General features: G+C 53.5%; 53 protein-coding genes, 6 tRNA genes, 2 pseudogenes and 1 riboswitch. Of the genes and pseudogenes, 42 read left to right on the top strand and 19 right to left on the bottom strand.

What is annotated here, in order from left to right; all coding sequences use genetic code 11:
* Window positions 1-204 precede the first annotated feature (204 nt).
* The gene (locus tag NM10_RS11335; protein ID WP_020311689.1) at window positions 205-1,113 is read right to left on the bottom strand and encodes an NYN domain-containing protein; all 909 of its coding nucleotides are present in this window, start codon (window positions 1,111-1,113) and stop codon (window positions 205-207) included.
* Window positions 1,114-1,252: 139 nt separating this feature from the next.
* On the opposite strand from NM10_RS11335, the gene NM10_RS14825 reads away from it, so the two are divergent.
* Complete coding sequence (locus NM10_RS14825) at window positions 1,253-1,786, top strand: DMT family transporter (protein WP_239639724.1); 534 nt, start codon at window positions 1,253-1,255, stop codon at window positions 1,784-1,786.
* On the top strand, window positions 1,747-2,127 hold the full coding sequence (locus NM10_RS14820; protein ID WP_335340753.1) for a DMT family transporter: 381 nt from the start codon (window positions 1,747-1,749) through the stop codon (window positions 2,125-2,127). The genes NM10_RS14825 and NM10_RS14820 overlap by 40 nt, the downstream gene beginning before the upstream one ends.
* Here the strand turns inward: NM10_RS14820 and NM10_RS11325 are convergent.
* The 3 genes from NM10_RS11325 to murQ are packed head-to-tail and all read right to left on the bottom strand — an operon-like array spanning window position 2,117 to window position 5,483.
* Window positions 2,117-3,199 carry a DUF871 domain-containing protein gene (locus tag NM10_RS11325; protein WP_020311688.1) on the bottom strand — a complete coding sequence of 361 codons (1,083 nt, stop codon included), beginning with the start codon at window positions 3,197-3,199 and terminating at the stop codon, window positions 2,117-2,119. The genes NM10_RS14820 and NM10_RS11325 overlap by 11 nt on opposite strands.
* Window positions 3,200-4,582 carry a PTS transporter subunit EIIC gene (locus NM10_RS11320; protein ID WP_020311687.1) on the bottom strand — a complete coding sequence of 461 codons (1,383 nt, stop codon included), beginning with the start codon at window positions 4,580-4,582 and terminating at the stop codon, window positions 3,200-3,202.
* Complete coding sequence (murQ, locus tag NM10_RS11315; RefSeq protein ID WP_020311686.1) at window positions 4,569-5,483, bottom strand: N-acetylmuramic acid 6-phosphate etherase; 915 nt, start codon at window positions 5,481-5,483, stop codon at window positions 4,569-4,571. The genes NM10_RS11320 and murQ overlap by 14 nt, the downstream gene beginning before the upstream one ends.
* Window positions 5,484-5,664: 181 nt before the next feature.
* Here murQ and NM10_RS11310 point away from each other — a divergent pair.
* The 4 genes from NM10_RS11310 to gmhA all read left to right on the top strand — a co-directional run bounded on the left by NM10_RS11310 (window position 5,665) and on the right by gmhA (window position 8,300).
* Window positions 5,665-5,741, top strand: a tRNA-Arg gene (locus NM10_RS11310).
* A gap of 57 nt (window positions 5,742-5,798) precedes the next feature.
* Window positions 5,799-7,157, top strand: a complete 1,359-nt coding sequence (locus tag NM10_RS11305; RefSeq protein WP_020311685.1) for an NAD(P)-dependent oxidoreductase — start codon at window positions 5,799-5,801, stop codon at window positions 7,155-7,157.
* Window positions 7,158-7,167: 10 nt separating this feature from the next.
* On the top strand, window positions 7,168-7,746 hold the full coding sequence (locus NM10_RS11300) for a beta-class carbonic anhydrase (RefSeq protein ID WP_020311684.1): 579 nt from the start codon (window positions 7,168-7,170) through the stop codon (window positions 7,744-7,746).
* The gene (gene gmhA, locus NM10_RS11295; protein WP_020311683.1) at window positions 7,743-8,300 is read left to right on the top strand and encodes a D-sedoheptulose 7-phosphate isomerase; all 558 of its coding nucleotides are present in this window, start codon (window positions 7,743-7,745) and stop codon (window positions 8,298-8,300) included. Before NM10_RS11300 ends, gmhA begins: the two co-directional genes overlap by 4 nt.
* Here the strand turns inward: gmhA and NM10_RS11290 are convergent, their stop codons facing one another.
* Window positions 8,301-8,951, bottom strand: coding sequence for a tetratricopeptide repeat protein (locus NM10_RS11290; RefSeq protein WP_020311682.1), 651 nt, complete (start codon window positions 8,949-8,951; stop codon window positions 8,301-8,303).
* A gap of 33 nt (window positions 8,952-8,984) precedes the next feature.
* Here NM10_RS11290 and NM10_RS11285 point away from each other — a divergent pair, with 33 nt between their 5' ends.
* Together NM10_RS11285 and NM10_RS11280 are read left to right on the top strand one after the other, a co-directional pair.
* A complete protein-coding gene (locus tag NM10_RS11285) occupies window positions 8,985-9,383 on the top strand; it encodes a NusG domain II-containing protein (RefSeq protein ID WP_020311681.1) in 399 nt (132 codons plus the stop codon).
* A gap of 8 nt (window positions 9,384-9,391) precedes the next feature.
* Window positions 9,392-9,928: a Gx transporter family protein gene (locus tag NM10_RS11280; protein WP_020311680.1), complete on the top strand. Its 537-nt coding sequence runs from the start codon at window positions 9,392-9,394 to the stop codon at window positions 9,926-9,928.
* Here NM10_RS11280 and NM10_RS11275 read toward each other — a convergent pair.
* Genes NM10_RS11275 through NM10_RS11265 form a run of 4 tightly spaced genes read right to left on the bottom strand, consistent with a single transcriptional unit; the run spans window position 9,921 to window position 12,198 of the window.
* Window positions 9,921-10,520 (bottom strand): hypothetical protein, encoded by a 600-nt coding sequence (locus NM10_RS11275; protein ID WP_020311679.1) that lies wholly within the window; start codon window positions 10,518-10,520, stop codon window positions 9,921-9,923. The two genes, NM10_RS11280 and NM10_RS11275, sit on opposite strands and share 8 nt — an antisense overlap.
* A gap of 18 nt (window positions 10,521-10,538) precedes the next feature.
* Window positions 10,539-10,787: a hypothetical protein gene (locus NM10_RS14815; RefSeq protein WP_051132265.1), complete on the bottom strand. Its 249-nt coding sequence runs from the start codon at window positions 10,785-10,787 to the stop codon at window positions 10,539-10,541.
* On the bottom strand, window positions 10,778-11,515 hold the full coding sequence (locus NM10_RS11270; RefSeq protein ID WP_051132264.1) for a hypothetical protein: 738 nt from the start codon (window positions 11,513-11,515) through the stop codon (window positions 10,778-10,780). The genes NM10_RS14815 and NM10_RS11270 overlap by 10 nt, the downstream gene beginning before the upstream one ends.
* Before the next feature lie 17 nt (window positions 11,516-11,532).
* The gene (locus tag NM10_RS11265; RefSeq protein WP_020311678.1) at window positions 11,533-12,198 is read right to left on the bottom strand and encodes a 3'-5' exonuclease; all 666 of its coding nucleotides are present in this window, start codon (window positions 12,196-12,198) and stop codon (window positions 11,533-11,535) included.
* Between the two features lie 147 nt (window positions 12,199-12,345).
* On the opposite strand from NM10_RS11265, the gene NM10_RS11260 reads away from it, so the two are divergent.
* Window positions 12,346-13,572 carry an RNA-guided endonuclease TnpB family protein gene (locus NM10_RS11260; RefSeq protein WP_020311677.1) on the top strand — a complete coding sequence of 409 codons (1,227 nt, stop codon included), beginning with the start codon at window positions 12,346-12,348 and terminating at the stop codon, window positions 13,570-13,572.
* Window positions 13,573-13,858: 286 nt separating this feature from the next.
* Here the strand turns inward: NM10_RS11260 and NM10_RS11255 are convergent, their stop codons facing one another.
* Entirely contained in the window at window positions 13,859-14,683 is an 825-nt protein-coding gene (locus NM10_RS11255; protein WP_036200576.1) for a MetQ/NlpA family ABC transporter substrate-binding protein, read from the bottom strand.
* Between the two features lie 89 nt (window positions 14,684-14,772).
* Window positions 14,773-14,871, bottom strand: a riboswitch (SAM riboswitch).
* Window positions 14,872-15,133: 262 nt separating this feature from the next.
* On the opposite strand from NM10_RS11255, the gene NM10_RS14810 reads away from it, so the two are divergent.
* Complete coding sequence (locus tag NM10_RS14810; protein WP_239639721.1) at window positions 15,134-15,304, top strand: hypothetical protein; 171 nt, start codon at window positions 15,134-15,136, stop codon at window positions 15,302-15,304.
* A gap of 2 nt (window positions 15,305-15,306) precedes the next feature.
* Entirely contained in the window at window positions 15,307-16,272 is a 966-nt protein-coding gene (locus NM10_RS11250) for an MFS transporter (RefSeq protein WP_239639720.1), read from the top strand.
* Window positions 16,273-16,430: 158 nt separating this feature from the next.
* Here the strand turns inward: NM10_RS11250 and NM10_RS11245 are convergent, their stop codons facing one another.
* From NM10_RS11245 to NM10_RS11230, 4 genes are all read right to left on the bottom strand, one after another.
* Window positions 16,431-17,831 carry an FAD-binding oxidoreductase gene (locus tag NM10_RS11245; protein ID WP_020311675.1) on the bottom strand — a complete coding sequence of 467 codons (1,401 nt, stop codon included), beginning with the start codon at window positions 17,829-17,831 and terminating at the stop codon, window positions 16,431-16,433.
* Between the two features lie 66 nt (window positions 17,832-17,897).
* Window positions 17,898-18,326, bottom strand: a complete 429-nt coding sequence (locus tag NM10_RS11240) for a hypothetical protein (protein WP_020311674.1) — start codon at window positions 18,324-18,326, stop codon at window positions 17,898-17,900.
* A 16-nt stretch (window positions 18,327-18,342) separates the two neighbouring features.
* The gene (locus NM10_RS11235) at window positions 18,343-19,689 is read right to left on the bottom strand and encodes an MFS transporter (RefSeq protein ID WP_020311673.1); all 1,347 of its coding nucleotides are present in this window, start codon (window positions 19,687-19,689) and stop codon (window positions 18,343-18,345) included.
* A gap of 35 nt (window positions 19,690-19,724) precedes the next feature.
* Complete coding sequence (locus NM10_RS11230; protein WP_020311672.1) at window positions 19,725-19,934, bottom strand: hypothetical protein; 210 nt, start codon at window positions 19,932-19,934, stop codon at window positions 19,725-19,727.
* A gap of 443 nt (window positions 19,935-20,377) precedes the next feature.
* Between NM10_RS11230 and NM10_RS11225 the strand changes: the two genes are divergently transcribed.
* From NM10_RS11225 to NM10_RS11210, 4 genes are read left to right on the top strand one after another with little or no spacing between them, the layout of a single operon-like run.
* Window positions 20,378-21,532: an amidohydrolase gene (locus tag NM10_RS11225; protein WP_071601857.1), complete on the top strand. Its 1,155-nt coding sequence runs from the start codon at window positions 20,378-20,380 to the stop codon at window positions 21,530-21,532.
* Entirely contained in the window at window positions 21,529-22,551 is a 1,023-nt protein-coding gene (locus NM10_RS11220; protein WP_020311670.1) for a methionine ABC transporter ATP-binding protein, read from the top strand. The genes NM10_RS11225 and NM10_RS11220 overlap by 4 nt, the downstream gene beginning before the upstream one ends.
* Complete coding sequence (locus tag NM10_RS11215; RefSeq protein ID WP_020311669.1) at window positions 22,551-23,210, top strand: methionine ABC transporter permease; 660 nt, start codon at window positions 22,551-22,553, stop codon at window positions 23,208-23,210. Before NM10_RS11220 ends, NM10_RS11215 begins: the two co-directional genes overlap by 1 nt.
* A 48-nt stretch (window positions 23,211-23,258) precedes the next feature.
* Window positions 23,259-24,098, top strand: a complete 840-nt coding sequence (locus NM10_RS11210; RefSeq protein ID WP_020311668.1) for a MetQ/NlpA family ABC transporter substrate-binding protein — start codon at window positions 23,259-23,261, stop codon at window positions 24,096-24,098.
* An 11-nt stretch (window positions 24,099-24,109) separates the two neighbouring features.
* Here the strand turns inward: NM10_RS11210 and NM10_RS11205 are convergent, their stop codons facing one another.
* The 3 genes and pseudogenes from NM10_RS11205 to NM10_RS11200 all read right to left on the bottom strand — a co-directional run bounded on the left by NM10_RS11205 (window position 24,110) and on the right by NM10_RS11200 (window position 25,792).
* On the bottom strand, window positions 24,110-24,688 hold the full coding sequence (locus NM10_RS11205; protein ID WP_256378991.1) for an HAD family hydrolase: 579 nt from the start codon (window positions 24,686-24,688) through the stop codon (window positions 24,110-24,112).
* Window positions 24,689-24,747: 59 nt separating this feature from the next.
* A pseudogene (locus NM10_RS15070) lies at window positions 24,748-24,795 on the bottom strand (hypothetical protein); the annotation flags it as partial.
* 70 nt (window positions 24,796-24,865) lie between these two features.
* On the bottom strand, window positions 24,866-25,792 hold the full coding sequence (locus NM10_RS11200) for a metal ABC transporter substrate-binding protein (RefSeq protein ID WP_020311666.1): 927 nt from the start codon (window positions 25,790-25,792) through the stop codon (window positions 24,866-24,868).
* Window positions 25,793-25,921: 129 nt separating this feature from the next.
* On the opposite strand from NM10_RS11200, the gene NM10_RS11195 reads away from it, so the two are divergent.
* Genes NM10_RS11195 through NM10_RS11185 form a run of 3 tightly spaced genes read left to right on the top strand, consistent with a single transcriptional unit; the run spans window position 25,922 to window position 27,829 of the window.
* Window positions 25,922-26,596 carry a metal ABC transporter ATP-binding protein gene (locus NM10_RS11195; RefSeq protein ID WP_020311665.1) on the top strand — a complete coding sequence of 225 codons (675 nt, stop codon included), beginning with the start codon at window positions 25,922-25,924 and terminating at the stop codon, window positions 26,594-26,596.
* Complete coding sequence (locus NM10_RS11190) at window positions 26,589-27,407, top strand: metal ABC transporter permease (RefSeq protein WP_020311664.1); 819 nt, start codon at window positions 26,589-26,591, stop codon at window positions 27,405-27,407. Before NM10_RS11195 ends, NM10_RS11190 begins: the two co-directional genes overlap by 8 nt.
* Window positions 27,404-27,829 carry a Fur family transcriptional regulator gene (locus tag NM10_RS11185; RefSeq protein ID WP_020311663.1) on the top strand — a complete coding sequence of 142 codons (426 nt, stop codon included), beginning with the start codon at window positions 27,404-27,406 and terminating at the stop codon, window positions 27,827-27,829. Before NM10_RS11190 ends, NM10_RS11185 begins: the two co-directional genes overlap by 4 nt.
* 332 nt (window positions 27,830-28,161) lie before the next feature.
* Here NM10_RS11185 and NM10_RS11180 read toward each other — a convergent pair whose 3' ends face one another.
* Window positions 28,162-28,686 (bottom strand): nitroreductase family protein, encoded by a 525-nt coding sequence (locus NM10_RS11180; protein ID WP_020311662.1) that lies wholly within the window; start codon window positions 28,684-28,686, stop codon window positions 28,162-28,164.
* 253 nt (window positions 28,687-28,939) lie between these two features.
* Here NM10_RS11180 and NM10_RS11175 point away from each other — a divergent pair, with 253 nt between their 5' ends.
* The 24 genes and pseudogenes from NM10_RS11175 (at window position 28,940) to NM10_RS11060 (ending at window position 53,257) form a co-directional block, all read left to right on the top strand.
* Window positions 28,940-29,242, top strand: coding sequence for an ArsR/SmtB family transcription factor (locus NM10_RS11175; protein WP_020723714.1), 303 nt, complete (start codon window positions 28,940-28,942; stop codon window positions 29,240-29,242).
* Window positions 29,243-29,284: 42 nt separating this feature from the next.
* Complete coding sequence (locus tag NM10_RS11170; protein ID WP_020311660.1) at window positions 29,285-29,767, top strand: SixA phosphatase family protein; 483 nt, start codon at window positions 29,285-29,287, stop codon at window positions 29,765-29,767.
* Between the two features lie 16 nt (window positions 29,768-29,783).
* Window positions 29,784-30,590: a bifunctional hydroxymethylpyrimidine kinase/phosphomethylpyrimidine kinase gene (gene thiD, locus NM10_RS11165; RefSeq protein WP_020311659.1), complete on the top strand. Its 807-nt coding sequence runs from the start codon at window positions 29,784-29,786 to the stop codon at window positions 30,588-30,590.
* Complete coding sequence (locus tag NM10_RS11160) at window positions 30,587-31,432, top strand: hypothetical protein (protein WP_020311658.1); 846 nt, start codon at window positions 30,587-30,589, stop codon at window positions 31,430-31,432. The genes thiD and NM10_RS11160 overlap by 4 nt, the downstream gene beginning before the upstream one ends.
* A 205-nt stretch (window positions 31,433-31,637) precedes the next feature.
* Window positions 31,638-33,299 (top strand): ribonuclease J, encoded by a 1,662-nt coding sequence (locus NM10_RS11155; RefSeq protein ID WP_020311657.1) that lies wholly within the window; start codon window positions 31,638-31,640, stop codon window positions 33,297-33,299.
* 78 nt (window positions 33,300-33,377) lie between these two features.
* On the top strand, window positions 33,378-34,334 hold the full coding sequence (locus tag NM10_RS11150) for a YybS family protein (protein WP_020311656.1): 957 nt from the start codon (window positions 33,378-33,380) through the stop codon (window positions 34,332-34,334).
* Window positions 34,335-34,352: 18 nt separating this feature from the next.
* Complete coding sequence (locus NM10_RS11145) at window positions 34,353-36,368, top strand: DHH family phosphoesterase (RefSeq protein WP_020311655.1); 2,016 nt, start codon at window positions 34,353-34,355, stop codon at window positions 36,366-36,368.
* A complete protein-coding gene (gene rplI, locus NM10_RS11140; RefSeq protein WP_020311654.1) occupies window positions 36,365-36,811 on the top strand; it encodes a 50S ribosomal protein L9 in 447 nt (148 codons plus the stop codon). Before NM10_RS11145 ends, rplI begins: the two co-directional genes overlap by 4 nt.
* 22 nt (window positions 36,812-36,833) lie before the next feature.
* Window positions 36,834-38,752 (top strand): annotated as a pseudogene (gene lonC, locus NM10_RS11135) (Lon family ATP-dependent protease).
* 1 nt (window position 38,753) lies between these two features.
* Window positions 38,754-40,085 (top strand): replicative DNA helicase, encoded by a 1,332-nt coding sequence (dnaB, locus tag NM10_RS11130; RefSeq protein WP_020311653.1) that lies wholly within the window; start codon window positions 38,754-38,756, stop codon window positions 40,083-40,085.
* A gap of 195 nt (window positions 40,086-40,280) precedes the next feature.
* Window positions 40,281-40,356 (top strand) — tRNA-Thr (locus tag NM10_RS11125).
* 6 nt (window positions 40,357-40,362) lie between these two features.
* Window positions 40,363-40,448: transfer RNA gene (locus NM10_RS11120), tRNA-Tyr, on the top strand.
* A 5-nt stretch (window positions 40,449-40,453) separates the two neighbouring features.
* Window positions 40,454-40,529, top strand: a tRNA-Met gene (locus NM10_RS11115).
* Between the two features lie 58 nt (window positions 40,530-40,587).
* Window positions 40,588-40,663, top strand: a tRNA-Thr gene (locus NM10_RS11110).
* 5 nt (window positions 40,664-40,668) lie between these two features.
* Window positions 40,669-40,745: transfer RNA gene (locus tag NM10_RS11105), tRNA-Met, on the top strand.
* Window positions 40,746-40,893: 148 nt separating this feature from the next.
* A complete protein-coding gene (gene tuf, locus NM10_RS11100) occupies window positions 40,894-42,081 on the top strand; it encodes an elongation factor Tu (RefSeq protein ID WP_020311652.1) in 1,188 nt (395 codons plus the stop codon).
* Between the two features lie 590 nt (window positions 42,082-42,671).
* Entirely contained in the window at window positions 42,672-43,568 is an 897-nt protein-coding gene (locus NM10_RS11095) for a mechanosensitive ion channel family protein (RefSeq protein ID WP_020311651.1), read from the top strand.
* 313 nt (window positions 43,569-43,881) lie between these two features.
* Window positions 43,882-45,402 (top strand): L-lactate permease, encoded by a 1,521-nt coding sequence (locus tag NM10_RS11090; RefSeq protein WP_020311650.1) that lies wholly within the window; start codon window positions 43,882-43,884, stop codon window positions 45,400-45,402.
* A gap of 815 nt (window positions 45,403-46,217) precedes the next feature.
* Window positions 46,218-47,771: a propanoyl-CoA transferase Pct gene (pct, locus tag NM10_RS11085; RefSeq protein ID WP_020311649.1), complete on the top strand. Its 1,554-nt coding sequence runs from the start codon at window positions 46,218-46,220 to the stop codon at window positions 47,769-47,771.
* Entirely contained in the window at window positions 47,768-48,682 is a 915-nt protein-coding gene (locus NM10_RS11080) for a VOC family protein (RefSeq protein WP_014015706.1), read from the top strand. Before pct ends, NM10_RS11080 begins: the two co-directional genes overlap by 4 nt.
* A gap of 25 nt (window positions 48,683-48,707) precedes the next feature.
* A complete protein-coding gene (locus NM10_RS11075; protein ID WP_014015707.1) occupies window positions 48,708-49,484 on the top strand; it encodes an acyl-CoA dehydratase activase in 777 nt (258 codons plus the stop codon).
* 21 nt (window positions 49,485-49,505) lie between these two features.
* A complete protein-coding gene (locus tag NM10_RS11070) occupies window positions 49,506-50,792 on the top strand; it encodes a 2-hydroxyacyl-CoA dehydratase subunit D (protein ID WP_020311648.1) in 1,287 nt (428 codons plus the stop codon).
* Window positions 50,792-51,910, top strand: coding sequence for a 2-hydroxyacyl-CoA dehydratase subunit D (locus tag NM10_RS11065; RefSeq protein WP_014015709.1), 1,119 nt, complete (start codon window positions 50,792-50,794; stop codon window positions 51,908-51,910). Before NM10_RS11070 ends, NM10_RS11065 begins: the two co-directional genes overlap by 1 nt.
* A gap of 198 nt (window positions 51,911-52,108) precedes the next feature.
* Window positions 52,109-53,257, top strand: a complete 1,149-nt coding sequence (locus tag NM10_RS11060; RefSeq protein ID WP_020311647.1) for an acyl-CoA dehydrogenase — start codon at window positions 52,109-52,111, stop codon at window positions 53,255-53,257.
* A gap of 297 nt (window positions 53,258-53,554) precedes the next feature.
* On the opposite strand, the gene NM10_RS11055 is transcribed toward NM10_RS11060, so the two are convergent.
* On the bottom strand, window positions 53,555-53,843 hold a 289-nt coding region (locus tag NM10_RS11055), incomplete at its 5' end, for a ketopantoate reductase family protein (protein ID WP_020311646.1).

Raw genomic sequence — 53,843 nt, 5'->3', positions numbered from 1 at the left:
TGTCTCCTGTAGGACGACTGATTCCTATATTCAAGATCAAAGGGCTTTTTTAGCTCTTCTCATGAGCAAGTACCCGTTCAACGAATTCTTTGCGTAACATAGCTTTGGTGACATTCCTTTCTTCCCATGGCATAAGAATCAACTCCTTCTTATGCCTAAAAGTATCACTTTTTTCAGTAGGGGGAAGACCCCTATTTATGTAAACTATGTTATTGCACATAACAACGTGCGCCGCGGCCGCTTGGGCGTTTGTTTGAGCTTGAAGTAGTTGTGCTTGACTGTGCAGTTCTTTTCGTCTGTAAAGGTATTGACGTCGAAGAGTTTCAACGATTCGATGAAGGGAACGAATTTCTTGTAGCCAAAATTGCGGACGTCGAAGTCGGAGAACTGCTTGCTCAGGAGATTTCCCAGGGTACCCGAGAAAATCCAGCCGTTGTCGTCGGAATTTTCTTCGGTCAGCTTGATGAGCGCCTGACGGATGGTGGAGAAATCTTTCCCCGGTGTCTTGCCGTGGAGGGGCATCGTTTCCGGCGGTGTCAGCGGACGGGCTGCCGGCGTTTCGCTGGCATGATTATCGGCTTCCGGCTTTTCGGCCTTAGCCTGCGGACTGGTATGTTCGGCCTGGGCTTCTTCATGGTCCGTGCCTTCGTGGTCACCGGCTTCGTGTTCTTCGGCTTCTTCCCAAAGGACGTCGAGGTAGAGGAACTTGTTGCAGGCCGAGATGAAGGACCGGGGCGTCTTGCTTTCGCCCATACCGAGGACATATTTCTGCGATTCCCGCAGGCGCGAAGCCAGGCGGGTGAAATCACTGTCTGACGAGACGATGCAGAAGCCGTCGAGGTTGCTCTGGTACAATAAGTCCATCGTGTCGATGATGAGGGCCGAGTCGGACGAATTCTTGCGGATTGTATTGCTGTACTGCTGGACGGGCTGGATGGCGTTATCTAAAATGGTATTGCGCCACGACGCCATCTGGGGCGTCGTCCAGTTGCCGTAAATGCGTTTGTAGATGACATCGCCGAGATTATTCGCTTCAGATAAGATGACGTCGATGTATTTGCTGGAAATATTTTCGGCGTCGATGAGGACGGCGAGTTTCATTTCTTGATTCATAATTTGATTACCTCTGTTTACATTACTTTTTTATTATATCATCATCCATAATAACTGTGCTATAATAAAACCAAGGCTGGAACGAAGGCGTTTATCCTTCACCAGGCCTATTTTTTTTAAGAAGGTGATACGCGTGAAAATGGAACATATGGCGCCTTTCTGCGTCGTCGCAGCCGGTATCTGCTGGGGCATCATCGGCCTGTTTACCCGCCAGCTGTCGGCCTATGGCCTGTCGCCCTTACAGATTACCTTTGGCCGGGCCCTGGTCACGGCCATCGCCATGGCTGTCGTCGCCCTATTCCGCCAGCCCCGCAGTTTGGCCATTGCGCCGCGGGATATCTGGATGTTCCTGGGGACCGGCCTGGGGAGCATCGTCTTTTTCAATATCTGCTACTTCACAGCCATCGAATTGACGACCTTGTCCGTCGCGGCTATCCTGCTCTATACGGCGCCGAGTATCGTCATGGTCTTTTCTATCTTCCTTTTCCATGAACGCTTTACGCGGCGCAAGGGGTTCTGCCTGGTCCTGGCCTTTGTCGGCTGCGTCCTGGTCAGCGGCTTAGGCATGGGTCATGTCGAGGCTGCCGGTATCCTGGCCGGTCTGGGCAGCGGCTTCGGCTACGCCTCTATTCCATTTTTGGCCGCTATGCCCTGGCGAAATATGAACCCCTGACGGTCACGGCCTGGACCTTCATCATCGCGTCTTCAGGGCTCCTGCCTTTCTGCCATTTCGGCATGATCCTTTCCCTGGCCGCCGCCGTGCCCTATACGGGCCTCCTCTTCGCCCTTCTCGGCCTGATGTCGACGGCTCTGCCCTTTGGCCTCTATACGATGGGCCTGAAGCATATGGAAGCGGGCCGGGCATCTATCCTGGCTTCAGTGGAACCGTTGACGTCGACCGTCGTCGGCATTGCTATTTTCCATGAAGCCCTGACCCTGACCGGGGCGGCCGGCATGGCCTGTATCCTGGGGGCGGTCATCCTCCTGGCCAGGTCCGGATCCGCTAACGGATGAATTCAAAGCGGAATTTCCGGCCCGGCGTGATATAGTCGAGGAGAAATTCTTCGTTCGGCACGACTTTGGCGACGATGTTGGTCCGCTCTTCCGGCGGCAGTTCACATTTGACGATCTGGACTTCGCCCATATAACGCAGGAAATCGGCGTTGTCCAGGGTGATGTCGCCGCGGTGGAGACTGCGGAAGATGTCGCTGTCCGGTTCGATGATGCGGCCGTCCAGATGGGCCCGGCTGCCATTGGCGCGGATGACATCCCGCGACGGGTCGGGCCGGGCCGTGAAGGTATAGGACAACAGGTCCTGGATGTGCGGTTCCCAGCTGAGGAGTTTGGCCTTGATGACGACGACGTCCGTTTCTTCCCGGCCGGCCCGGGCCAGGTCGCGCAGTTCTTTATCGGCCGGCTTGTCGTCGCCGATGAAGACGGACTGGACGCCCAGGGCGGCCAAGTGGCGGGCTGCCAGGCTGACGTCCTGATGGCGGTGGAATTCCAGCGTCGGCAGGCCTTCATACAGCGGTGCCCGTTGGCCGGCCTGGCTGGCGACGAAGGCGCCGACGGACAGGCCACAGGCGTGGAGCCTGTCGGTCTGGGTCTTGAAATAGTCGAGGGCCAGGCCCGTGTGGGGACGGGGATAGAAGTTGTGCAGGCTGTCGATGTGGTCCAGCTGGGCGCCATTCTTCCGGAGGTCTTCCAGGTCTTTCCGGGTCAGCGTCGACGCGTTGACCTGGACGCGGACGATGTGGCTGTACATGGCCAGCTTGGCTGCATCGAAACCGTCGTCAAAGCGGACAGTTGTAATGCCCAGCTTGGCGATAACTTCCGGATCGAAACGGTCCATGCCCAGGCAGGCTGCCGAGGCCGGCGATACGTCGGCGACGATGTCGAGCTGACATTGCCGGGCCGTGTCCAGGACGGCCTGCAGTTCCTTGCGGAAGGCTGCCGGGTCCGTTTCAGGGATGTGGAATGACGTAAAGAGCCGCGTCATCCCCAGGGCAGCGGCCCGTTCGATGCGGGCCGTTTTTTCTTGGATCGTCCCTCCCAGGCCGGGATAGACGGAAATACCCGTTTCCATTTATTCACCCTCCTTCGGGTCGTCGAAACCCAAGAGCCAGGTTGCAATGAAGCCGGCCACGTAGGCTGTGACGAGTCCTAATAAATACATGGGGATGTTGTCCGTACTGGCTGCCAGAGGCAGGCCGGAAATGCCGATCGTCGCGGCGCCGACCATGTAGGCGGCCTGGACGGCGCCGCCAAAGGCTCCGCCGATGCAGGCCCCGATAAAGGGCTTGCCCAGGGGCAGGGTGACGCCGTAGATGAGCGGTTCGCCGACGCCCATGAGGCCGACGGGCAGGGCCGAGGCGATGGTCTTGCGCAGGGCCTTGTTCTTCGTCTTGGCATAGACGGCGATAGCCGCGCCGACCTGGCCGCCGCCGGCCATGGCCAGGATGGGCAGGAGAATGGTCACGCCGTAGCGCGACAGGAGTTCCGCGTGGATCGGCGTCAGGCCCTGATGGATGCCGACCATGACCATGGGCAGGAAGGTCCCGCCCAGGATGAAGCCCGTCACGGCGCCGCCGGTCCCGATGGATTCCGTCGCCGCATAGCCGATGGCTTCTGACAAATAGCCGCCCAGGGGCTGGCAGAGGAAGAGGGCCACGAAGGTCGAAATGACGACGACCAGGAAGGGCGTGACGAAGAGGTCGAACATATCCGGGACGAGGCGGTGGAGCTTCTTTTCCAGCCACGATGAAAAGAAGACGACCAGGAGGACGGCGATGATGCCGCCCCGGCCAGGGACCAGGGATTCGCCGAAGAGATTGATCTGAGCCAGGTTCGGATGGCTGAGGATGGCTGCCATGACGCCGCCCAGCATGGGCGAGCCGCCGAATTCCTTAGCCGCATTGATGCCGACGAAGATGTTCAGGCCATAAAAGGCGGCGTTGCCGGCGATGGCCAGGACCTGCATCAGCGGCTGGGCCGCCAGGGACGGGTCCATCTTGAAGGCCACGTTGAGCAGGCCCGTGATCAGGCCGCAGGCGATGAAGGCCGGGATGATGGGCACGAAGATATGGGCGATTTTCTTCAGGGCCAGTTTGGCCGGCGTCGCGTTCTTGCGGCGTATTTCTTCGTGAAGGGCCTGGCCGTCGAAGGGCCCCTGCTTATCGTCGCCGGCATCTGGCGCAGCGGCCGCCGGCTGTTCTTTACGGCCTGCTTCGACTAAGGGGGCAAAGGCCTGGTATAGTTTGGTCGCCTTGCCCGGGCCGACGATGATCTGCCATTCGTCACCGGATTTGTTGATGCCCATGACGCCGGGCAGTTTGGCCAGGTCGTCTTTGCTAAAGTGTTCATCCTTTACGGTCAGGCGCAGGCGGGTCATGCAGTTGTAAGCCTTTTCGATATTGCCTGCCGGACCGGTGATATCGTAGATGGCCCGTGCCAGTTTATCGTAATCCATGGGCAGCCTCCTTGAGGACGGCGGCGACATAGCCCTGGGCCGCTGTCAGGCGGTCTTCGGCTTCGCTGGCCGGGATGTGCAGGAGGACCATGACGATGGCCGTCTTGGCCCGGCCCTGACTTTCCCTGAGGGCTTCGATGGCCTTCTGGCGGCTGCAGCCCGTCGCCGTCATGACGATGCGTCGCGCCCGTTCTTCCAATTTCTGATTGGACGACTTGACGTCGACCATGAGGTTGCCATAGACTTTGCCCAGGCGGATCATGGCGCCTGTAGACAACATGTTGGCGATCATCTTCTGGGCCGTGCCGGCTTTCATGCGCGTCGAGCCCGTGACGACTTCCGGGCCGACGACGGCGCAGAGGTCGATGTTGGCACAACGGCCGATGGCCGAATGAGGCGAACAGTCGATGGCGATGGTAGCGGCTCCGACCGAGGCCGCATAGGTCAGGCCGCCGACGACATAAGGCGTCCGGCCCGAGGCGCTGAGGCCGACGACGACGTCGTCAGCCGTCAGGTTTTTGTCTATCAAATCCTGCCGGCCCAGTTCCGGCGAGTCTTCAGCCCCTTCTTTGGCCCGGAAGATGGCTTCATAACCGCCGGCGATGAGGCCCTGGATGCGTTCCGGGTCGGTGCTGTACGTCGGCGGACATTCGACGGCGTCGAGGATGCCCAGGCGGCCGGACGTGCCCGAGCCCATGTAGAACAGACGGCCGCCGCGGCGCAGTTTATCGGCAATGGTGTCGACGGCTTGGGCGATGGCCGGGATGATGGCGCCGACGGCATCGGCGACTTTATGGTCTTCTTCATTTATGATGCGCAGCATATCTTCGGTCGATACGCTGTCGATATGCTGGCTATGGCTGTTCTGCTGTTCCGTAGCCAGGGTTTCTAAATTGATCATGCTTGATTCCTTTCTTTCATGCAGTCGTGGCTATTGCCGCTTGGGAACAATATACACATCTCTAATTATAGAGAGTGTTTGAAAGACTTGCAATAGGCCTTTTTTTCATGAGCCAGCACCTTTATTTTTTTGCCGTTTCATGGTATGATTAATCTGCACGCAGCAGACCTGTGTGCCCTGTGCGCCCATAGCTCAGCTGGATAGAGCAGCAGTTTCCTAAACTGCGTGTCGGATGTTCGAGTCATCTTGGGCGCACCATTTTTTTATCTTGAATACAATCTAATCATTTTACAATCCGGAAAGGTGGGTTCTCTCATGTCCGATACCAAGAACCGGCTGGCTTCTTTCCATGAAGAAGTCATGCATGATGCTGATTATACGCTGGCTGAAGCCGTTGCCGAAGCCAAACGCTGCCTGAATTGCAAAGTACCGCAGTGCCGCAAAGGCTGCCCCATTGAAAATGAAATCCCCCAGTTCATACATGCCATGACCTTGGGCGATTTCGGCGCCGCTGCTGAACATATCTATCACCGCAGTGATTTGCCGGCTATCTGCGGCCGCATCTGTCCGAGAGAAAAGCAGTGCGAAGGCCACTGCATCCTCGGCAAAAAAGGCAAACACGTCGAAATCGGCAAACTCGAACGCTTCGTAGCGGACATGGCCCTGGATGGCGGCTTCCTGCCGCAGCCGGTCAGCCGTAAAACAGAAGGCCGCGTGGCCATCATCGGCTGCGGCCCGGCCGGCATGGCAGCTGCGAGAGAACTGGCTGGCCGCGATTATGATGTAACCATCTTTGAAGCCGCTTCCCAGCCCGGCGGTACCATGACCTATGGTATCCCGACTTTCCGGCTCCATAAGGAATTACTGCAGCGCGAAGCCCAGGCCCTGACAGCTATGGGCGTCACCATCGAATATAACGTCAAAATCGGCGTCGACAAATCCCTGGACGAACTGCAGCGTGATTTCGATGCCGTCTTCATCGCCATCGGTACGATGAATGCCTGGAATCTCGGCGTCGACAACGACACGATCGACGGCGTCGTCGATGCGGAACAGTTCCTGCGCGACGTCCAGCGCGTCCAGACCGGTGAAGTCGAACTAGCAGACCTGCCCGTACAGAAAGGCGACCAGGTCATCGTCGTCGGCGCCGGCAACGTCGCCATCGATGCGGCCCGCACGTCGCTGCGCCTCGGTGCGGACGTCAAAATCGTCTACCGCCGGGCTGAAAAGAACATGAAGTGCCTGCCGTCGGAATACGAAGAAGCCAAGGCCGATGGCGTCCAGTTCCAGTTCTATTCGGCACCGAAAGCCGTCGTCGGGACGGACCATGTAGAAGGCCTGAAATACGAAAAACAGCAGATCCTCGAAGATGCCACCATGGTACCGACGGGAGAATTCGGCGTCGTCCCGGCCAATAAAATCATCGCCGCCATCGGCAACAAGCCGGAATTGTCCGTCGTCAAAGCTCTCGGCGTCGATGCCAATGACGATGGCTACATCGCCGTCAAGGATATGCCTTACGGCCTGACCAGCAAAGAAGGCGTCTTTGCTGCCGGCGATATCGTCCACAAGCCGCAGACCGTCGTCCTGGCCATGCGCGAAGGGCGTAAGACTGCCGAAGGTATCGACCAGTACTTGAAGGCCAAAAAAGTCATGGCCGCTGTGAAAGCATGAGGAGGCCGCTATGAGTGAATTGACACGGCAGATACTGAAAGCCAATAAGTCTTTTGTCAAACAGTCCCTGTCCCAGGGCGGCTTCGATGAAGTCAGCAAGTATCCGAGCCGCAACCTGGCCGTCCTGACCTGTATGGACACGCGCCTCTTGAATTTCCTCGAACCGGCCATGGGCATCGCCCGGGGCGAAGCCAAACTCATCAAAGTCGCCGGCAATACGGCTTTTGAAGACTTTGACAGCGTCATCGGCAGCCTCATGGTTGCCGTCTACGAACTGCACGTCCACGACATCATCGTCATGGGCCATGACGACTGCGGCATGCTCAAGACGACGGCAGACAGCCTGTGCCGCCATATGGCCGAAGAAGGCATCGATGAAAAGGCCATCGCCGCCGTCCGCCCCAAATTGGAACAGTGGGCCGACCCCATTACCGATATCGACGCGTCTGTCTGCGATACGGTCCGCCGCCTGCGGGCCAATCCCTACTTGCCTTCATCCCTTACGATTTATGGTATGGTCATCCATCCGCACACCGGTGAAATCCGCGTCGTCGACGATGGAGAAGGCCAGGAACAGGAGGTATTATGAGTCTGGTCACACAACGAATGAAAGACCACGCCGCCGTCCTCGAGGCGACGATGGAGTTGATCCCGGATATTGAAAAAGCCGGGGCTCTGTTCAAAGAGGCCCTGGCTTCTGGTCACAAGATACTTTTTTGCGGCAACGGCGGCAGTGCTGCCGATTCCCAGCATTTAGCCGCGGAAATCGTCGGCCGCTTCCAAAAGGAACGGCGCCCGTTCCCGGCCATCGCCCTGACCGTCGACACGTCGATCCTGACGGCCATCGGCAATGATTATGGCTTCGATACGGTCTTTGCCCGCCAGGTCCGGGCCTTAGGCGAAAAAGGCGACGTCCTGGTCGGCATTTCTACGTCCGGCAACAGCCAGAACGTCCTGGAAGCCATCGATGCAGCCCGTGAAAAAGGCCTCACTGTCATCGGCCTGACCGCTTATGGCGGCGGCAAGATGAAGGAGGCCTGCGATATCTGCCTGGCCGTACCGGCCAAAGTGACGGCACGGGCCCAGGAAATGCATATCATGATTGGCCACATCCTCTGCGAAATCGCTGAGGAAGACATGTAATCAGCCGACGATTTGCTGGAACTGTTTGTTGTTCCGTATCTTATCGAAATGGCTCTGCGTCCGGGCTGCCTGGCGGACGTCTTCGCCGCCCAGGTCGATGGCCTGCTTCAGATAGGGCAGGGCCTGGTCGGCTTTGCCCAGGTCGCCGTAGATGGTGGCGATGCCGTAGTAACTCCAGGTATTGCCCGGGTCGGCGGCGATGACGTTCTTGAAATACGTCAGGGCCTTGTCGTATTGGCCGTCAATCTTATAGGCTAAGGCCAGGTTGTAGAAAGAAGCGACGTCTTTCGGGGCTATTTTCAGCGCTTTTTCGATGAGCTCGATGCCCTGGGAGACGTCGTTTTTGCTGCCTGTGCTGTTGCCGCGCATGGCCAGGGTGACGCCCTTATTGCTCAAGGCCTGATAGTTGTTGGCGTCGAGGGAAAGGGCCTTGTCGAAATCGTTCAGGGCTCCGGCATAATCGCCGGCCTGGTATTTTTTCAGGCCTTCGTCGCTGTAAGCCTGCGAATCGGCCTGGATGGCCGGTGCCGATGGAGCCTGTACGTCCTGTGCCGTCTGAGCCGGCTGGGGCTGGGATAGCTGTGTACTGCATCCGCCGCTCCCGGCAGCCAGGGCCAGCAGGAGCAGGATGGCCAAGTGTTTGTTCTTCATGTTCATTCTCCTGTTCGTCAATATGGAAATCCTATGAAACATATCATCAAAAAAGGGGACATCGTCCTCATCATTACGCTGCTCGTCTTATCTTTCATCCCGGAAGGCATCTTTTACCTGACCGGTAACGATGCGTCTGTGAGCCGGACGTATGCGGTCATCCAGGTCGACGGCAAGGTCTATAAAGAAGTTCCCTTGTCGGGCCACCATGGGACCGATGTCATCCCTATCCAGACCGAGGAGGGCTATAACCTCGTGGTCATCCAGGACGAGAGCGTCGGCATTACCGAAGCCGATTGTCCCGATAAAATCTGTATCAGTGAAGGCTTTGTCAGCAAGCCCGGTGCGACCGTCGTCTGCCTGCCGCACAAGGTGCTGGTCGAAGTGAAGTCCGCCGGCGATGACGAACCCGATGTCATTCCGGCCCATTAGAGGTACTTATGAAAAAGACATTTCACATTATTATCCTGGGCCTGTTCATCGCCCAGTCCCTGGTCTTATACGTCGTCGAAGGGATGCTGCCCGTGCCCTTCATCGCGCCAGGGGCGAAACTGGGGCTGGCCAATCTGATTACGGTCATCGCCCTCTATGCCCTGCCGCGTAAGCGCGACGTCTGTCTCATCCTGCTCGTGCGCATCATCCTGGCCACGGCCTTTGGCGGCGGCATCAACGCTTTCTTGTACAGCGTTGCCGGGGCGGCTTTCAGCCTGGGCGCCATGATGGTCCTGCAGAAGACGGGGAAATTCTCTATCATCGGTGTCAGCACGGCTGGCGGTATTTTCCACAACCTGGGCCAGGTCATCGTGGCCTCTTTGGTCGTAGAGAATATCAAGATCATGCTCTACCTGCCGATCCTGGCCGTCGCCGGCACGGGAACGGGCATCCTCATCGGCATTACGGCTATTTTCACCTTGCGCCACTTGAAGCGGCTGCCCATTTACCGGCGCATGCAAGAGGAAAATCAGGCGATTAATTGATTCGGATGGAGTTGAGTACTTCGTCAGCGAGCTTTACCTTATCTTCTTTGCTGCCGTCGCAGGCTACGACGACGATCCACGTCGCCGGGCCGTCGGCAAAGCCGATGAGGCGGGCCTTCATGGATTTATCCTGATACGTGAAGGTAAAGGTCTGGACGACGGCGTGCTGGCCGCTGACCGTCGTCGTGTCCTGGCTGACCGAGACGTTCTGGGCGTCGATTTTCGATAATACGGCGCCGGCTGCGGCTTCGGCCGTCTGGTTGAGGCGCTGGCTGATGGCCTGGCCCTGGCTGATGTGCAGGTCGTCGTACATCTGCTGCGTGTCGATGCTGTTGGTATAGATGGCGATGTACAGGCCGCCGTCCATTTCACCGTACAGGCGGCTGCCCTCGAAGTACCGCTGGGTCAGCGGGTCTACGGGGACGGGGAAGTCGAGCTTCTGGAGATTTCCCGGCAGTTTCAGGGAAATGGCCGAGCCCATGCCGTCGACGCGGCGTTCTTTGAGGGTAATCGTATAGCAGGCCGTCAGGCTCAGGGTAAGGATGAGCAGGCATAAAGCCAGACAGAGGGAACGGATTCGGGTATGAGTCATGAGTGCACCTCGCGAAAGTTATTTGAAAGGCAGGTATCCCCAGGATACGAGCAGGTAAAAAGCGGGATATAGAATAAGTATATATAAGAGCTGTGTCGTAATGAAAGGCGCCATGGCCAGATTGACGTTCAAGTCGTAAAGGCGCTCCGTAATCAAGGCGTTGATGGCACAGGGCGTAGCCATGACGATGACAATCGTCCCCAGGAGCACCGGGTCCGACGTGAAGCACAAGGCCAGGAAATACGATGCCAGCGGCGTCAGGACCATCTTGATGGGAATGAGGTCCAGCGTCTGGCGGGCATAGTCCTTGAAGTGGGAAAAGTCGATGAGGTAGCCGACGGGGATGAGGCTACCCAGGCGCTGACGTGGATCAGGGCCTGGAAAATCGTCGTCCCCGCAGCGGGCCTGGGGATGCCGGCGGCGTGTAAGGCCGTGCCGATGACCAGGGCTACGACGGACAACTGGTTCCAGTTGATGAAGATCGATTTCCAGTTATCCTTGAAAAAGACGAAGAAATTGCGGTCCTTGCCGCCGTGCTGGTAGTAGTAGCCCATGGGGAAGAGGACGAAGAACATGAGCAGGTTCTGGAAGACGCCGATGATCTGGACGTAGGCATAGGACATTTCCCCGTAGAGAATGTAGCTGCACAGGCCGCCGAGCATCCCCGTGTTGGCCGGGATGGCGGCGATGAGGTAACTGCCTCGGTCGACGAAGGACGAGAATTTGCGCTGCCGTCCCAGCAAGAGGACGACGGCCAGCGGCAGGAGGCCGTTGAAAAAAGCGAAGAAAGGCAGGCTGAGCAAGTCCGTCCGCATGGGCAGGACCCAGAAGCTGAGCAGGGTCAGGGACGTCATGATGACGATGATGTTGAAGCGGATGAGCCAGTTCGACTGGTCCGGCGTCAGCCAGCTCCGCCTTTTGGCGACATATCCGGCAATCATGGGCAGGATGATGTCTGTGAAAATATAAACCATCCGGAGTGTCGTATCTTCCATGGCCGGATTCCCTCCCTTTACTTGCGGGCAGCGCGGAAGGCGTCGGCCAGGGAGAACGTCAGCGGTTCTGCCGGCTTGGTGGCGTCGATGATAGGCTGCATGATATCGCGGAATTCTTCTTTTTTCTTCGATAAGACGTAGAGTTTGGACGTGTTGCGGGCATCCCAGAGGGCGTCGTGCATCTGGCCGTCGAAGGTTTCTCCCAGGGTGCTGACAGCCTTGTCCAGGGAAATGACATTATCCAGGCCCAGGAGGTTGCAGTAAATCTGCTGGAAGTTCTGCCAGTGGTCGAGCATCCAGCGGACGCGGTCGTCGTGCTCGTCGATTTCTTTGAGGCGGAGTTCGCAGTCCAGCTGGCGCCAGTCATTTTCACTCCAGGCGAACATTTCGTAGGCATTGGGGCAGCCTTCGTTGCACCAGGTCAGGAAATGGTCGAAGGCCTGGCGGAAATGGGGTTTCCCGGCCAGCATTTCCATGGTGATACCTGTCAATTCCTGACAGGTCTGATTCATGGCTGTCGTATATTCGGGCAGCACATATTCCTTATACGACGAGATTTCATTCCCGTCTTCGTCTATTTTGACAGCACCGATTTCGATGATTTCTCCTTTGCAGATGCGGCGCGCTTCCTTCTGGTCCCGGCCGATAGGGTTCATCTCGAAATCGACAAATACGGCTTTCATCTAAATGCGGGCAGGATACTCCGACCTCTTAGGTCGGAGAGAAATGCCCGCCTCACCTCACTTTCTTATTAAGTAGAATTTCAGCAAAAAACAATGTTATAATATTTTTGATGAAGCAATATACATTTTAGAAAGGCAGGTGAGAATATGTCCGACCTAACCAAAACGATAAAACTTCGCATACATGTTACTCCTGAACAGGAAGTATTGTTCCGTCAAATGACGGAGCAGTACCGTCAGGCTTGCAACTTCGTGTCTCAATACATCTTCGACAATCAGTTCGACTTGACTTACCAAAGCCTCAACAAGAAACTGTATAGTGGCCTTCGTGGCTTGTTCGGCTTGAAGTCTCAATTAGCCCAGTCTTCTATCAAGACGACGATTGCCAGATACAAGACGGTCAAGCAACAGTTATTCCGAAAGCCTTATAGATACAAGGATGAGGATGGCAACTGGCAACGCATCCCTAAGACTTTGGAATGGCTCTGGAAACCCGTATTTTTTCGCCGGCCACAGGCTGACTTAGTCCGCAACCGAGACTACAGCTTCGTTGATGACGGGCAAGTCCTGTCCATCAATACACTCGGGAAAAGAACCAAATGTACCTTCGAAGGCGAACATTTCGCTGGATACCTTGATGGTTCCTATCAACTCGGTACTGCCAAACTGGTCGAACTGAAAGGGAGATGGTATCTGCATATCCCTGTTACCAAGGCGGTCGAAGATTTCCAGAAGGAGAACGTCCGCCATGTCGTCGGCATCGACCGTGGGCTTCGTTTCCTTGCAGTCAGCTATGACGAACAAGGCAAGACGGAGTTCGTCTCTGGCAAAAAGATTGCCACCAAACGCCATAAATTCCAAGAAGTACGGAAACAGCTCCAGGCCAAAGGGACAAAATCAGCGAAGCGTAAACTCAAAGCCATTTCTGGGCGAGAGAACCGTTGGATGTCTGATGTCAACCATCAGCTATCTAAGACACTCGTACAGAAATACGGCAAGGATACGCTTTTCGTACTCGAGGACCTTACTGGCGTCAGCTTCGAGGAAAGCAATCTTTCCAGAACCGCGAAACAGAACTATGATTTGCGGAGCTGGAGTTTTTACCAGTTGGAACAGTTCCTGACATACAAGGCTCACGAGAACCGTTCGGAAGTCCTGAAAGTGTCTGCGAAGTACACCTCCCAGCGTTGCCCGAAATGCGGGACTATCCGCAAGGCGAACCGCGACCACCATAAGCATCTGTACAGTTGCCAGTGCGGATACGAATCCAACGACGACCGTATTGGAGCCATGAATATCCAGCTTCTCGGAACTATGTGGATTTCAGGGGACAACCATCCTCGATATGAACGAGTAATGACTACCTTGGAGTAAACTCCTTGGTAAAGCGGGTGTTGTCAATCACCCGACGATGTAGGCGGATATAGGGAGACATCTTGGATGCCGTTAGCACCTATGCTTTTCCGACCTACAAGCTCCCACCTCGAACGCCGAAGGCGTTAGGTGGGGGGAGTTGACAAGAGTGTCTCCTTTCTGAATCTGATGACAACCATTATTATACCATAAGTAAAGGGCTTATCGCACGTGCGACAAGCCCTTTTAAGAGGATTCAGGCGGGCCGCCCTTGGGGCGGCCCCTACGAACCACTAGCCACTAGCCACTAAAACGCCGGCAGGATAGTTCCCTGGAAGTGTTCTTCAATGAATTTCTTGATCGGTTCAGACTGATAGATTGCCAAGACTTTCTTGTATGTTTCGTTGTTTTCGTCGCCCTGACGGACTGCCATGACGTTGGCATACGGCGAATCCTTCGATTCGACGAGGATCGAATCTTTCTGCGGGTTCAGGCCGGCCGGGATAGCGTAGTTGGTGTTGACGCAGGCCAGGTCCGTATCGTCGAGGGAGCGGGGAATCTGAGCGGCGTCGAGTTCGACGAACTGGAGGTTCTTGGGATTTTCGGTGATATCTGTTACCGAAGCGTCGACAGAGTTGCCGTTCTTCAATTTAATCAGGCCGGCCTGCTGGAGCAGGAGCAGGGCGCGGGCACCGTTGGTCGGGTCGTTCGGGATGGTGACTTTGGCGCCGTCCGTGACGTCTTTGATGTCTTTGAATTTATGGGAGTAAACGGCCATGGGCAGGATAATGGTCTTGCCGATGGAGGTGATCTTCAGGCCTTGTTTCTTGACGACGTTGTCCATGTACGGCTGATGCTGCATGGAGTTCATATCCAGGTCGCCTTCGGCCAGGGCCTTGTTCGGCTGGACGTAGTCGTTGAATTCGACGACTTTGATAGTAATGCCCTGTTTAGCTGCTTCTTTAGCGACTTCTTCCATGACTTCGGCATGAGGACCGGCAGTGACGCCCATCTTGATTTCTTTTTTGTCACCGGAAGCACCGGAATTGGAAGACGAACCGCAGCCGGCGGCAAAGAGGCACGTCGTCGTGATGAGAACGGCGGCGAAGAGTTTTTTTACTGTTGCGTTCATGTAATCATTTCCTTTCTGGATAACGGATAATAAGGGCTTGCCGGTCAAAAAGAAAAGCCGTCATACAGATGACGGCTCAATTTGCGATTCGTTCATCTGCCGGTATACACCGCTGGACTTGGCACCTATCCCGATAGGGGGTTGCCGCAGCGTCATCGGGCCATTCCCTCGACTGCTCTTGATGAAAGACAATGTATGGTTGTTGGTGTACATATTATCACCTGGAAGAGAATCTGTCAAGAAATATTGTGCTTCTTGAGGGAAATTTCTTTTTATGTTATAATAATACCGCTCATCGGAGGCTTATGCTCGTATAGTGTAAAGCCGGATAAGATGTCACTTCAGTCCTGCAGCGGAGGAAGGGCGCGTACGTAAACGCGTCTTTCGATAAAGATGCAGGACAGGGTGGTTTCTTGTCCGGCTTTTTTTAGTGTGAGGTGACAGAAATTGATGAATAAACGAGATATCCTTTGGCAGATTTATAGTGCCAAAGCCTTTTACTTCCTCGGCGGTTTCGGTTTTACGTCGTGGGCATCGCTCATTCCCTTCCTGAGGCAGCAGCTGCAGATTCAGGACGACCACCTGGGGTTCCTCTTATTGGCCGTCGGCTTAGGCGCCTGATCATGATGATGCTGGCCGGTTCCATTGCCGGGCGCCTGGGCTGCCGCCGTTCTTTGACCATCGCCGGCCTGGCCATTGCCGTCGTCCTGAACGTTCTCTGTTATGTGCCGGCTTATGCAGCGGCCTTGGTCATGGCCGTCCTCCTCGGTTCGTCCCTGGGGCTGCTCGACGTCGTCGTCAACATCAACGGTATCTTCATTGAACGGAAAGTCCACAAGCGCCTCATGTCCGGCCTGCAGGCCATGTGGTCCCTGGGGAATTTCGCCGGCGCTGCCTTTTTTGCTTCCCTGCTCCACCTGGGCTTTTACTGGAAAATCGTCATGATTGCCGGCGCCGTCTTCATCGGCCTCTGCGTCTGCTTCTTTGCGCCCCATCTCCATGGGGAACGGCAGGCATCCGGCAAGGGCGCTTCCCTGGTCCTGCCCAAGGGGAAAATCGTCCTCATCGGCCTGGTCTGCACCATTGCCTTCCTGGTAGAAGGTTCTATCAACGATTGGAGCGGCGTCTTCATGACGACGGAAAAGGGCATCGACATTTCCCAATCCGGCCTGGGCCTGACCCTGTTCACGGCGTCGGCCTTCCTGGCCCGCCTGCCCGGTGATTCCCTGACCATGCATTTCGGGCCGCGGCGGCTGCTGGCCCTGTCCCTGCCCGTCGCCTTTGCCGGATTCCTGGGCATCCTGCTCATCAGCGGCGGCCCCTTCCTGTTTGCATCGTACGTCCTCATCGGCGTCGGCTGTGCCAACACCGTGCCAATCTTTTATTCCTCTCTGGGGACACAGAAAGACATGCCCGTAGCTGATGCTGTCGCCGCCGTCAGCACTATCGGCTACGCCGGCATCCTCCTGGCACCGGCCGTACTGGGCTTCATCGGCCGGGCCTTCAGCCTGACCGCCTCCTTCGCCTTAGTCACGGCCCTCCTGGTCATCATGTCCACCATGGCCATGCGGCTCTTGCGGGGGAAATAGTTTGTAGTTTGTAGTCGGGGATGTGTAAGAATCCCGTGACCGACTTGCGTAAACGGGCGCCCCACGTGGGCGCCCCTACTAACCCCTATCCCCTAACCCCTAACCACTAACCACTAGCCACTTAAAAAGGGCTTGTCGAATGACGACAAGCCCTTTCTTCACGCCTCAATCACTTTCCCCGGGTTGAGGATGTCTTTCGGGTCCATGGCCCGCTTGATGGTCTTCATGATTTTCAGTTCGCCTTTTGGCGTGAACTGTTCCATATATTTCAGCTTCTTGGCACCGATGCCATGTTCACCGGCCAGGCGGCCGCCGACGCTGTAGGCATAGGCGTAGACCTGCTGGTGGAATTCTTCGACGTTCTTTTCCCATTCTTCGTCGCTCATATCCATCTTGCAGAGGACGATGTGCAGGTTGCCGTCGCCGATATGGGCGTTGATCTTGACTTCAAAAGGATAGTTCTTACCGATGTCCATGATTTTTTCAATGGTCCCGGCGATTTTATGTACCGGAACGACGACGTCGTCCGTGAGGAAGACCTTGCTCTGGAGTTCGACGGACGTCTGGCAGTTACGGCGCATATTCCAGACGCGGTCGTCAGCTTCCAGGACTTCGGCAGCGCCCGATTCTTCACAGATCGTGCAGACAGCGTCCATCTTGGTGTCCAATTCGTCTTCGTGGAACGTTTCGACGGTGATGATGACGTAAATGCCGTCGTCGTAGTGCGGCATGTCCTTGTAATGGCAGTAGTCAGCGCAGCCGCGGACGTAGGAATTGTCCATGTATTCGACGCTGGTCGGGTCGATGCCGGCTTTCATCAGCTTCGGCACCATGTGCAGGGCCTGGCGCGGGTCCGTGTAGATGGCCAGGACGTCGAAGCGGTACGGCGGCAGGGGGATGAGCTTGACTGTGACTTTGGTGATGATGCCCAGCGTCCCTTCACTGCCGATGATGAGCTGTTCCAGGTCGTAGCCGGTAGAGCATTTCTTGAGGATGCGGCCGCATTCGACGATATCCCCTGTAGGCGTGACGATTTCCAGGCAGTAGACCTGGTCGCGGGTGACGCCATAGCGGACGGCGCGCAGGCCGCCGGCATTGGTGGCCAGGTTGCCGCCGATGAGGCAGCTTTCGGCGCTGGACGGGTCGCCGGCATACATGAGACCGACTTTTTTGGCGGCGTTCTGCAAGTCTACCGTGCGGACGCCGGCTTCGACGGTCATGTACATGCCTTCTTCATTCAGTTCGATGATCTTGTTGAGACGGTCCATGCAGAGGACCAGGCCGCCGCAGACAGGGATGGCACCGTCGGCCAGGCTGGTGCCGCCGCTGCGGACGGTAATGGGGAAGTCGTATTCATTGGCCAATTTGACGATGTCCGAGATTTCCTGGGCATTGGCCGGTGATACGGCTGCTTCCGGGAGATGGAACATGGCCGGATTGGTTTCATAGTCTGTCTGATACTGTAAGAGCAGGTCTTTATCGGTCTTGACATAAGTCGGACCGGTAATGGCCTTTAATTTTTCAATGATTTCTGCCGTAATAGGCTGATAAGTTTTCAAGCGAAGGGCCTCCTTATAAAAATCGGTTGTCTTATTTTACCACGCCCGCTTTGCTTAGGGAAGGCATCAGAACTTGAAATCGATTGTTGCCGAGACGCCGACGCCCTGGACGCGGCTGAGGTTGGTGACATTCGTCGTCGCCATTGGGATGAGGGCATTGGCCCGGGCGATGCCGTTGAATTCCCCTTCCAGCTGAGCCACGGCCTTGACCTTTTCGACCTGTGCTGATGGGCCGATGACCTGGACGGCGCCGATATATTTACCCGTACCGACACTGACGATGGGGACGACTTTCGTCGCGTAGTCCGTGCCGACGCCGTTCTTCATGAGCAGTTTGTTGAGGAAATCATTGATGGAATCGCCGTATTTGGAAACGAGGACGGAAATACCGCCGACTTTCAGGATAGAGCCGAGGTTGAAGGCCTGGACGGCCGTGCCGCCGGCAAAGCCGAGGAGCGATGCGACCGTAACGGCTGCGATGAGTTGTTTTTTCATGGAAATACCTCCTAATTTACACTTTTTTGGGACTTGTGCCGCGGGCCAGCGAGGCCGTGACGGCGAGGAAACAGAGGACGGCCAAGATGACGAACGAAGCGTGCAGGGCGGCCACGACGCCATCCGCATAAGACGGCTGTTTGGCCGTCTCTGTCGTCATGATGAAGGTGACGACGGCCATGCTCAGGGCCTGGCCGAGGTTGCGCGATAAGGCCAGGATGCTCGAAGCGATGCCGTGATGCATCTTTTTGACCGACCCCATGATGGCGCTGTTGTTGGGCGCGCCGAACAGGGCTGCGCCCAGGCCGATGAAGACCAGGAATATGGCGGCGCCGCTGACGGGGATGTGCGGGAACAGGGCGAATGCCGTCAGCCCCAGGGCCGTCAGGACGAGGCCGATAGAGGCGATGCCTCGCGGGCCGTATTTATCCGACAAGTCGCCGGCCCGGGGCGACAAGAAGGCCATGATGATGGGCTGGACCAGGAGGATGGCTCCGGATACAGCCGGCGGCAGGCCGAGGATGACCTGGAAATAGAGGGACAACAGGAAGGACACGGCATACGTGGAGCTGTACTGGATGAGGGCAGCCAGGTTGGACATGGAAAAAGTCAGGTTGCGGAACAGATAGAGTGGCAGCAGGGGGTGGAAGGACTTGCCTTCATGGATGACGAAGATGACCAGCAAGACCAGGCCAATCCAGAAAAAAGCACTGTAATCTTCAAAGGATGATAGCCCGTACAGCGCGCAGAGGATGCCGCTGACCGATAAGGCAGAGCTGACGAGGTTGACGAAGGGAGCGCCGTTGGCATACCATTCTTCTTTGATGGGCCGGATGAAGGCGTACGAAATGATGATGGCCAGGGCAGACAAGAGGAAGATACAGCGCCAGCCGACGAACTGCGTCAGGGCGCCGCCGATGACCGGACCCAGGGACAGGCCAAGATAGGTCAGGGCAACGGCCCGGCCGAGGATATGGCCCTGATGGGCTTCATCCGTCGTGGCCAGGAGCAGGGGCATATAGGATACATAGACGCCGGACAGGGCGATGCCCTGGATGGCCCGCAAGATGATGAGCATCGTCAGGGTCTGGGCGAAGGCCGCCGCCGCTGTCGCCATGGCAAAGACGATGAGCGACAGGGAATAGGTCCGCCGCCGTCCATGGACATCGGAGACCTTTCCCAAAGGCAGGAGAAAAGCAGCCGTCGTCATCAAGAAAATCGTCACGACCCAGCTCATGCGGTCCGGCGCGACGCCGAACTGACCGGCCATGACGGGGATGGCGATATTGATAGACGTAGAAAGAAAAGGCCCGACAAAACTGATCAGGCAAATCGAGTAAAAAATCCGTTTTTCCGTCGACATATCCGCACCTCACAAACGTAATCATTCTGCTCCTATTATACCATATGAGCCGGAGCCGGTGGGAGCTGGCGGAGAAAATCGCGGACTAAGAACGTGCAGAAATAAGGAAAGGTGTAAATATCGTTTTCATGGCCGATGTTGCCGCCGATGAGCTTGATGCCGAAGCGGATGTCACTATAAGACGGGCTTTTCGACGAAAAACGGCTTTTTCTGAGGACGCTCTTTCCACTGAATGAGGAAGTCATCGATTTTTCGCTTTAAAAGCAGTATCTGAGCGAGTCAAAATAATGTTTGTTATAATGATATGCTAACGTGAATTTTTTTGCTAATTTATTAGAAAATATATAAAAAGATGAAACTATACTTGACAAGTAGCCTTTTGAATAGTACCATAGGCGTAAACATTGAGAAATGCGATAACCAAAACAAGTACATCTGTGTACTGCGTCAGAGAGTGCAGGTCTGGGGCTGAAAGCCTGCATCGTTGGGAAACAGGATGGAATGCCTTTGGTTGCATGGCTGCGGAATTTAGTATGCAGCTGCGTCTGACCGGCGTTACACGGTTATGAGATACAGTTTTGGCTGTAAACAGAGTGGAACCGCGGGCCACCGTCTCTGTCATAGGAGATGGTGGCCTGTTTGTATATCCACAGAAGGATATAGAGAAAATGAGAAAGAGGGGTTATGAATGATACAGGACATAAATCAATATATTCATGATGAATTTCAATGGTTCCATCGTCATCCGGAACTATCTTTTAAAGAAATAGAGACGACCAAACGGATCCGTCAAGACTTACAAAAAGGCGGGCTTCATATTTTGAATCTGCCTTTGGAGACGGGCGTCGTTGCAGAGGTCGGAACAGGAAAACATCCTATTGTTGCTATCCGCTGCGATATTGATGCCCTGCCGGTTACGGAAAAAGCTGACGTACCTCATCGGTCAGAACATCCCGATTGTATGCATGCTTGCGGACATGACTTCCATACAGCTTCTATTTTGGGGGCAGCTTATTTATTGAAAGCACGGGAAGCCGATATTCAAGGAACTATCCGTATTATTTTCCAGCCGGGAGAAGAAGGTCCGAGCGGAGCCTTGAAAATCATTGAAACGGGCATTATTGATGATGTCGATGCGATTTTTGGAATGCACTGCACGCCCCTTCTCGATGTCGGTCAAATGGGGATCATCGATGGTCCGGCCATGGCGGCTGTCGATGCTTTTCGTATTACTTTTCATGGCAAGGGCGTCCATGCAGCTCATCCGGATAAAGGTATCGATCCCATCGTAACAGCGTCTGCTTTTGTCGGTGCTGTCCAGACTGTGGTCAGCAGGAATATGGATCCCTTCGCCGCTACTTTGGTCAGCGTTACCCATATTGAAGGCGGTCACAACTGGAATGTCATTCCTGATGAAACTTTTGTTGAAGGTACGACGCGGAGTATGAGTAAAGAAGGGCGGCAGGCTATTCGCAATCATATCGAATCCTTGGCCTCTTCCACCGCTGCTGCTTATGGCGCCAAGGCCGAAGTCCATTGGATTCCAGGGCCGCCGGCATTGATTAATGATGCTCATTGGGGAATCTTAGCCCGTAAGGTAGCTGATAAACAGGGCTTTGATAAACAACCGATGGCCCCGTCACTGGGAGGCGAAGACTTTGCCTTTTATTACGATAAGGTACCTGGCTATTTTGTTTTTGTCGGGACTGGCCATTCCTACCCGAATCACAATGCTAAATTCAAGGTAAATCCAGCCGCACTATATCCGGCTTCACAATATATGGCTGAACTGGCCTGCCAGGCAGTAGAACAGATTCAGCAAGAAGGGAGCAGCAAGGGATGATTCAATTTAAAGATGTCAGCAAGACCTTTAAAAGCAAAGGTGTTACGACACAAGCATTACAGCATGTATCACTGACTATTGATGACGGAGATATGTTTGGCGTCATCGGGTTCAGCGGTGCAGGTAAATCGACGCTGCTGCGCATGGTCAACGGCCTAGAAATGCCGACCGAAGGTCATGTAGAAATCAACGGCCAAGATTTGAGTAAAATTTCTCACAATGAAATGCGTAAACTTCGCAAATCCATTGGTATGGTCTTTCAGCAATTCAATCTTCTCGACTCGAGGACCGTTTTTGACAATGTAGCTATTCCTTTACGGCTTAATAAAGCGGATAAAGACAAGATGCATAAAAAGGTCATGGAACTTTTGGAATACGTCAATCTGGCGGATAAGGCCGATGCTTATCCGGGTCAACTTTCTGGCGGGCAAAAGCAGCGTGTTGGCATTGCTCGCGCACTGGCTACGGATCCGTCTATTCTCTTATGCGATGAAGCGACAAGTGCACTGGATCCGGAAACGACGGAATCGATTTTGCAGCTCCTTGAACGGATTCATAAAGAGTTAAATATTACCATGCTTATCGTTACGCATGAAATACAAGTTATTCAGCGTCTATGCAATCGTGTGGCCGTCATGGAACATGGTAAAGTCGTAGAAAGAGGATCTGTGCTGGAAGTCTTCAGTAATCCTCAGCAGGATATGACTAAAAAATTTGTCCGTACGGTTATTCCCGACCAGATTCCGCCGTCTGTCGTTGCCAAGATTCATGAAGAAAAAGATAATTATAAAATTTTGAAACTTCGTTTCCTTGGCGATAATGCGACAGACCACCTTATGTATCATATCAACAAAACCTTTTCCGTCCAGACGAATATCCTCTTTGCATCAGTCAATGAATTACAAAAGACGATTCTTGGTATCTTCATCCTTCAGATTATTGGGAATGATGCAGAGATTGCCAAGGTTATTCAATACATTGATGAACAGCAGGTTCAGTGGCAGGAGGTTGATTTGTAATGATTGATTTAGGTGTGCCTATGTCGCAGATTATTTTGGCGGCAGAACAGACTGTATATATGGTCTTCGTTTCGTTATTCTTAGGGACTATTTTGGCAATTATCATGTCTGTTGTCCTGGTGCTGACTAATGATGATGGCATTTTGAAGAATAAATATGTCTATACTGTTCTCAATACAGTTATCAACATTATTCGCAGTATCCCGTTTATCATCTTGATGGTTTTTATTTTGCCATTGACTAAAATGATTGTTGGGACTCGTATTGGGACGACAGCGGCTTTAGTTCCACTGGTCATTTTCATTGCGCCTTACTTGACCCGGCTTTTTGAAAATTCCATTTTGGAAGTCAGCAAGGGGATCGTGGAAGCGGCGCAGTCCATGGGAGCGTCTTATTTTGAAATCGTTTGGTATTTTCTGCTTCCTGAAGCTAAAAGCTCTCTTATTCTATCGATTACGACTGGGACTATCGGCCTTATCGGAGCGACAGCTATGGCTGGTGTCATTGGGGCCGGTGGCGTCGGTGACTTAGCTTTGACCTATGGCTATGAACGATTGAATACGCCGCTCATGTTCTTTACGGTCGTCATCTTAGTTATCTTTGTACAAATCATTCAATCCATTGGCAATCATTTTGCCTATAAGACGCGCAATCATTAAGGTTGCACACTTATCATATATAGGGATGTTCATTTAGGGGGTATTCATATGAAATGGAAAACATGGAAAAAATTTGGTGTCATTGCGATGGCCGTCATCATGGGCGCTGCTTTTCTTGCCGGTTGTGGCAGCGACAGCAATAATGCATCTAGCGCCAACAAAAAGGAACTGACGTACAGTAAGTCTCAGGGACCGTATTCCGACCTCTTTGAAAAGGGAATTAAGCCTATTTTGGAAAAGAAAGGCTATAAAGTTACCGGTAAGGATATGTCTGATTTATTGCAGGCCGATGTAGCTTTGAATGAAGGTGAAGTAGATTTCAACGTTGAACAGCATACGGCTTATATGGAAAACTTTAATCAAAAACAAAATGGCCATTTAGCGGCTATTACGCCGATTCCGACTGTTCCGGCCGGTATTTTCCCGGGTTCTAAGACTTCTTTGGACCAGGTTGCTGATGGCGATACGATTGCCGTTCCAAACGATGCTTCTAATACAGCTCGTGCTTATGCCCTGATCCAGAAAATCGGCTGGATTAAATTGGATCCCAATAAAGACTTGTCGACAGTTACCCAGCAGGATATCGTAGAAAATCCGCATCACTTGAAATTTACAGAAATGAAATCTTTAACTATCCCATCTGTACGCAGTGATTTCAGTTACATTGTCATCACTGGCGCTATCATTTACAATGCTAAAATCGATCCTCAGACGGCTTTGGCTAAAGAAGATATCTTACCGCATCTCCTGTTACAGCTCGTTGTCCAGGATAAAGATAAAGATGCACAATGGGTCAAAGATATTGCCGATGCATACCATTCCGACGAATTCAAAGAGTATATGAAGAAAAACAATAATGGCCTTTGGTTCGTACCTGAGGGAGAATAATCGCTAGTTTTTTAAAAGAACCTGGCGATTTCTTCCGGCGTATCGACGAGGAAGCGGGCACCGTGGGCTTTCAAAAAAGTTTTGGAACGAAAACCCCAGGTGACGCTGATGCAGTCCAGGCCTGCGTTTTTGGCGGTCTGGATGTCGATTTCAGAATCGCCGATGTAAACAGCCTGTTCCGGCGTGAGTCCTAAGTCTTTCAAGGCTTTGAGGACCATGTCCGGCGCAGGCTTTCGCCGTATCTGGGGCTGTTCGCCCAGGGAGAGATCGAAGAGGTCCTGAAAATAGTCGGCTGTCAGTTTCTGTACGGCCGGGTCGGGTTTATTAGAGACGACGGCCGTTTGGATGCCATTGGCCCGGAGCTGGCGGAGGAGCTGGCTGATGCCGGTGTATTCTCCCGTCTGGATGGCGCAGTGGGCGGCATAGTAGGGACGGAAGATGTCCTGGATGCGGCGGACTTCCTGGGCATCGACACGCGGTGTAATCGTATCGCCGTCCTGGCCGACGTATTCCAGCTGTTCGTAAGAGGCAATCCCCTTTTCAATGGCCAAGCGCGGGTAATGGCCACTTGGACGCCGCTGCCGAAGAATTGGCGGACCTGGGCTGTCCCATAGGCATGGTCGTGACCTGTTTCGGCTAAGACGTGGTTCAAGGCGCTGGTCAGGTCTTCCAGGGTATTGAGGACGGTACCGTCCATATCAAAAATTGCGGCTTTATATGTTTTATGTTTCATATTCTTCTCCATGGTTACTTTATTTTTTGCCATTTTAGCGCAGGCTGCTGGCATAAATCTTTTCCAGGTTGTCGCGCATGCGATCCAGGTAGGATTCGTCATCTTCACTCGTTTCGATGGTATGGATCGTTTCGACGCGGGCACCGACTTCACGGGCCAGGGTTTCTGACGTTTTCGGGCTGACCATGTCTTCGACGAAGATGGTCCGCACGTCGTTGGCCCGGCAATAGTCGGCCAGGCGGGCCAGCTGGCGGGCACTGGGTTCGCCGCTGGAAAAGACGGATTCGACGCTGTGCTGGGTCAGGCCGAAGTCGCGGCAGAGGTAGGCAAAGGCAGCGTGGCCGGTGACGAAATCCTTGCGGGGAACGCTGGCGAATTTGCGGGCATATTCGTCTTGCAGGGCCTGGAGCTGTTTTTTGTAATTCGCCGCATTGTTGCGGTAATAGTCGGCGTTGGCCGGGTCGGCTTCAGCCAGGGCGGCGGCGATGTTAGATACTTCGATTTGGGCGTTTACCAGGCTCAGCCAGATGTGAGGGTCGTAGGCGCCGTGTTCTTTGACATCTTCCTCATCGGTCAGGGCGATGGGCGTGACGCCTTGCGAGGCATTGACCGTATGGAGGGATGTATTCTTGGCTGCTTCGACGACCTTAGGGGCCCACGGTTCCATGCCCAGGCCGCTGTAAACGAAGAGCTGAGATTTACCGAGATGTTTAATAGTCTGCGTCGTCGGTTGGAATTCATGGGGCTCTGTCCCATCGGGGATGAGGGTGTAAACATCGACTTTATCACCGCCTACGGCTTGAGTGAACTCTTTCAGAGCGTCGAAAGTGACAGCGACTTTTAATTTCCCGTCATCGGGGACATCGGCGGCGGGACCACAGCCAGCCAGGCCGATGATGCATAAGCAGGCCGCCAGGACCATGCCGTAACGGGCCAGGCGGTTGAGGGTATGTAACAACATTGATAAGACCTCCTATGGCGTCCATCGTATCACGGGCGCCTTTTTTTGTCAATTATTTGCAAATGCCTTGCATTTTCGTTTTCACGGGGCTATAATAAGGGCTCGAGACTACGACAAGGGAGGCAAGCTATGATTGATTTACAGCACGTTTATTTCGCCTATGAACACGGTCAGTACCTGTTAGAAGATGTCAACATGACCATCCGCGACGGCGACTATATTTCCGTCGTCGGTGAAAACGGCAGCGGCAAGAGTACGCTCATCAAACTCATCCTGGGCCTGTTGTCGCCGAGCTGGGGGTCCATTTCCAATACCTATCGCCATCGGGCCTATGTGCCCCAGCGCTTCGAGACGCTGAACAGCCAGTTCCCGATTACGGTCTGGGAAGTCCTCAACTGTTACCGCCAGGTCCTGCACTTGAAGCATAAAGAAATCATCCGGGACTGCCTGGAACAGATGAATGTCTATTCCCTGAAGGACCAGCTCATCGGCAACCTGTCCGGCGGCCAGTGCCAGAAGGTCCTCATCGCCCGGGCCCTCATGGGCCATCCGGACCTGCTCATCTTCGATGAACCGTCGACGGGAATCGATGTGCGCAGTCAGGAAGAGCTCTACCCGTTTATCAAGGATTTAAATGAAAATAAAGGCGTCACGGTCATTACGGTCGAACACAATCTGAAATTCGCTGTCCGCAATTCGACGAAGATGTTCCACGTCGTCGGTGGCCGCGGCCATTTCTGCTCGCCCAAGGCATATCTCGATGAATATGTATCAGCACGATGGGAGGGGATAAGTAATGTTTGAATATGCCTTTATGCAGAATGCTTTTATCGTAGCCCTGCTCATTTCTATCGTCTGCCCGCTCATCGGCATGTTCCTGGTCCTGCGCCGCTATTCCATGATTGGCGACGCCTTGTCCCATGCGTCCCTGGCCGGCGTGGCTGTGGGTCTCCTCTTTGACTGGAACCCCGTTCTCAGCGCCTTTGGCCTGACCAGTTTCTTCGGCATCCTCATCGAAGTCCTGCGCCGCCGCTTCCGCCGTTATGCCGAGCTCATCCTGGTCATCATCTTATCTCTCTCCGTGGGCATTGCCATTACCATCATCAGTGCCGGCCTGGTCCACACGAATGTCGAATCCTTCTTGTTCGGCAGTATCCTCACCGTGTCGACGGGCGATGTCTACTCCGTCGTCGCCCTCAGCGTCATCTCCCTGGCCGTCATTGCCAGACTCTATCCCCAGCTGGTCATGCTGACCTTTGATGAAGACGGAGCGCAGATTGCCGGTGTCCGCAGCAAGCTCATCAACTATATCTTTGCCGTCCTGGTAGCGGCGACGATTTCCGTTTCTATCCGCATCGTCGGCATCCTGGTCATCAGCTCCCTCATCGCCCTGCCCGTGGCGACGGCCCTGCAGCTGCGCAAAGGCTTCCGGCGGACCCTCATTTACTCCGTCGTCTTCAGCTTCATCGACATTCTGTCGGGCCTGCTGCTGTCGTACTACATCGATGCTGCGCCTGGCGGCGTCACGGCCTTGACGTCAGTTGCCATGCTGCTTCTGGTCATTGCCTATAAAGAATGTGTCTTTTCCCTGCAAGAAAAGAGGCGCCGTCCATGAATGACGATTATAAAGCCTGTTTACGCGAACATGGCCTGAAGAGTACCAAGGCCCGCAACGGCGTCCTGGATATCCTGAGCCGGGAAACCAGTGTCGTGACCGTCGAAACCGTCTATGCAGCCCTGTTGGAACAAGGATGTAAAGTCAATTTTTCCACAGTGTACCGCATCCTGGAAATGTTTACAGAGCGTAAACTGACAGAAAAGATATTCCTCCCCGATGAAGGGAAATACGGCTTTTCCCTCCGCCGTCCCGGCCATACACACAGGCTCATCTGTTTACAATGCCATAAAGTCGTGGATCTAGCTCATTGTCCGCTCAGCGACTATGAAAAAGAAGTGGCCCAAAAGACACAGTTCGACATCGTCGGCCACAGCCTGGAACTCTACGGCTATTGCCCGGAATGTAAGAAGGGGAGATAATCGCTAGTGGTTAGTGGTTAGTGGTTAGTGGTTAGTGGTTAGTGGTTAGTGGTTAGTGGTTAGTGGTCATTTGCTAGGAGCATCACCCAAATTCCTAACGGGTCGCCCACGTGGCGGGCCTTACTAGAAAAGGGACTACGCATGATGGTATAAGCCTTCATACGATAGTCCCTTTTCTAGTAGTGGTTGTTATTAAATTTATAAAAAAGAAAAAGCAACCTCTCAGTCAGCTTTGCTGACAGCTCTCCTATGAGGAGAGCCACGAACTGCGGCCTGCGAACTGCGGTCTGCGGGCGCCCCACGGGGCGCCCCTACGAGCCACTAACCACTATTTACTTAACAAATTTAATGAAATCCGGTTTCCGCGGGGCTGCGGCCGGTTCCGGGCCGTCGCCGTAGCCGACGATGCAGTGGCCGACGCCGACGAGGTGTTCCGGCAGGCCCCATTCTTTGAGGAGGGCTTTCCCTTCGGGCGTTTCAAATTCTTCTTTGGCCCGGTTGATCCAGCACGAGCCGAGGTGCAGGGAAGCGGCGGCATTCATGAGATTGCCCAGGATGAGGCAGCCGTCGGACCAGGCGTTGGGGGATTTTTCCATGTCGGCCAGGACCAGGAGGACCGTCGGGGCGCCGTACATGGGGTCATTCGTCGTGCCCATGATTTTGGCGTTGAGAGCGCTCAGGCGGGCCAGGGTATCCGTATCCTGGATGACGACGATGGTACAGGGCTGCAGGCCACGACCGCTGGCTGCATAGGTGCCGGCCTGGAGAATCAGATACAAGTCTTCATCGCTGATCTGGGCCTTTTTGTACTTGCGGACGCTGCGCCGCGTGATGAGGGTATGGATGGTTTCATTCATGACATTCACTCCTAAGTAAAAGTATTTTGTTGCGATTTTGTTATCATTATAGGGCATTTTTGATTTAGAGGAAAGGCTTTTGCCAGGACATTTCACGCCTTTTTAGGACTTTTTATAATTCCTTCATAATTCATTTACCTTGTCTGTACCTGTGCGGGCCTTATTTGTGACGCCTCTAGCAGTATATGTGAAAAGTGTGCTATAATAAAACGATTAAGACAGACAGTGATAAACAGCATTAGGAGCGATTGCATTGAAACGACGAGCACCGGAACTTTCACAACAATATATCCAGCCTTTGGCCGATGTCTTCAAAGTCCTCGGCGATCCGACACGGCTGCGCATATTGCGCGTCCTCATGAATCAGGAAGTCTGCGTCCGGGATATTGCCGATGAACTCGGTATGGGCCAGTCTGCTGTGTCCCATCAGCTGCGCATCCTGCGCGATGCCCGGCTGGTCCAGTTCCGCCGGGACGGCAAGACCGTATACTATTCGCTGGCCGATGCCCATGTCTTTACGCTGCTCGACGTCGGCCTGGAGCATGTTGCCGAATAAAAGGGGTACATAAAAGGGGAGTAGTTTATGTATGTTTGTTTAATGCGTCACGGAAAGGCCCAGCCTTTTGATCTGCATCAGCCGGATAAACTGCGTGAACTGACTGAAAAAGGGTGTAATCAGGCTTCGTCCATGGCGAAATGGGCCTCGTCATGGTGGCCGTCGGGGAAAACGGCCCTGTGGGTCAGCCCATACGTGCGGACGTGTCAGACAGCCGCTTATTTAGAAAAGCATCTGCCTATTGAGCAGTTCCATACGCATAAAGCCATCGCTTCTGGTGACTTAGTCGCCGTATACAACGAGATTTTGAGCCGGGAAACAGCTGATGTCGTGTGCATCATCGGCCATTCGCCGTTCCTTGACCGCTGGGCTCAGGCCTGGACGGGGACGGCTGTCGACTTCAAGACGGGCAGCATGGCCCTGTTCGACTTCGACGTCCACGGCGGCCGCATCGGTTCGGCATCGCTGCTTTTCTATGTCCATCCGAAGGCCTTGAAATTTTTGGGACCTTCTTACAAAGAATAAATTGGAGGTTGTACTCATGATGAAACATGTATTATCCATTGCCGGGACGGATCCTTCTGGCGGAGCCGGTGCCGCTGCGGATTGCAAGACTTTTTGTGCCCACGGCTGCTTTGCCTTGAATGTCATTACGGCCGTCGTTTCCCAGAACACCCAGGGCGTGCGCGGCTATATGGACATCACGCCGGACCTCATTGCTTCGCAGATCGATGCGGTCTTTGAAGATATCGACGTCGACGCCGTCAAAATCGGCATGGTCAGTGTACCTGAAACGATCCGCGTCATCGCCGATAAATTGAAACAATACCAGCCGCCGTATATCGTCATCGATCCGGTCATGGTTGCTACCAGCGGCCATCGCCTGCTGGTACCGGAAGCCGAACAGACGCTGAAGGAAGTCCTCCTTCCCATGGCCGATGTCCTGACGCCGAATCTGCCGGAAGCCGAAGTGCTGACAGGGAAATCCATTGAAAGCCTGCACGACATGGAAGAAGCGGCCAAGGCCATTGCCGCCATGGGTGCCAAAGCCGTCCTGGTCAAAGGCGGTCATCGCATTGCCGATGCGACGGATATCCTCTTCGACGGCCATGATTTTCATTATTATAAGGGGAAACGCCTGGAAAGCACGAGTACCCATGGGACAGGCTGCTCCTTATCGAGCGCCATCGCCTCGAACCTGGCCAATGGCCTGAGTCTGCCAGACGCAGTCGGTGCGGCGAAAGAGTACGTCTTTGAAGGCATTGCCCATGCTGAACCCATTGGCAAGGGCCATGGCCCGATTCATCACTTTTATGAATTATATAAGAAAGCAGGGTGGACAAAATGAGATTGACACATTCTTGGAAGAAAATGTGCTGCCTGGTCATGGCAGCTGCATCGATCGGCGGTATGGCACTGGCTGCTTCACCGCAGGCAACATATGAAGAAGCGGCCCGCAACATGGCGGCCCATCCTCAGGGCTCTTATACGCTGAAACTGGGCCTCAAGATGCCCTTTGTCGGCGAAGGGGCCGTCGTCAACAATATCGACGTCCAGGAACGGCCTTTCGTCATCCAGTCCCAGGCTAAGGTAACGGGTTTTGCTGCGACGACGATGAAGAAAGTCCCTGAAGGGAAAGCCTATGCCGTCCAGAACGGGAAAAAAATCGACGTCTATTACCAGGAAGATGGCGATGAATGGGAAAAGAAGAGCTATGATTTGAAGGACAGCAAGCCCTTGGCCGATTACCTGCGTCAGGACTACAATGTCCTGGCTGGCGTGAAAAAAGTCACCGCTGCCGGCGGCAATGATTACAACGTCGTCTTCGACGCTTCCCATATCTATAATCCGGCCGACCAGGCCCAGTGGAAGAAAAACGGCATGACGGCCGAACAGATCCGCGTCATGACCAAAGTCCTCCAGGGCTTGCAGCAGTGCGGCGACTTATCGACGGTCGTCACCATCGACCCGGCGACGAAGCGCATTTCCCGCATCTCCCTGCCCTTGACGGACCAGCTGCGCAGCCTGGCCCTGACGCTGGTCGATGAATATGGCCGCAGTGACGCCGACAAGGCCGTAGCCCAGTCGTTCATCAAAATGAGCGAAGTCAGCCTGACCATCGATTGCACGGCCCTGCCCCAGGGAACACAGCTGACCGTGCCGGAAAAAGTCATCAAATCGGCAAAATAAATGTAAATTTTTTATGAAAAGTTAAGAGTTTTCACAAAAAGAGACGATAGATTATTGACAGAGTCCCGGAAATAACGGAAAATATGATAGAAGGAAGAAAATCCATTACTGTTCGTTATATCTACATATAGGATAGACCTGCAGCCTGGTCTGCCGGGCTCCGGTTGGAACGGATACAACTATATTTATTTTTAGGAGGTATATTTTGGCTAAAAAAGAAAAACTCATGGTAATTCCCTTAGGTGGTTTAGGTGAAATCGGCAAGAATATGACGGTCATCCAGTACGGGAATGATATTATCGTCATCGACGCCGGCCTGGCCTTCCCGGATGACGACATGTTCGGCATCGACCTCGTCATCCCGGACATGAGTTACTTGATTGAAAACCGGGACAAAGTACGGGCCGTCGTCATCACCCATGGTCATGAAGACCATATCGGCGGTTTGTCCTACTTGCTCAATGAAGTAAATGTGCCCGTATACGCCACCAAGCTCGTATGCGGCCTCATCGAAGGGAAACTGAAAGAAAATCACATTACGAATTATACACTGAATGAAGTGCATCATGGTGATGAAGTACAGATCGGCTGTATGAAGGTCGGCTTCATCCATACGAACCACTCCATCCCGGATGCCAGTGCCCTGTATTTCCGGACTCCCATAGGCACCATTGTCCATACAGGCGACTTTAAGATGGACCTGACGCCAGTCGATGGCCGTCAGATGGACATCCATAAATTTGCTGAATTAGGCCGCCGCGGCGTCCTGCTGCTCATGTCGGACAGCACCAATGCCGAACGGCCGGGCTACACCGAATCGGAAACGACTGTCGGCCATGCTTTCCGCAAGGCTTTCCGCGCTGCAAAAGGCCGTATCATCCTGGCGACATTCGCCTCGAATATTTCCCGTATCCAACAGGCTATCAATACGGCAGTGCAGTTCAAGCGCAAAGTCACCGTCCTCGGCCGCAGCATGGTCAACAACGTCCAGATTGCCATTGAACTGGGCTATCTCGACGTTCCCGAAGGTGTCCTCATCGAACCGGATGAACTGAACCGTTATCCCGATGACCAGATCCTCATCTTGACGACGGGCAGCCAGGGCGAACCCATGGCCGGCCTGTCGCGCATGGCTTCCAACAACCATCGCAGCGTCAGCATCATGCCTGGCGATACAGTCATCATTTCGGCTACGCCTATCCCGGGCAATGAAACCGGTGTCAGCCGCACCATTGATAACCTCATGCGCCTCGGTGCCAATGTCATCGCCGGCCGGGATAAGAAAATCCACGTATCCGGCCATGCCAGCCAGGAAGAACTGAAGCTCATGCTGGAACTGATCAAACCGAAGTATTTCATCCCTGTCCACGGCGAATACCGCATGCTCAAGACGCACGGCGACCTGGCCGTCATGATGGGCGTTGCCAAGGACCACGTCCTCATCGGCGACAACGGCCAGATCTTTGAATTCTCGAACCGTTCCGGCCATAAGACAGGCCATGTCAATGCAGGCCGCGTCTTCATCGACGGTCTCGGCGTCGGCGATGTCGGCAACATCGTCATCCGCGACCGCCAGCAGCTGGCTATGGAAGGTGTCGTCATCGTCGTCATGACCCTGGCCAAAGGGACGAGCCATCCCCTGGCCGGCCCGGATATCGTTTCCCGCGGCTTCGTCTATGTCCGCGATTCGGAAGAATTGCTCCGCGAAGCTCATGACCGCGTCGCCGCCGTCCTCGAACGCTGCGAAGCCGGTAATATCCGCGAATGGGCTGTCATCAAGTCCCAGGTCCGCGATACGCTGAGCCGTTATCTCTATGAAAAGACACGGCGTCGTCCGATGATCCTGCCGATCATCATGGAAGTATAATTTGATATTTGTTACTGTGACAGCGGAGGCATCTCGTGCCTCCGCTGTTTCTCAGTCCCGACGAAAGGGGGAACTGTTATGGAGCAGAGGCGTGTCACCCCGCTGACGACGGCCGGCTGTTTTGCCGCCATTATGCTGGTCTTTGCGCTTCTCAGTACATACGTGCCGATTTTTTCTTTTATTGGTTATTTCATCATGCCCATTCCCATGGTCATCATTTTCATGAAATACGGTCTGCGCCAGACCTTGCTGCTGGGCGTGACCGTAGGCTTCCTCATGGGGTTGTTCATCGACCCGGTGACGGCATTGGTCCAATTCCTGAGCTTCGGTGCCGTCGGCCTGGCCCTGGGAGCTGGCTTTCGCTATGAATGGTCGGCTGTACGCCTCTTGGGGACGGTTACAGCGGCCCTGGTCGCCGTCTTCGTCGTCATCGCCCTATTGTCCTATGTTGTCCTCGACGTCAACGTCTTTACCCAGATGAACGATTTCTTCACGCAGTTCATGGACAGCATGATGGCCCAGTACCAGCAGCAGGGCATGTCTGACGTCAAATTGGCAGAAACGCGGGCCCAGCTCAACCAGGTCCGGGAGGTGCTGCCGTCGCTGCTGCCCATGTTCCTCTGTCTGGGGACGGCCATCATCGCCTACGCGAACATCAAGATTTCCCAGGTCATCCTGCGCCGTCTCGGCTTTTCGCTCAAGGCGTTTTTGCCTATTCGTTATTGGGAAATACCCCGTAGTATGATATACTTATATATATTGGCATTGGTCATGAAATACTGGGGAGTGACACGGGATATTACCTGGCTCAATATCATCGGCATGAATCTCAATCAGATTGCCTTCTTCTTCATCTGTATCCAGGGAATTGCCTTCGTCTTTTATCTCCTCAGCAGCCGTTTCCGTTTAGGGAATGGCCTTCAGGCCCTGATCCTCATCTCATTTTTTGTCATGCCTGTTTTTTCGTATGCTGCCTTTTTAGCCGGCATCTTCGACATGCTCACGAATTATAGAAAAAAAGGTCGTACGCTTTAGTACGCAGGGGGCGGAACCATGTTTAAAACGTTGCTGTCAAGGCGGTCGGAAGAACCTTTCTTCCTGATTACCGTCTTGCTGCTTATCATCATTGCCGTATATAATTGGGTCATCGCCTTGCTGGCCCTGATCCTCATCGGCGGGGCTTATGTCCTGACCCGCAAGAACCATAACGAACGCAACCGGGAAATCAGCCAGTTCTTCGATGCCATCTCCAAGAGCGTCGACCAGGCTTCGACGTATGCCGTGCAGAATCTGCCTATCGGCATTGCCATCATCGACATGCAGTCCAACTTGTGCTGGGCCAACAGCGTCTTCCGAGACTGGGTCGGCGACATCGACAACGACCAGCAGCTGGACCACATCATGCCGAACTTGAAAGTCGATAAGTTCTGGGGGAAATCGGGATATTTCTTTGAACACATCGGCGAACGCTATTACCGCGTCGTCTACAAGTATCTGCAGACCGAAGCCGCTGACGATGACAATTACCTCATCCTCTATTTTGAAGACATTACCGATACGGAACGGCAGAAGCTGAATTCCCTGGCTGCTGTCCCCGTTTTCTGCGATATCGAGATCGACAACCTGGAGGAAGTTGCCAAGGGGATGACGGCTGTCCAGCGGGCTACGCTGGTGACCAACGTCAACAACTGCCTTATCGGCGAGCTGTCCGGCCATAATTGCTTTATCTGGGCTTACGGCAATGAGAAGTACATTGCCTGCATGAGCCGGGATACGCTGGAATATTATAAGGAAGATAACTTTTCTTTCCTGGAAAAAATCCGTTCCATCCATACGGTCAACCGCATCCCCGTGACGCTCAGCATGGGCATCGCCCTCTTCCCGAGCGACGTCATTGCGGCGGGCAAAGCCAATTTCAACGAACTGGCTACGAAAGCCCGGGCCGGCCTCGACCTGGCTCTGGGCCGCGGCGGCGACCAGGTCGTCGTCTATGAAGAGGACGGATCGCCTCACTTCTACGGCGGCAAGACGCGCTGCGTCGAAAAGAATACCCGCGTCCGGGCCCGCGTCGTCGCCCAGGCCATCCACGAACTCATCGATACGAGCGATATGGTCCTGGTCATGGGACATGAACGGGAAGACTATGACAGCATCGGCGCTGCCGTCGGCGTAGCCCACATGGCCCGCCTGGCAGGCAAGCCGGTACATGTCGTCGTCAGCAATCAGACCGACGCCATCCGGCGCCTGGAAGATCAGATCATGGATAATCCCGATTTCAAGGACCTGCTCATTTCGGCAGAAACGGCGGAGAACATCTGCAACAGCCAGACCCTGCTGTTCATCGTCGATACGCACCGCCCGGACATGACCGTAGCCCCGGCTTTGCTGGACGAAACGGACCGGCGCGTCGTCATCGACCATCACCGCCGCAGTTCGGACTTCATCAAGAAGCCCTTGCTGACCTATACGGAAACGTCGAGTTCTTCGACGAGCGAACTGGTGACGGAGCTCTTGCAATATTTCCAGGAAGATGTAGAATTGACGAAGATCGAAGCGACGGCCCTCTATGCCGGCATCATCGTCGACACCAAGAACTTCGCCGTCCAGACCGGCGTGCGCACTTTCGACGCCGCGTCGTATCTGCGCCGCTGCGGAGCGGATCCGGATATCGTCCGCGAACTGTTCAGCTCTGACTTCGATACCGTCAAGGACCGGGCCCTCATCTTGTCCGGTGCCCAAATCAGCGACGGCGTCGCCATGGCCAGCTGCCCCAAGGGTCAGCGCAATGCCACCATCATCGCCGCCCAGGTAGCGGATATGCTCATCAACATCGACAGCGTCGAAGCCAGCTTCACTTTCTATTATCTGGCCGATGACTGCATCGGTGTCAGCGCCCGCTCGAAAGGCGAAATCAATGTACAATTAGTCATGGAAGCTCTCGGCGGCGGCGGCCACCGTACCGTTGCCGGTGCCCAGCTGCGTGGCCGGACCCTGGTCGAAGCCCAGGGGGACGTCATGGCAGCCCTCCATGAAATCATAGATAAAGACAAGGAGATTGATGAAAAATGAAAGTAATCTTATTACAGGATGTAAAGAAACTCGGTAAGAAAGGGGACATCATCGAAGTATCGGAAGGCTATGGCCGCAACTTCCTCCTGCCCCGTAAATTAGCCGCTCCCGGCACATCGGAAAACCTCAACGATGCCAAACAGAAAAAAGCCGCTGCCAAGCATAAGGCCCAGGTCGCTTCGGATGAAGCCGTCATCCTGGCCAGCCAGCTGAAGAAAGTCGAACTGACCATTCCCGTTAAAGTCGGCGAAGGCGGCAAAGTCTTCGGTGCCATTACGGGCAAGACTATCAGCGAAGCGGCCAAGGCCCAGTACGATATCGACCTGGACAAGAAAAAAGTAGAAATCAAGGATCCGATTAAATCGCTCGGCGATTACGATGTTACCATCCGCGTCCATCCGACGATTACCAGTGTCATCAAAATACACGTTGTAGAAGGCTGATCATAAGCCATAAGGGGATACAATGAAAGAATTATTGGACAAATTATTACAGCGCCATAAGTACCTCGAACCGACGGCGGAGGAAGAACTTCGCCGTCAGGTTAACGTGCTTTATGGCGCTTTTACTGGTCTTATAGGGTCTGAAAAGATGGTCCTCCGGGCCAGTAAGTACTCTGCCTTGTCGTACATCCATTCCGAAGACCCGCGCCAGCGCCTGGTCGGACTGCAGCGCCTCATCTATGAAGACGTCTCGTATGATAAAGTACCCGATGACGATGAAGTCATCAACGTCCTCAATGAACTGGAAATGGTCCTGGCTGAGATGCTGGCCCGTCAGGCCGTAGAAGAACGGCTGGAAAAGAAAATCAGCCAGCGCATGGATGAAAAACAGCAGGAATACGTGCGGGAAATCAAGATGGAACTCATCAAGGAAGAACTGCACGACGTCGAAACGCCGCAGACCAAGCGCAAGCTCAAGGAATTGGACGACCTGGAAAACGTCCATCTTACGGAATCGGTCATGGAACGGGTACGGCCGAAACAGCTCCGGGCTATTGTCGGCCAGGAACGGGCCGTGGAAGCCATGCAGAGCAAGTTATCGTCTGTCTATCCGCAGCACCTGCTCCTCTACGGACCGCCTGGCGTCGGCAAGACGACGGCTGCCCGCATCGTCCTCGACGAAGCCAAGAAGCTGCCCTTTACACCGTTTGGCCCTGATGCGCCCTTTATCGAAACGGACGGGACGACACTGCGCTGGGATTCGCGGGATATGACCAACCCCCTCATCGGTTCGGTCCACGACCCGATTTATCAGGCGCCCGCCGCGACCTGGCCGATACGGGGATCCCGGAACCGAAGCCGGGCCTGGTCACCGAAGCCCATGGCGGCATCCTCTTCATCGACGAAATCGGGGAAGTGGACCCGATGCTGCTCAACAAGCTGCTGAAAGTCATGGAAGACAAGCGGGTCCGTTTTGAATCGGCTTATTACGACGAAGACGACCCGAATGTGCCGAAGTATATCAAGAAACTCTTTGCCGAAGGGGCTCCGGCCGACTTCATCCTCATCGGTGCGACGACGCGGGACCCGTCGGAAATCAATCCGGCCATCCGGTCGCGCTGCGCTGAAATCTTCTTTGAACCCCTCATCCCGTCGGATATCGAACAGATTGTCACCAATGCCGCTGCCCAGCTGGGGGCGGAACTGGAAGACGGCGTGGCCAAATTGATCAGTGAGTTCACCATCGAAGGCCGCAAGGCCGTCAACATCCTGGCCGATACATATGGCCTGTCTGTCTTTAAATCGGGCTCCAAGGACCACGTGCGCATCACCTGCGACCACGTCCGCCGCGTCGCCCAGATCAGCCGCCTCGTGCCTTATGTGACGGAAAAGGCCAGCGATACGCCTGTCGTCGGCAAGGTCTTCGGCCTCGGCGTCGCCGGTTACCTCGGCTCGGCCATTGAAATCGAAGCCGTCGCCTTTCCGGCGCGGGCGCCGGGGAAGGGGTATTACCGCTTCAACGATACGGCCGGTTCCATGGCCAAGGACTCCATGTTCAACGCAGCCGCTGTCGTCCGCCGCATGACCGGTAAGGAACTGTCCGATTACGACGTCAACATCAACTTCGTCGGCGGCGGCAATATCGACGGCCCGTCGGCAGGCTGTGCCATTACGACGGCCCTCATCTCGGCCATCACAGGCAAGCCGGTCCGCCAGGACATGGCCCTGACCGGGGAAATTTCCATCCAGGGCCAGGTCAAGCCCGTCGGCGGCGTCTTTGAAAAGGCTTATGGCGCCCGTCAGGCTGGCATGAAAGGAATCATCATCCCGAAAGAAAATGCTCATGATATCCCGGAACGCCATTTAGGCCTGAATATCCACTATGCCGTCACCATCGACGACGTACTGAAACTGATGTTGGTCGAACAGGAGGGAACCTAATATGGAACAGCGGATTCCACCGCAGAACGTAGAGGCGGAACAAGCCGTCCTGGGGGCGATGCTCTTATCCCATGATGCCGTCATCGTCGCTATGGAAAAGCTCCAGTCCCAGGATTTTTACCGCGACGTCCATCGCATCATCTTCGAGGCCATGGAACACCTCCATCGGGAAAATAAAGAAATCGACGTCATCACCCTGCCGGACGAGTTGAAACGCATGAAGAAGCTCGACGATGTAGGCGGTCTCGAATACGTCCTGAACCTGCCGAACCTGGTCGGGTCAGCGGCCAATATCGAATATTACGCCAATATCGTCGCCGAGAAGGCCCTGGCGCGCAACCTCATTTCGACGTGTACCGAACTGACGACGGAAGCCTATGACGGCCAAAAGGAAACGGAAGCCCTCCTGGACGATGCCGAACGGCGCATTCTCCAGCTGTCGGATACAAAGAACCGCGGCGATTTCGCTTCCGTCGGCGCCGTCGTCGAAGTGACCCTGGACAAGATCACCAAGCTCTATGAAAATAAAGCGGGCCTCACCGGCCTGCCGACGGGATTCCGCGACCTGGACCGCATGACGTCAGGCCTGCAGCCGTCGGACCTGATCCTGGTCGCTGCCCGTCCGAGTATGGGCAAGACGGCCTTTACCCTGAACATCGCCCAGAACGTCGGCGTCCGTCAGCATAAGACGGTAGCCTTCTTTTCCCTGGAAATGTCCCAGGAACAGCTAGTCCAGCGACTGCTCTGCCAAATCGCCCATATCGACTCGCAGAAACTGCGCACAGGCCAGCTCAACAGCGATGAAGAGTGGACGCGCCTGACCGATGCCTGCGACAAGCTTTATGAGTCGCCCATTTACATCGACGATACGCCGGGCATCTCTGTCGCCGAAATGCGATCGAAAGCGCGGCGCCTCAAGTCGGAACACGGCCTGGACCTGATTATCGTCGACTACCTGCAGCTCATGCAGGGGCGCAATGCCGAAAGCCGCCAGCAGGAAATCTCCGAGATTTCCCGGTCCCTCAAGGCCCTGGCGCGGGAACTGAAAGTACCGCTCATCGCCTTGTCCCAGCTCAGCCGCAGTGTCGAAAGCCGGCAGGATAAACGGCCTATGCTCAGTGACCTCCGCGAATCGGGGGCCCTGGAACAGGATGCGGATATCGTTTCCTTCTTGTACCGCGAAGATTACTACGATAAGGAAACGGAGAACCAGCACATTACAGAAGTCATCCTGGCCAAACACCGCAACGGCCCTGTCGGGTCGGTCAAGCTCTACTTCAAGAACGAGTTCACGCTGTTCCTCAACCTGGACACGCAGCATGAAGGTAGATAAAATTAATTTAAAAAAAGTGTAAAAAGCACTTGCATTATTCCGTGGGGTATAGTATACTAATCAAGTCAGCGGTTCTGACAGAGCCTTTTGAAACGGGGTTCTGCCTCGTCAGAAGAAATAAGAAAAGCTGATAAAAAAGTTCTTGACAGAACGTCAGTCCTTTGATATAATAGACTACGTTCCACGGAACAGTAAGCCAACGTAGCTCAATTGGTAGAGCAACTGACTTGTAATCAGTAGGTTGTAGGTTCAAGTCCTATCGTTGGCTCCAGTAAATGGTGGGGTTCCCGAGTGGCTAAAGGGAGCAGACTGTAAATCTGCCGGCGTTTGCCTTCGAAGGTTCGAATCCTTCCCCCACCACCAATCATCGCGGGGTGGAGCAGTTGGTAGCTCGTCGGGCTCATAACCCGAAGGTCGTAGGTTCAAGTCCTGCCCCCGCTACCAAATTTTTTTACTGTCAGGTAAAAAAACAACTTCATAATTGGCTTTGACCAGTTCATAAGCTGTTGTAGCTCAGTCGGTAGAGCGTATCCTTGGTAAGGATAAGGTCACCGGTTCAATCCCGGTCAATAGCTCCACACATGGCGGCTTAGCTCAGTTGGCTAGAGCATGCGGTTCATACCCGCAGTGTCCAGAGTTCGAATCTCCGAGCCGCCACCACACTAATAACCTCGTGCATACGAGGTTATTTCTATATGCAAAAATATTTTTTGTTTAAATTTTCCTATTTTTTTAAGCAAAGAGTATGGATGTGTGATAGAATACAAGTGGGTAGCTGTTTTTTTTCCTAAAGGAGGAAATGATTACAATGGCAAAAGAACATTATGAAAGAACAAAACCGCATGTTAATATCGGTACGATTGGTCACGTCGACCATGGCAAAACGACATTAACGGCTGCTATTACGAAAGTATTAGCAAAGAAGGGCTTTGCCAAGTTCGAAGATTACTCCGATATTGACAAGGCTCCGGAAGAACGTGAACGTGGTATTACGATCAACACGGCGCACGTCGAATATGAAACGGAAAAACGCCACTATGCACATGTTGACTGCCCGGGGCATGCTGACTATGTCAAGAACATGATCACTGGTGCAGCTCAGATGGATGGTGCTATCCTCGTTGTATCCGCAGCTGACGGCCCGATGCCGCAGACTCGTGAACACATCCTCCTGGCCCGCCAGGTCGGTGTACCGGCTATCGTCGTATACCTCAACAAAGCTGACCAGGTCGACGATCCGGAACTGATTGAACTCGTTGAAATGGAAGTCCGCGACCTCCTGACTGAATATGATTATCCTGGCGATGAAGTACCTATCATCGTAGGTTCTGCATTGAAAGCCCTCGAAGGCGATCCGGAAGCTGAAAAATCCATCCTCGACTTGATGGATGCTGTCGACAGCTACATCCCGACGCCGAAACGTCCGACGGACCAGCCGTTCCTGATGCCTGTCGAAGACGTATTCACCATCACCGGCCGTGGTACGGTTGCTACGGGCCGTGTCGAACGTGGTACGATCAAAGTCGGTGACGCTGTCGAAATCGTCGGCCTCGCTGATAAACCGAAAGATACCGTCGTTACGGGCGTTGAAATGTTCCGTAAGATCCTGGACCTCGCAGAAGCAGGCGACAACATCGGCGCACTGCTCCGTGGCATCGACCGCAAAGACGTCGAACGCGGCCAGGTCCTGGCTAAACCGGGCACGATTCATCCGCACACGAAATTCAAGGCTCAGGTCTATGTCCTGACCAAAGATGAAGGCGGCCGTCATACGCCGTTCTTCAACGGCTATCGTCCGCAGTTCTACTTCCGCACGACTGACGTAACGGGTGTCATCACCCTGCCGGAAGGCACAGAAATGTGCATGCCTGGCGATAACGTCAAGATGGAAGTCGAACTCATCACACCGATTGCTATCGAAGCAGGCCTGCGCTTCGCTATCCGTGAAGGCGGCCGTACCGTAGGTGCCGGTGTCGTATCCGAAATCGAAGGCTAAAAGATAGTTTAAAGTTTGTAGTGCCGAGTTTGTAGAAAGAGGTTAAATTTTTAGCCAATAACTGCAAACTAAAAACTACAAACTTGATACTTAAAAGAGGGGCTGTCGCACGAAGGTTTCTGCCATCATGCGAGGCCCCTTTCTCTTTATAGTTTGCAGTATGGAGTTTGTAGTCTGTAGAAATGGAATTTAAATTTTCTAATCACTAACTGCTAACCACTAGCAACTTAAAAGGGCTTGTTGCATGTGCAACAAGCCCTTTTTTTGCATACATTTATGCGCAAGGCTACAGGCCGTGAATTAGTTATCGCCTGTCTGCGCAATTGTAGGGGCTCGCACGTGGTGAGCCCGCTTCTAGTATAATGAGGGAATGACGGTAACTGTAACGTAAGGCATCCGTCGGAAGCCTCTCCTCATAGGAGAGGTAGCCCGAAGGGCCGGAGAGGTTAACCTCTCAGTCAGCTGCGCTGACAGCTCTCCTAGCAGGAGAGCCGGGCCGTCGGCCCCTACGAACCCCTAACCCCTAGCCACTAGCCACTACCCAAAATCCCGGGTATAATATAACTACACACAAGAGGAGGGTGCGAAATATGAACATTGCTGAAAATACGGCCGATACAGCGCAGCAGGCGGCTAACGTCGTCCAGGCCGATGTCCAGAACCAGGTCACGCAGAGCGTCACGACGCTGGACCATTTAAAGGATTTTCTGCTTAACCACGGTCCCGATGTCATCTATGCCATCGTCATCTTCATCGTCGGCCGCTATGTGGCCCGGGCTTTCAAGAACCTGGCTGTCCGCATGATGACCCATGCCAATTACGACCATACGGTCATCACCTTTGTCAGCCAGCTGATTTATTATGCCATCATGGCCTTGGTCCTGTTGTCGGCCCTGAATAAGGCCGGTATCCCGACGAATTCCTTCCTGGCCGCGTTCGGCGCCTTTGGCCTGGCTGTCGGCCTGGCCTTGCAGAGCAATCTGTCGAATTTCGCTTCCGGCCTTTTGATCCTGATCTTCAAGCCTTTCAAAGCCGGAGATTGGATCGCCGTCGGCGGCGTAGAAGGCAGCGTCAAAGGGATTCAGATGATGAATACGGCTATTACGACGAAAGACAACAAGACGATTTTCATCCCCAATTCCAGTATCACCTCGTCCCAGGTGACCAACAGCTCTTACCAGCAGGAAAGGTACATTACTTTTTTCTTCGACATCGGTTACCAGAACGACCATCACAAGGCCATTGCCCTGCTGAAGCAGATATTCCGGGAAGACAGGCGGGTCCTCAATGCCGACACGATGGAAATCGGCATCCGCGAATTTGCCGAAAGCTCCGTGCGCATCGCCGCTTTTCCCAAGGTCGCCAAGGAAAATTATTACCCCGTCTATTACGACACTATGTCCAAGGTAAAGGATACCTTCGATGCCAACGGTATTGATATACCTTATCCGCAGCGCGTAATTTATATACAAAAAAATGAACAATAAAACGTTACTTTTTGAACATGTTTTCAGCTATTTCTTAGGAAATAGCTGATTTTTTTGTACCCTATCCATAGTATGTGAAAAAAAGAATAAAGACGGGAAATAAGAATATTCGCCAAAATCGAAAAATAATCTTGCGTTTTTCGTCTAACTAAGGCTTGAACTATACTTTAATAGCATTGTTAAGCTGTTGATTTATGCCCTTTTTCTATTATATAATAGTATCATGTTGTTCGGGAATTAATTATTTAATTATTAATAGTTTTTGAGCATATAATAAGTTCAAAAGTGAACAAAGAAAGAGGGTATTTGTATTATGGTATTTTTATTGGCATTGTCACCTATTTTGTGGCTCATCGTTTCTTTGGGCTTCCTGAAGATGCAGAGCTTCAAGGCATGTCCCATTGCCTTGATCATTTCTTTTGCCGTCGCCCTGGCCTGGTATCATATGCCGGGCATGGATGCCGCTACGGCAGCCCTGGAAGGCGTGGCCCTGGCATGCTGGCCTATTTTACTGGTCATCATCGCCGCTATCTTTACGTATAATCTGACCTTGTACACCAAGAGCATGGATATCGTCAAGCACATGCTGACGACGGTCAGCAAGGACCGCCGCGTCCTGGCCCTGCTCATCGGCTGGGGTTTCGGCGCCTTCATGGAAGGCATGGCCGGCTTCGGTACGGCTATCGCTATCCCGGCGTCGATGCTGGTTGCCCTGGGCTTCGACCCCATCAAGGCTATCCTGGTCTGCCTGGTTGCTAACTCCGTTCCGACAACGTATGGTTCCATCGGTATCCCTGCCAGCACCCTGGCTAACTTGACGGGCCTCGATCCGGTCCAGCTGTCGACGTATATTAGCTTGCAGCTCCTGCCGCTCAACATCCTTTGCCCGTTCATCATCGTCGCCATCGTCGGCGGCTCGCTGAAGGCCCTCAAAGGCGTTTTCATGGTTACCCTGCTCTCGGCCCTGGGCCTGGCTGTGCCGGAACTCATCGTCTCGGCCTTCGTCGGTCCGGAACTGGCTGTCATGGGGGCTTCTATCGTCATCATGGCCCTCATCGTCGTTTATTCCCATTTCCGTCCTATCGACGATCCGGAATATGCCATGGACATCAATCCGGCTCACGTACCGCTCCGCGGTGGTCTGCTGGCTTGCCTGCCCTTCATCTTGATCTTCGTCTTCTTATTGCTGACGTCGAAACTCGTTCCCTTCATCCATGCACCGCTCATGGCTATTAAATCGTCGGTCCTCATCTATACCGGTCAGGGCGGCGTACCTTATACCTTCATCTGGGTCAATACGCCGGGCATCCTCATCCTCCTGGCAGCCTTCATCAGTGGTAAGGCCCAGTCGGCCCGTTTTAGCGAAATGTTCTTCGTCTTGCTGAACACCATCAAAGGCCTGCGCAATACGATCATCACCATCATCGCCGTCATCGCTACAGCTAAAGTCATGGGCTACAGCGGCATGACGTCAGATATCGCCCGCACGGCTGTCGAAGCGACGGGCATGATGTATCCGGCCATTGCACCGCTCATCGGCTCTGTCGGCACGTTCATCACCGGTTCCGGTACGTCCAGTAACGTCCTCTTCGGCAACCTCCAGACCGATGCCGCTGCCGCCATCAACGCCAATAAAGCCTGGCTGGCTGCTGCCAACGCGGCCGGTACCTGCGCAGGCAAGATGATTTCGCCGCAGAGTATCGCCATCGCCGTCGGGGCCATCTCCCTGACCGGCAAGGATAACGAAATCCTTCAGGCAATCATGAAAGTCTATGTACCATATATCATCCTCTTAGGGGCCATCGTCTACTTCGGACAGGTCCTGGTAGGGTAGGGAAAAAGGGACTGTCGCACATGCGACAGTCCCTTTTTCTGTAGGGGCTTGCACGTGGCAAGCCCGCCTGAAATGTGATGTAGACGTTATACATGACAAATGATATGCGTGAAAACGTTCAATATACTCCAATCTATTATGTCTATACAATCATGATAGGCCTGTCTTAGAATATGAGTGATTATTCATTTTAGGGAGAGCGCCACCAAATATCCAACGGGTCGCCCACGTGGCGACCCCTACAGCGCAAAAAAAGGCTGCCGTATAAAGCCATCTGGGCTTCGTGCGGCAGCTTTTTTAGATGATTCAGGCGAACCACTAGCCACGAACCCCTAACCACTAATCCCTAGCCCCTAAACTTCCTATTACGAACTATTCTAGAAGGAAAGAATAAGTACCGTTTTTCACATACTATAACGAATTATCATGCTTGGTTTTTAACAGTACCTTTTGGTCATGGCTGTTTTACAGGGGTTTCCGACTTTTTAATATATAATATCGATTAAACTAAAAATCATACGTGATGAATTAATCTATTTATGTCAATATATAAGCCATTTTATTGCCGTAATTCGCTTGAAATTAGTTGTTCGATAAATAATTATAAATATCAAAATTTATAATTCTAAAGTGGAATAGATTTGTAGATTTTCTATTCCTTGTGACTAATTTGTCCCGATTTATTCATTGACGTTATGGGTTTTCCATGATATCATTCTAGTCAGTAATTCACCTTTGGAAAATTTTCACAAAGGCGTACGACAGTAGCGACGACAGCGTCGGTACACTCTACATAGCAGGAGGAAGTTACGGTAATGAGAAAAGTAGAAATCATTACAGCTGAACAAGCAGCTCAGCTCGTAAAAGACAACGACACGATTACGTCTATTGGTTTTGTCAGCAGTGCCCATCCGGAAGCCCTGACCAAAGCCTTGGAAAAACGGTTCTTGGATACGAACACGCCGCAGAACCTGACTTACATCTACGCAGGTTCCCAGGGTAAACGCGATGGCCGTGCTGCAGAACACCTGGCACACACAGGTCTTTTGAAACGCGCCATCATCGGTCACTGGCAGACAGTACCGGCTATCGGTAAACTGGCTGTTGAAAACAAAATCGAAGCATACAACTTCTCGCAGGGCACGCTGGTTCATTGGTTCCGCGCTTTGGCAGGCCACAAACTCGGCGTCTTCACGGATATCGGTTTGGAAACTTTCCTCGATCCCCGTCAGCTCGGCGGCAAGCTCAATGACGTAACCAAAGAAGACTTGGTCAAATTGATCGAAGTCGACGGTCACGAACAGCTTTTCTATCCGACCTTCCCGGTCAACGTAGCTTTCCTCCGCGGCACTTATGCCGATGAATCGGGCAACATCACCATGGATGAAGAAATCGGGCCTTTCGAAAGCACTTCCGTCGCCCAGGCCGTTCACAACTGTGGCGGTAAAGTCGTCGTCCAGGTCAAAGACGTCGTCGCTCACGGCAGCCTCGACCCGCGCATGGTCAAGATCCCCGGCATCTATGTCGACTACGTCGTCGTAGCAGCTCCGGAAGACCATCAGCAGACGTATGACTGCGAATACGATCCGTCCCTCAGCGGCGAACATCGTGCTCCCGAAGGCGCTGCCGATGCAGCTCTCCCCATGAGCGCTAAGAAAATCATCGGCCGCCGCGGCGCTTTGGAATTGACTGAAAACGCTGTCGTCAACCTCGGCGTCGGTGCTCCGGAATACGTTGCTTCTGTTGCCGGTGAAGAAGGTATCGCCGATACCATTACCCTGACCGTCGAAGGCGGCGCCATCGGTGGCGTACCGCAGGGCGGTGCCCGCTTCGGTTCGTCCCGCAATGCCGATGCCATCATCGACCACACCTATCAGTTCGACTTCTACGATGGCGGCGGTCTGGACATCGCTTACCTCGGCCTGGCCCAGTGCGATGGCTCGGGCAACATCAACGTCAGCAAGTTCGGTACTAACGTTGCCGGCTGCGGCGGTTTCCCGAACATTTCCCAGCAGACACCGAATGTTTACTTCTGCGGCACCTTCACGGCTGGCGGCTTGAAAATCGCTGTCGAAGACGGCAAAGTCAAGATCCTCCAGGAAGGCAAAGCCAAGAAGTTCATCAAAGCTGTCGACCAGATCACTTTCAACGGTTCCTATGCAGCCCGCAACGGCAAACACGTTCTCTACATCACGGAACGCTGCGTATTTGAACTGACCAAAGAAGGCTTGAAACTCATCGAAGTCGCACCGGGCATCGATATTGAAAAAGATATCCTCGCTCACATGGACTTCAAGCCGATCATTGATAATCCGAAACTCATGGATGCCCGCCTCTTCCAGGACGGCCCGATGGGGTTGAAAAAATGAAACCTATGCGACTCCACCACGTAGGCATTGTCCTGCCGACCTTAGAAAAAGCCCATGAATTCATGCAGAATAATGGACTTGAAATCGACTATGCCGGCTATGTCGATGCTTACCAGGCTGATCTCATTTTCACTAAGTTTGGTGAATTTGCCAGCCCGATTGAAATGATTATCCCGCACTCCGGTGTGCTTACCCAATTCAATGGTGGCCGCGGCGGCATTGCCCACATCGCCTTCGAAGTGGACGATGTCGAAGCTGTCCGCCAGGAAATGGAAGCAGATTGTCCGGGATGCATGTTAGAAAAGAAAGCTGTCCAGGGTACGGACGACATTATCGTCAACTTCCGCCGCCCGACAACCAACCAGGGTATCCTCGTTGAATATGTTCAGACGACAGCACCTATCACCGGCCGCGGCGAAAATCCTTTCGTTAAGAATCTCGGCCCGGAAAAAGGGAAGCTCAACGAAACATGGCATCCCATGCGCCTGCACCATATCGGCATCGTCTTGCCGACCTTGGAAAAGGCCCATGAATTCATCAAGACCAATGGTCTGGAAGTGGATTATTCCGGTTTCGTCGACGCCTACCATGCGGATCTCATTTTCACTAAAAAAGGTGAAAACAGTACGCCTATCGAATTCATTATTCCCCGTGAAGGGGTCCTCAAAGATTTCAATCATGGCAGGGGAGGTATCGCTCATATCGCCTTTGAAGTGGATGATGTCGAAAAGGTACGTCAGATTATGGAAAGCCAGAAGCCTGGTTGCATGCTCGAAAAGAAAGCCGTCCGGGGAACGGACGATATCATCGTCAACTTCCGCCGTCCCAGCACGGACGCCGGCATCCTCGTCGAATATGTCCAGACCGTAGCTCCCATCAATCGCAGCAATCCCAACCCTTTTAATGATTGATTTTTTATAAAGAAAGGTGAAAACTGTGTATACTCTCGGAATCGACGTTGGTTCTTCTTCTTCCAAGGCAGTCATCCTGGAAGATGGCAAGAAGATCGTCGCCCATGCCGTCGTTGAAATCGGCACCGGTTCGACCGGTCCGGAACGCGTTTTGGACGAAGTCTTCAAAGATACCAACTTAAAAATTGAAGACATGGCGAACATCATCGCCACAGGCTATGGCCGTTTCAATGTCGACTGCGCCAAAGGCGAAGTCAGCGAAATCACGTGCCATGCCAAAGGGGCCCTCTTTGAATGCCCCGGTACGACGACCATCCTCGATATCGGCGGTCAGGACGTCAAGTCCATCAAATTGAATGGCCAGGGCCTGGTCATGCAGTTTGCCATGAACGACAAATGCGCCGCTGGTACGGGCCGTTTCCTCGACGTCATGTCGAAGGTACTGGAAATCCCCATGTCTGAAATGGGGGACTGGTACTTCAAATCGAAGCATCCCGCTGCCGTCAGCAGTACCTGCACGGTTTTTGCTGAATCGGAAGTCATTTCCCTTCTTTCCAAGAATGTCCCGAAAGAAGATATCGTAGCCGGTGTCCATCAGTCCATCGCCGCCAAAGCCTGCGCTCTCGTGCGCCGCGTCGGTGTCGGTGAAGACCTGACCATGACCGGCGGTGGCTCCCGCGATCCCGGCGTCGTCGATGCCGTATCGAAAGAATTAGGTATTCCTGTCAGAGTCGCTCTGCATCCCCAAGCGGTGGGTGCTCTCGGAGCTGCTTTGATTGCTTATGATAAAATCAAGAAATAAGTCAAAGGAGAGAACAAAATCATGAGTGAAGAAAAAACAGTAGATATTGAAAGCATGAGCTCCAAGGAAGCCCTTGGTTACTTCTTGCCGAAAGTCGATGAAGACGCACGTAAAGCGAAAAAAGAAGGCCGCCTCGTTTGCTGGTCCGCTTCTGTCGCTCCTCCGGAATTCTGCACGGCTATGGACATCGCCATCGTCTATCCGGAAACTCACGCAGCTGGTATCGGTGCCCGTCACGGTGCTCCGGCCATGCTCGAAGTTGCTGAAAACAAAGGTTACAACCAGGACATCTGTTCCTACTGCCGCGTCAACATGGGCTACATGGAACTCCTCAAACAGCAGGCTCTGACAGGCGAAACGCCGGAAGTCCTCAAAAACTCCCCGGCTTCTCCGATTCCCCTTCCGGATGTTGTCCTCACTTGCAACAACATCTGCAATACCTTGCTCAAATGGTATGAAAACTTGGCTAAAGAATTGAACGTACCTCTCATCAACATCGACGTACCGTTCAACCATGAATTCCCTGTTACGAAACATGCTAAACAGTACATCGTCGGCGAATTCAAACACGCTATCAAACAGCTCGAAGACCTCTGCGGCCGTCCCTTCGACTATGACAAATTCTTCGAAGTACAGAAACAGACACAGCGCTCCATCGCTGCCTGGAACAAAATCGCTACGTACTTCCAGTACAAACCGTCGCCGCTCAACGGCTTCGACCTCTTCAACTACATGGGCCTCGCCGTTGCTGCCCGCTCCTTGAACTACTCGGAAATCACGTTCAACAAATTCCTCAAAGAATTGGACGAAAAAGTAGCTAATAAGAAATGGGCTTTCGGTGAAAACGAAAAATCCCGTGTTACCTGGGAAGGTATCGCTGTCTGGATCGCTCTCGGCCACACCTTCAAAGAACTCAAAGGTCAGGGCGCTCTCATGACTGGTTCCGCTTATCCTGGCATGTGGGACGTTTCCTACGAACCGGGCGACCTCGAATCCATGGCAGAAGCTTATTCCCGTACATACATCAACTGCTGCCTCGAACAGCGCGGCGCTGTTCTTGAAAAAGTTGTCCGCGACGGCAAATGCGACGGCTTGATCATGCATCAGAACCGTTCCTGCAAGAACATGAGCCTTCTCAACAACGAAGGTGGCCAGCGAGTCCAGAAGAACCTCGGCGTACCGTATGTCATTTTCGACGGCGACCAGACCGATGCTCGTAACTTCTCGGAAGCACAGTTCGATACCCGTGTAGAAGCTTTGGCAGAAATGATGGCAGACAAAAAAGCCAATGAAGGAGGAAACCACTAATGAGTCAGATCGACGAACTTATCAGCAAATTACAGGAAGTATCCAACCATCCCCAGAAGACGGTTTTGAATTATAAAAAACAGGGCAAAGGCCTCGTAGGCATGATGCCTTACTACGCTCCGGAAGAAATCGTATACGCTGCAGGCTATCTCCCGGTAGGCATGTTCGGTTCCCAGAACCCGCAGATTTCCGCAGCTCGTACATACCTTCCTCCGTTCGCTTGTTCCTTGATGCAGGCTGACATGGAACTCCAGCTCAACGGCACGTATGACTGCCTCGACGCTGTCATCTTCTCCGTTCCCTGCGATACCCTCCGCTGCATGAGCCAGAAATGGCACGGCAAAGCTCCGGTCATCGTCTTCACACAGCCCCAGAACCGTAAGATCCGCCCGGCTGTCGACTTCCTCAAAGCTGAATACGAACATGTCCGCACTGAATTGGAACGTATCCTCAACGTAAAAATCTCCGACCTGGCTATCCAGGAAGCTATCAAAGTATACAACGAAAACCGTCAGGTTATGCGTGAATTCTGCGACGTAGCTGCTCAGTACCCGCAGATCTTCACTCCGGTCAAACGCCATGACGTCATCAAAGCCCGCTGGTTCATGGACAAAGCTGAACACACCGCTTTGGTCCGCGAACTTATCGACGCTGTCAAGAAAGAACCGGTACAGCCGTGGAATGGCAAAAAAGTCATCCTCTCCGGTATCATGGCAGAACCGGATGAATTCCTCGACATCTTCAGCGAATTCAACATCGCTGTCGTCGCTGACGACCTCGCTCAGGAATCCCGCCAGTTCCGTACAGACGTACCGTCCGGCATCGATCCCCTCGAACAGCTCGCTCAGCAGTGGCAGGACTTCGATGGCTGCCCGCTCGCTTTGAACGAAGACAAACCGCGTGGCCAGATGCTCATCGACATGACCAAGAAATACAATGCTGACGCTGTCGTCATCTGCATGATGCGCTTCTGCGATCCGGAAGAATTCGACTATCCGATTTACAAACCGGAATTCGAAGCAGCCGGTGTCCGTTACACCGTCCTCGACCTCGACATCGAATCTCCGTCGCTCGAACAGCTCCGCACCCGTATCCAGGCTTTCTCGGAAATTCTCTAAGAATCGCCTGATCCATCAGCCATCTGGGCGGGACTCCGAAAGGTGCCTGCTACAGGATAAATTGCCTGCTCCGGCAGACAGTATGGCAGCTTGCAGCCCGCGTTGTGCGGGCTGTGGGCTGTTCATGACGCTTTAAAGACGGCTCTGCCGTTTTTAAATAAAAACCATATATACAATCTTTTAGGAGGAAACTCAATCATGGAATTCAAACTTTCTGAATTACAGCAAGATATCGCAAATCTCGCAAAAGATTTTGCAGAAAAAAAATTAGCTCCCACTGTCAAAGATCGCGACGAAAAAGAAGTCTTTGACCGCGCTATCCTCGACGAAATGGGTACTCTCGGCCTTCTCGGTATTCCTTGGGAAGAAGAAAACGGCGGCGTAGGTGCTGACTTCCTCAGCCTCGCAGTTGCTTGCGAAGAAGTAGCTAAAGTTGACCCCTCCATCGCACTCAGCTTTGAAGTACACACTATGCTCTGCTCCTGGCCGATCTGGAAATTTGGCACAGCTGAACAGAAAGCTAAATTCCTCAAACCCCTCGCAGAAGGCACAAAACTCGGCGCTTTCGGCCTCACCGAACCGAATGCTGGTACCGACGCTTTGAACGGCTCCACAGTCGCTACGAAAAACGAAGATGGCAGCTACACCTTGAACGGCTCCAAAGTCTTCAACACCAACGGCGGCGAAGCTGACGTTACTGTCGTATTCGCTTCCACGGACAAATCCAAAGGCGCTAAAGGCATGAGCGCTTTCATCCTCGAAAAAGGCATGGAAGGCTTTACCTATGGCAAAAAAGAAGTTAAAATGGGTATCCGCGCTTCCGTACAGCGTGAACTCGTATTCCAGAACGTAAAAGTTCCGGCTGAAAACCTCCTCGGCAAAGAAGGCGAAGGCTTCAAGATCGCTATGATGACCCTCGACGGCGGCCGTGTTGGCGTTGGCGCACAGGCTCTCGGCATTGCTGAAGGTGCTTACAATGCAGCTGTTCAGTATGCTAAAGAACGTACACAGTTCGGCAAACCGATCGCTAAATTCCAGGCTATCAGCTTCATGCTCGCTGACATGAAACTCAAAATCGAAACGGCTCGCCTCGCTGTCTACAAAGCAGCTTGGAAAATGGCTCAGCCTGACGTTAAATCCTACTCCGTAGATGCAGCTATCGCTAAGAAATATGCTTCTGACGTAGCTATGCAGGTCACCACCGATGCTGTCCAGGTATTCGGCGGCTATGGCTTCACTCGCGAATATCCGGTTGAACGCTACATGCGCGATGCTAAGATCACTCAGATCTACGAAGGCACCAACCAGGTACAGCAGATGGTTATCTCTGGCGCCATCCTCAGATAGTCAAAGAGTTTCCTAACAGAACTCTCCTCCTTTTGAAACACGTATAGAAATAGTATAAAACAGTATGAGATAAAACCGCTTACAAAGAGAGGCTGTCGCCGATGCGACAGCCTCTCTTTTTCGTATTTGTAATTTGCAGTTTGTAGTGGCTCCCCTGAGAAGGGGAGCTGGCCGCTCCAGGCGGTCTGAGGGGCCTTACTACAGTAATGCGTAAGCCAGCCCCTAACCACTAGCCACGAGCCACTAACCACTTAACGGGGCTTTACACTGCGGCCTGCGGCGCCCGTATGGGCGCCCCTACACCAACGCCCGGTAACATTTCTCCGACATGGGCACGGGCACGCCGTACTGGCGGGCCAGGCGGATGAGGGCGCCGCTGAAGGTATCCAGTTCGCTCTGGTGGCCGGCGGCGATGTCCCGCTCGAGGGAGCTCGTGGCATCCATGTCGTCGCTGCCTAAGATGCGGTCGTACTGGTCGTCGACGATGTCGTCGGGCAGGGGGACGCCGGCGGCCTTGCCGACGTCATAGGCTTCCTGCAGGAGAGCCCGGAATTCTTCCCTGCCATGGAGCTGGGAGAGGGCCTGA

The organism is Megasphaera sp. NM10, from assembly GCF_000417505.1.
In the GTDB taxonomy this organism is placed as follows: Bacteria; Bacillota; Negativicutes; order Veillonellales; family Megasphaeraceae; genus Megasphaera; species Megasphaera intestinihominis.
The sequence above is the reverse complement of the archived record's forward strand: the minus strand, read 5'-3'. Positions and strand labels throughout refer to the sequence as shown.

Coding starts and splice junctions, on each gene's coding strand:
- NM10_RS11300 (WP_020311684.1), top strand. CDS start 7,168: ATGAGTGAATTGACACGGCAGATACTGAAAGCCAATAAGTCTTTTGTC.
- NM10_RS11225 (WP_071601857.1), top strand. CDS start 20,378: ATGATACAGGACATAAATCAATATATTCATGATGAATTTCAATGGTTC.
- NM10_RS11060 (WP_020311647.1), top strand. CDS start 52,109: ATGGAATTCAAACTTTCTGAATTACAGCAAGATATCGCAAATCTCGCA.
- NM10_RS11095 (WP_020311651.1), top strand. CDS start 42,672: ATGAACATTGCTGAAAATACGGCCGATACAGCGCAGCAGGCGGCTAAC.
- pct (WP_020311649.1), top strand. CDS start 46,218: ATGAGAAAAGTAGAAATCATTACAGCTGAACAAGCAGCTCAGCTCGTA.
- NM10_RS11260 (WP_020311677.1), top strand. CDS start 12,346: ATGTCCGACCTAACCAAAACGATAAAACTTCGCATACATGTTACTCCT.
- gmhA (WP_020311683.1), top strand. CDS start 7,743: ATGAGTCTGGTCACACAACGAATGAAAGACCACGCCGCCGTCCTCGAG.
- dnaB (WP_020311653.1), top strand. CDS start 38,754: ATGGAACAGCGGATTCCACCGCAGAACGTAGAGGCGGAACAAGCCGTC.
- NM10_RS11195 (WP_020311665.1), top strand. CDS start 25,922: ATGATTGATTTACAGCACGTTTATTTCGCCTATGAACACGGTCAGTAC.
- NM10_RS11145 (WP_020311655.1), top strand. CDS start 34,353: ATGTTTAAAACGTTGCTGTCAAGGCGGTCGGAAGAACCTTTCTTCCTG.
- NM10_RS11280 (WP_020311680.1), top strand. CDS start 9,392: ATGAAAAAGACATTTCACATTATTATCCTGGGCCTGTTCATCGCCCAG.
- NM10_RS11285 (WP_020311681.1), top strand. CDS start 8,985: ATGAAACATATCATCAAAAAAGGGGACATCGTCCTCATCATTACGCTG.
- NM10_RS11210 (WP_020311668.1), top strand. CDS start 23,259: ATGAAATGGAAAACATGGAAAAAATTTGGTGTCATTGCGATGGCCGTC.
- NM10_RS11230 (WP_020311672.1), bottom strand. CDS start 19,934: ATGACTTCCTCATTCAGTGGAAAGAGCGTCCTCAGAAAAAGCCGTTTT.
- NM10_RS11185 (WP_020311663.1), top strand. CDS start 27,404: ATGAATGACGATTATAAAGCCTGTTTACGCGAACATGGCCTGAAGAGT.
- NM10_RS11070 (WP_020311648.1), top strand. CDS start 49,506: ATGAGTGAAGAAAAAACAGTAGATATTGAAAGCATGAGCTCCAAGGAA.
- NM10_RS11255 (WP_036200576.1), bottom strand. CDS start 14,683: ATGAACGCAACAGTAAAAAAACTCTTCGCCGCCGTTCTCATCACGACG.
- NM10_RS11190 (WP_020311664.1), top strand. CDS start 26,589: ATGTTTGAATATGCCTTTATGCAGAATGCTTTTATCGTAGCCCTGCTC.
- NM10_RS11305 (WP_020311685.1), top strand. CDS start 5,799: ATGTCCGATACCAAGAACCGGCTGGCTTCTTTCCATGAAGAAGTCATG.
- NM10_RS11265 (WP_020311678.1), bottom strand. CDS start 12,198: ATGAAAGCCGTATTTGTCGATTTCGAGATGAACCCTATCGGCCGGGAC.
- murQ (WP_020311686.1), bottom strand. CDS start 5,483: ATGATCAATTTAGAAACCCTGGCTACGGAACAGCAGAACAGCCATAGC.
- NM10_RS11235 (WP_020311673.1), bottom strand. CDS start 19,689: ATGTCGACGGAAAAACGGATTTTTTACTCGATTTGCCTGATCAGTTTT.
- NM10_RS11150 (WP_020311656.1), top strand. CDS start 33,378: ATGGAGCAGAGGCGTGTCACCCCGCTGACGACGGCCGGCTGTTTTGCC.
- NM10_RS11090 (WP_020311650.1), top strand. CDS start 43,882: ATGGTATTTTTATTGGCATTGTCACCTATTTTGTGGCTCATCGTTTCT.
- rplI (WP_020311654.1), top strand. CDS start 36,365: ATGAAAGTAATCTTATTACAGGATGTAAAGAAACTCGGTAAGAAAGGG.
- NM10_RS11320 (WP_020311687.1), bottom strand. CDS start 4,582: ATGGATTACGATAAACTGGCACGGGCCATCTACGATATCACCGGTCCG.
- tuf (WP_020311652.1), top strand. CDS start 40,894: ATGGCAAAAGAACATTATGAAAGAACAAAACCGCATGTTAATATCGGT.
- NM10_RS11250 (WP_239639720.1), top strand. CDS start 15,307: ATGATGATGCTGGCCGGTTCCATTGCCGGGCGCCTGGGCTGCCGCCGT.
- NM10_RS11160 (WP_020311658.1), top strand. CDS start 30,587: ATGAGATTGACACATTCTTGGAAGAAAATGTGCTGCCTGGTCATGGCA.
- NM10_RS14815 (WP_051132265.1), bottom strand. CDS start 10,787: ATGGTCCTGACGCCGCTGGCATCGTATTTCCTGGCCTTGTGCTTCACG.
- thiD (WP_020311659.1), top strand. CDS start 29,784: ATGATGAAACATGTATTATCCATTGCCGGGACGGATCCTTCTGGCGGA.
- NM10_RS11065 (WP_014015709.1), top strand. CDS start 50,792: ATGAGTCAGATCGACGAACTTATCAGCAAATTACAGGAAGTATCCAAC.
- NM10_RS11270 (WP_051132264.1), bottom strand. CDS start 11,515: ATGGAAGATACGACACTCCGGATGGTTTATATTTTCACAGACATCATC.
- NM10_RS11240 (WP_020311674.1), bottom strand. CDS start 18,326: ATGAAAAAACAACTCATCGCAGCCGTTACGGTCGCATCGCTCCTCGGC.
- NM10_RS11275 (WP_020311679.1), bottom strand. CDS start 10,520: ATGACTCATACCCGAATCCGTTCCCTCTGTCTGGCTTTATGCCTGCTC.
- NM10_RS11290 (WP_020311682.1), bottom strand. CDS start 8,951: ATGAAGAACAAACACTTGGCCATCCTGCTCCTGCTGGCCCTGGCTGCC.
- NM10_RS11325 (WP_020311688.1), bottom strand. CDS start 3,199: ATGGAAACGGGTATTTCCGTCTATCCCGGCCTGGGAGGGACGATCCAA.
- NM10_RS11170 (WP_020311660.1), top strand. CDS start 29,285: ATGCGTCACGGAAAGGCCCAGCCTTTTGATCTGCATCAGCCGGATAAA.
- NM10_RS11220 (WP_020311670.1), top strand. CDS start 21,529: ATGATTCAATTTAAAGATGTCAGCAAGACCTTTAAAAGCAAAGGTGTT.
- NM10_RS14810 (WP_239639721.1), top strand. CDS start 15,134: ATGAATAAACGAGATATCCTTTGGCAGATTTATAGTGCCAAAGCCTTT.
- NM10_RS11200 (WP_020311666.1), bottom strand. CDS start 25,792: ATGTTGTTACATACCCTCAACCGCCTGGCCCGTTACGGCATGGTCCTG.
- NM10_RS11215 (WP_020311669.1), top strand. CDS start 22,551: ATGATTGATTTAGGTGTGCCTATGTCGCAGATTATTTTGGCGGCAGAA.
- NM10_RS11180 (WP_020311662.1), bottom strand. CDS start 28,686: ATGAATGAAACCATCCATACCCTCATCACGCGGCGCAGCGTCCGCAAG.
- NM10_RS11080 (WP_014015706.1), top strand. CDS start 47,768: ATGAAACCTATGCGACTCCACCACGTAGGCATTGTCCTGCCGACCTTA.
- NM10_RS11335 (WP_020311689.1), bottom strand. CDS start 1,113: ATGAATCAAGAAATGAAACTCGCCGTCCTCATCGACGCCGAAAATATT.
- NM10_RS14825 (WP_239639724.1), top strand. CDS start 1,253: ATGGAACATATGGCGCCTTTCTGCGTCGTCGCAGCCGGTATCTGCTGG.